The sequence below is a fragment of the Gordonia sp. 852002-51296_SCH5728562-b genome, from assembly GCF_001665475.1.
Lineage (GTDB): Bacteria > Actinomycetota > Actinomycetes > Mycobacteriales > Mycobacteriaceae > Gordonia > Gordonia sputi.
The window spans coordinates 114,140-171,810 of sequence record NZ_LZMI01000008.1 but is presented as its reverse complement, the minus strand read 5'-3'; the positions used below and the strand labels follow the sequence as shown (position 1 = coordinate 171,810).

At 65.2% G+C, this 57,671-nt stretch carries 46 protein-coding genes (2 of these 46 running past the window's edge); 23 read left to right on the top strand and 23 right to left on the bottom strand.

All coding sequences use genetic code 11. The features are described from left to right. The 6 genes from mftF to A5766_RS01745 all read left to right on the top strand — a co-directional run. A protein-coding gene (gene mftF, locus A5766_RS01770; protein ID WP_064868252.1) for a mycofactocin biosynthesis glycosyltransferase MftF crosses the window boundary here: on the top strand, nucleotides 1-704 show its final stretch. Its footprint begins 745 nt before the window's first position; the window shows 704 of its 1,449 coding nt (coding positions 746-1,449); the start codon falls outside the window, past its left edge; it ends in the stop codon at nucleotides 702-704. A 22-nt stretch (nucleotides 705-726) separates the two neighbouring features. After that, nucleotides 727-2,034, top strand: coding sequence for a mycofactocin system GMC family oxidoreductase MftG (gene mftG / locus A5766_RS01765; RefSeq protein WP_064868249.1), 1,308 nt, complete (start codon nucleotides 727-729; stop codon nucleotides 2,032-2,034). Nucleotides 2,035-2,064: 30 nt separating this feature from the next. Then, nucleotides 2,065-2,742 (top strand): FadR/GntR family transcriptional regulator, encoded by a 678-nt coding sequence (locus tag A5766_RS01760; protein ID WP_064868306.1) that lies wholly within the window; start codon nucleotides 2,065-2,067, stop codon nucleotides 2,740-2,742. Continuing rightward, nucleotides 2,739-3,986 (top strand): CynX/NimT family MFS transporter, encoded by a 1,248-nt coding sequence (locus A5766_RS01755; protein ID WP_082965414.1) that lies wholly within the window; start codon nucleotides 2,739-2,741, stop codon nucleotides 3,984-3,986. Before A5766_RS01760 ends, A5766_RS01755 begins: the two co-directional genes overlap by 4 nt. 166 nt (nucleotides 3,987-4,152) lie before the next feature. Beyond that, nucleotides 4,153-6,225, top strand: a complete 2,073-nt coding sequence (locus A5766_RS01750; protein WP_005203899.1) for a cytochrome c oxidase assembly protein — start codon at nucleotides 4,153-4,155, stop codon at nucleotides 6,223-6,225. A 66-nt stretch (nucleotides 6,226-6,291) separates the two neighbouring features. Next, nucleotides 6,292-6,837: a zf-HC2 domain-containing protein gene (locus A5766_RS01745; protein ID WP_005203900.1), complete on the top strand. Its 546-nt coding sequence runs from the start codon at nucleotides 6,292-6,294 to the stop codon at nucleotides 6,835-6,837. Between the two features lie 23 nt (nucleotides 6,838-6,860). Here the strand turns inward: A5766_RS01745 and A5766_RS01740 are convergent, their stop codons facing one another. The 10 genes from A5766_RS01740 to A5766_RS01695 all read right to left on the bottom strand — a co-directional run bounded on the left by A5766_RS01740 (nucleotide 6,861) and on the right by A5766_RS01695 (nucleotide 18,279). Beyond that, the gene (locus A5766_RS01740) at nucleotides 6,861-9,176 is read right to left on the bottom strand and encodes a heavy metal translocating P-type ATPase (protein ID WP_005203901.1); all 2,316 of its coding nucleotides are present in this window, start codon (nucleotides 9,174-9,176) and stop codon (nucleotides 6,861-6,863) included. Between the two features lie 190 nt (nucleotides 9,177-9,366). Then, nucleotides 9,367-10,068: a vitamin K epoxide reductase family protein gene (locus tag A5766_RS01735; RefSeq protein ID WP_005203902.1), complete on the bottom strand. Its 702-nt coding sequence runs from the start codon at nucleotides 10,066-10,068 to the stop codon at nucleotides 9,367-9,369. A gap of 43 nt (nucleotides 10,069-10,111) precedes the next feature. Continuing rightward, a complete protein-coding gene (locus A5766_RS01730; protein ID WP_005203903.1) occupies nucleotides 10,112-10,846 on the bottom strand; it encodes a DsbA family protein in 735 nt (244 codons plus the stop codon). A 170-nt stretch (nucleotides 10,847-11,016) separates the two neighbouring features. Then, on the bottom strand, nucleotides 11,017-11,601 hold the full coding sequence (locus A5766_RS01725) for a sigma-70 family RNA polymerase sigma factor (protein ID WP_039854871.1): 585 nt from the start codon (nucleotides 11,599-11,601) through the stop codon (nucleotides 11,017-11,019). A 24-nt stretch (nucleotides 11,602-11,625) separates the two neighbouring features. Beyond that, complete coding sequence (locus A5766_RS01720) at nucleotides 11,626-12,354, bottom strand: aspartate/glutamate racemase family protein (RefSeq protein WP_005203908.1); 729 nt, start codon at nucleotides 12,352-12,354, stop codon at nucleotides 11,626-11,628. 138 nt (nucleotides 12,355-12,492) lie between these two features. Further along, nucleotides 12,493-14,163 carry an NCS1 family nucleobase:cation symporter-1 gene (locus A5766_RS01715; protein WP_005203910.1) on the bottom strand — a complete coding sequence of 557 codons (1,671 nt, stop codon included), beginning with the start codon at nucleotides 14,161-14,163 and terminating at the stop codon, nucleotides 12,493-12,495. Nucleotides 14,164-14,289: 126 nt separating this feature from the next. Continuing rightward, on the bottom strand, nucleotides 14,290-15,018 hold the full coding sequence (locus A5766_RS01710; RefSeq protein ID WP_005203911.1) for a DUF1275 family protein: 729 nt from the start codon (nucleotides 15,016-15,018) through the stop codon (nucleotides 14,290-14,292). After that, nucleotides 15,012-16,475: an amidase family protein gene (locus tag A5766_RS01705; protein WP_005203912.1), complete on the bottom strand. Its 1,464-nt coding sequence runs from the start codon at nucleotides 16,473-16,475 to the stop codon at nucleotides 15,012-15,014. Before A5766_RS01705 ends, A5766_RS01710 begins: the two co-directional genes overlap by 7 nt. Further along, nucleotides 16,472-17,611: an acetamidase/formamidase family protein gene (locus A5766_RS01700; RefSeq protein WP_005203913.1), complete on the bottom strand. Its 1,140-nt coding sequence runs from the start codon at nucleotides 17,609-17,611 to the stop codon at nucleotides 16,472-16,474. Before A5766_RS01700 ends, A5766_RS01705 begins: the two co-directional genes overlap by 4 nt. Further along, entirely contained in the window at nucleotides 17,608-18,279 is a 672-nt protein-coding gene (locus A5766_RS01695; RefSeq protein WP_005203914.1) for a FadR/GntR family transcriptional regulator, read from the bottom strand. The genes A5766_RS01700 and A5766_RS01695 overlap by 4 nt, the downstream gene beginning before the upstream one ends. Before the next feature lie 158 nt (nucleotides 18,280-18,437). On the opposite strand from A5766_RS01695, the gene A5766_RS01690 reads away from it, so the two are divergent. Both A5766_RS01690 and A5766_RS01685 read left to right on the top strand, forming a co-directional pair. Continuing rightward, complete coding sequence (locus tag A5766_RS01690; protein WP_005203915.1) at nucleotides 18,438-19,694, top strand: amidohydrolase family protein; 1,257 nt, start codon at nucleotides 18,438-18,440, stop codon at nucleotides 19,692-19,694. Further along, nucleotides 19,687-20,319: a DUF1097 domain-containing protein gene (locus A5766_RS01685; RefSeq protein WP_005203917.1), complete on the top strand. Its 633-nt coding sequence runs from the start codon at nucleotides 19,687-19,689 to the stop codon at nucleotides 20,317-20,319. The genes A5766_RS01690 and A5766_RS01685 overlap by 8 nt, the downstream gene beginning before the upstream one ends. Here the strand turns inward: A5766_RS01685 and A5766_RS01680 are convergent. From A5766_RS01680 to A5766_RS01665, 4 genes are all read right to left on the bottom strand, one after another. Continuing rightward, complete coding sequence (locus A5766_RS01680) at nucleotides 20,290-21,000, bottom strand: GntR family transcriptional regulator (RefSeq protein ID WP_005203918.1); 711 nt, start codon at nucleotides 20,998-21,000, stop codon at nucleotides 20,290-20,292. The two genes, A5766_RS01685 and A5766_RS01680, sit on opposite strands and share 30 nt — an antisense overlap. Next, a complete protein-coding gene (locus tag A5766_RS01675; protein WP_156527331.1) occupies nucleotides 20,993-23,041 on the bottom strand; it encodes a S9 family peptidase in 2,049 nt (682 codons plus the stop codon). Before A5766_RS01675 ends, A5766_RS01680 begins: the two co-directional genes overlap by 8 nt. Continuing rightward, the gene (locus tag A5766_RS01670) at nucleotides 23,038-24,840 is read right to left on the bottom strand and encodes an N-acetylglutaminylglutamine amidotransferase (RefSeq protein ID WP_064862852.1); all 1,803 of its coding nucleotides are present in this window, start codon (nucleotides 24,838-24,840) and stop codon (nucleotides 23,038-23,040) included. Before A5766_RS01670 ends, A5766_RS01675 begins: the two co-directional genes overlap by 4 nt. Before the next feature lie 81 nt (nucleotides 24,841-24,921). Then, nucleotides 24,922-25,443 carry a hotdog fold domain-containing protein gene (locus tag A5766_RS01665; RefSeq protein ID WP_064862853.1) on the bottom strand — a complete coding sequence of 174 codons (522 nt, stop codon included), beginning with the start codon at nucleotides 25,441-25,443 and terminating at the stop codon, nucleotides 24,922-24,924. 36 nt (nucleotides 25,444-25,479) lie between these two features. Here A5766_RS01665 and A5766_RS01660 point away from each other — a divergent pair, with 36 nt between their 5' ends. Continuing rightward, complete coding sequence (locus A5766_RS01660; protein ID WP_064862854.1) at nucleotides 25,480-27,042, top strand: anion permease; 1,563 nt, start codon at nucleotides 25,480-25,482, stop codon at nucleotides 27,040-27,042. A 23-nt stretch (nucleotides 27,043-27,065) separates the two neighbouring features. On the opposite strand, the gene A5766_RS01655 is transcribed toward A5766_RS01660, so the two are convergent. The 4 genes from A5766_RS01655 to A5766_RS01640 all read right to left on the bottom strand — a co-directional run bounded on the left by A5766_RS01655 (nucleotide 27,066) and on the right by A5766_RS01640 (nucleotide 31,286). Further along, nucleotides 27,066-27,815 carry a succinate dehydrogenase/fumarate reductase iron-sulfur subunit gene (locus A5766_RS01655; RefSeq protein WP_064862855.1) on the bottom strand — a complete coding sequence of 250 codons (750 nt, stop codon included), beginning with the start codon at nucleotides 27,813-27,815 and terminating at the stop codon, nucleotides 27,066-27,068. Nucleotides 27,816-27,839: 24 nt separating this feature from the next. After that, on the bottom strand, nucleotides 27,840-29,873 hold the full coding sequence (locus A5766_RS01650) for a fumarate reductase/succinate dehydrogenase flavoprotein subunit (protein ID WP_197501265.1): 2,034 nt from the start codon (nucleotides 29,871-29,873) through the stop codon (nucleotides 27,840-27,842). Nucleotides 29,874-29,875: 2 nt separating this feature from the next. Continuing rightward, nucleotides 29,876-30,655 (bottom strand): succinate dehydrogenase cytochrome b subunit, encoded by a 780-nt coding sequence (locus A5766_RS01645; RefSeq protein ID WP_064862856.1) that lies wholly within the window; start codon nucleotides 30,653-30,655, stop codon nucleotides 29,876-29,878. A 166-nt stretch (nucleotides 30,656-30,821) separates the two neighbouring features. Then, complete coding sequence (locus A5766_RS01640; RefSeq protein ID WP_064862857.1) at nucleotides 30,822-31,286, bottom strand: GNAT family N-acetyltransferase; 465 nt, start codon at nucleotides 31,284-31,286, stop codon at nucleotides 30,822-30,824. Between the two features lie 425 nt (nucleotides 31,287-31,711). Between A5766_RS01640 and rpsJ the strand changes: the two genes are divergently transcribed. Genes rpsJ through rpsQ form a run of 11 tightly spaced genes read left to right on the top strand, consistent with a single transcriptional unit; the run spans nucleotide 31,712 to nucleotide 37,021 of the window. Beyond that, on the top strand, nucleotides 31,712-32,017 hold the full coding sequence (rpsJ, locus tag A5766_RS01635; RefSeq protein WP_003938093.1) for a 30S ribosomal protein S10: 306 nt from the start codon (nucleotides 31,712-31,714) through the stop codon (nucleotides 32,015-32,017). A gap of 20 nt (nucleotides 32,018-32,037) precedes the next feature. Continuing rightward, nucleotides 32,038-32,697: a 50S ribosomal protein L3 gene (rplC, locus tag A5766_RS01630; protein ID WP_064862858.1), complete on the top strand. Its 660-nt coding sequence runs from the start codon at nucleotides 32,038-32,040 to the stop codon at nucleotides 32,695-32,697. Beyond that, nucleotides 32,694-33,380: a 50S ribosomal protein L4 gene (gene rplD, locus A5766_RS01625; protein ID WP_064903135.1), complete on the top strand. Its 687-nt coding sequence runs from the start codon at nucleotides 32,694-32,696 to the stop codon at nucleotides 33,378-33,380. The genes rplC and rplD overlap by 4 nt, the downstream gene beginning before the upstream one ends. Before the next feature lie 2 nt (nucleotides 33,381-33,382). Then, nucleotides 33,383-33,688, top strand: coding sequence for a 50S ribosomal protein L23 (gene rplW / locus A5766_RS01620; protein ID WP_005203935.1), 306 nt, complete (start codon nucleotides 33,383-33,385; stop codon nucleotides 33,686-33,688). A 29-nt stretch (nucleotides 33,689-33,717) separates the two neighbouring features. After that, nucleotides 33,718-34,554, top strand: a complete 837-nt coding sequence (rplB, locus tag A5766_RS01615; RefSeq protein WP_005203943.1) for a 50S ribosomal protein L2 — start codon at nucleotides 33,718-33,720, stop codon at nucleotides 34,552-34,554. Nucleotides 34,555-34,574: 20 nt separating this feature from the next. Next, nucleotides 34,575-34,856, top strand: coding sequence for a 30S ribosomal protein S19 (gene rpsS / locus A5766_RS01610; RefSeq protein ID WP_005203946.1), 282 nt, complete (start codon nucleotides 34,575-34,577; stop codon nucleotides 34,854-34,856). After that, complete coding sequence (rplV, locus tag A5766_RS01605) at nucleotides 34,856-35,266, top strand: 50S ribosomal protein L22 (protein ID WP_005170314.1); 411 nt, start codon at nucleotides 34,856-34,858, stop codon at nucleotides 35,264-35,266. The genes rpsS and rplV overlap by 1 nt, the downstream gene beginning before the upstream one ends. Nucleotides 35,267-35,268: 2 nt before the next feature. After that, a complete protein-coding gene (gene rpsC, locus A5766_RS01600) occupies nucleotides 35,269-36,081 on the top strand; it encodes a 30S ribosomal protein S3 (protein WP_005170317.1) in 813 nt (270 codons plus the stop codon). 3 nt (nucleotides 36,082-36,084) lie between these two features. Next, entirely contained in the window at nucleotides 36,085-36,501 is a 417-nt protein-coding gene (gene rplP / locus A5766_RS01595) for a 50S ribosomal protein L16 (protein WP_005203950.1), read from the top strand. Then, on the top strand, nucleotides 36,501-36,734 hold the full coding sequence (gene rpmC / locus A5766_RS01590; RefSeq protein ID WP_005203954.1) for a 50S ribosomal protein L29: 234 nt from the start codon (nucleotides 36,501-36,503) through the stop codon (nucleotides 36,732-36,734). Before rplP ends, rpmC begins: the two co-directional genes overlap by 1 nt. Further along, nucleotides 36,731-37,021: a 30S ribosomal protein S17 gene (gene rpsQ / locus A5766_RS01585; protein WP_005203958.1), complete on the top strand. Its 291-nt coding sequence runs from the start codon at nucleotides 36,731-36,733 to the stop codon at nucleotides 37,019-37,021. The genes rpmC and rpsQ overlap by 4 nt, the downstream gene beginning before the upstream one ends. 305 nt (nucleotides 37,022-37,326) lie before the next feature. On the opposite strand, the gene A5766_RS01580 is transcribed toward rpsQ, so the two are convergent. Further along, complete coding sequence (locus A5766_RS01580; RefSeq protein ID WP_064903133.1) at nucleotides 37,327-37,683, bottom strand: GNAT family N-acetyltransferase; 357 nt, start codon at nucleotides 37,681-37,683, stop codon at nucleotides 37,327-37,329. Between the two features lie 129 nt (nucleotides 37,684-37,812). Here A5766_RS01580 and A5766_RS01575 point away from each other — a divergent pair, with 129 nt between their 5' ends. Further along, a complete protein-coding gene (locus A5766_RS01575; RefSeq protein ID WP_064903143.1) occupies nucleotides 37,813-38,682 on the top strand; it encodes a glycosyltransferase family 2 protein in 870 nt (289 codons plus the stop codon). 1 nt (nucleotide 38,683) lies between these two features. On the opposite strand, the gene A5766_RS01570 is transcribed toward A5766_RS01575, so the two are convergent. Genes A5766_RS01570 through A5766_RS01555 form a run of 4 tightly spaced genes read right to left on the bottom strand, consistent with a single transcriptional unit; the run spans nucleotide 38,684 to nucleotide 42,759 of the window. Further along, nucleotides 38,684-39,541 (bottom strand): glycosyltransferase family 2 protein, encoded by an 858-nt coding sequence (locus A5766_RS01570; protein WP_064903131.1) that lies wholly within the window; start codon nucleotides 39,539-39,541, stop codon nucleotides 38,684-38,686. Nucleotides 39,542-39,587: 46 nt separating this feature from the next. After that, nucleotides 39,588-40,436, bottom strand: coding sequence for an ABC transporter permease (locus tag A5766_RS01565; RefSeq protein ID WP_064903129.1), 849 nt, complete (start codon nucleotides 40,434-40,436; stop codon nucleotides 39,588-39,590). Next, a complete protein-coding gene (locus A5766_RS01560; RefSeq protein ID WP_064903127.1) occupies nucleotides 40,433-41,233 on the bottom strand; it encodes an ABC transporter permease in 801 nt (266 codons plus the stop codon). Before A5766_RS01560 ends, A5766_RS01565 begins: the two co-directional genes overlap by 4 nt. Further along, on the bottom strand, nucleotides 41,230-42,759 hold the full coding sequence (locus A5766_RS01555) for an ATP-binding cassette domain-containing protein (RefSeq protein WP_064903125.1): 1,530 nt from the start codon (nucleotides 42,757-42,759) through the stop codon (nucleotides 41,230-41,232). Before A5766_RS01555 ends, A5766_RS01560 begins: the two co-directional genes overlap by 4 nt. 462 nt (nucleotides 42,760-43,221) lie before the next feature. Here A5766_RS01555 and A5766_RS01550 point away from each other — a divergent pair, with 462 nt between their 5' ends. Continuing rightward, nucleotides 43,222-51,231 carry a non-ribosomal peptide synthetase gene (locus tag A5766_RS01550; protein WP_064903123.1) on the top strand — a complete coding sequence of 2,670 codons (8,010 nt, stop codon included), beginning with the start codon at nucleotides 43,222-43,224 and terminating at the stop codon, nucleotides 51,229-51,231. Then, a protein-coding gene (locus A5766_RS01545; protein ID WP_156527330.1) for a non-ribosomal peptide synthetase crosses the window boundary here: on the top strand, nucleotides 51,228-57,671 show its start. The gene runs 26,469 nt beyond the window's last position; only the first 6,444 of its 32,913 coding nucleotides appear in the window; its start codon is at nucleotides 51,228-51,230; the stop codon falls past the right edge of the window. The genes A5766_RS01550 and A5766_RS01545 overlap by 4 nt, the downstream gene beginning before the upstream one ends.

The window sequence follows — 57,671 nt, the reverse complement described above, 5'->3', positions numbered from 1 at the left end:
CAATGTTGGTGCGCGCGAGCGCATTCGACGGATTCGACGAGTCTCTGCGCGTCGCCGAGGACGTCGACCTGTGCTGGCGGACGCACGAGAACGGCTGGCGTATTCGCTACGACCCGATCGCGACGGTCGCACACGATCACCGCACCAGCATGCGCACCGTGCTCGGACGCCGACGGTTCTACGGCACCGGCGCGGCGTTCCTCGCCGAACGGCATGGGGAGTCGGTGGCTCCGGTCGTGATGTCGATGTCGATGGCCGCAGCGGTCGCGGCGTTGCTGACGCACACCAGAATCGGTCTCGCGGTGGCGATGGTCATTCTGCTCCGCGTGGGGCATCGGCTCCGCACACGACTGGGCGAACTGCCGGAGGCCACGCGGGTATCCGCACAGATGACCTCGCGGGCAACCTTCTTCGGACTACTGCAGGCAGCGGGCGCGGTGTGTCGCCACTATTGGCCCGTCGCGTTGCTGCTGGCGCTGATCTCACCGAGATTCCGACGGATCGTGATCGAGATCGCGATCGCCGAAGGCGTCGTGGAGTGGATTCGCTCCGTCGCCGCGGAACCGGCGGTGGCGCCGACCATGGGGCCGTTCGGTTATCTGCTGTGCCGACGTCTCGACGATCTCGCGTACGGCACCGGGCTCTGGCAAGGGGTGCTCTCGCACCGCGACTTCGCGGCGTTGCGTCCGGTACTGACGCCGTAGCGGCGTCGAATTCGACTGTGCTGTGCCCACATCGACCGCAGACTCACACAGCGTCGACGTCGTGATCGTCGGCGCGGGCAGCGCCGGGTGCGTGCTTGCCGAGCGACTGTCGCGTCATGAGAAGCGATCGGTACTCGTGCTGGAGCAGGGGCCGTCGGAGTGGCCGGATGCCGACGTCCTCGCCCTACGCAGGTTGCCGATCTCCGACGGCGAGCGCTACGTCACCCACCATCGTGAGTCGTCCGGGTTGCCGGTGGTCCGTGGACGTGGGCTCGGCGGATCGTCGACGGTGAACGGCGGCTACTTCATGCGCTTTCATCGCGGCGATTTCGACTCCTGGCAGGGTCCGTGGACACCCGACGTCATCGACGAGGCGTACGCCGAGGTCGACGAGAAGATGGGTGCGCATCCGTTTGCCGACGCCGATCTCGCCCCCACGGCGCTCGCGTTCGAGAAGTATTGGGGAGGAACATTTCCGACTCGACCGCTCGACGACCCGTGGCCGCTGGTCGGGGTCAATCGGGTGCGCTCGAACAGCATGGATGGGATTCGACGGACCGCCGCGGACGCCTACCTGCGTCCGCACCGCGACCGGCCGAATCTGCGAGTCCGCACGGGAGCGACGGTCGAGAGAATTCTCCTCGCGGAGGGGAACGCTGTCGGCGTGGTGTGCGACGGCCAGGACATCCGCGCACGGGAGGTGATCCTGTGCGCCGGAACCCTCGGCAGCGCCGCGGTGTTGCTGAGGTCGGGCGTCACAGGCGAGCGCATGCGAGTACACGAGCACCGCGAGGTACTCGTCGGATATCGCCTCCGCGAGCAACCTGGACCCGGACCGTTGCTGCCGACGGTCGTGCACACCGACGACGGTCTCGAGATCCGCTGTTACCGAGACGATTTCGCGCGATACATCAGAGGTCTCGCGATGACCGGGCCCGCCGTCGGAGTGGCGGCGATGACGCCGAGTGCGTCGGGAGAGGTGTATCTCGACGGCGGGGGCGTCGGCGTTCGGCTCGACCGGCCGGACGATCGAGTACTGCGCTATATGGCGCGAACCGCGCGCGAGGTGGTCGAGATGTTGAGGTCGTCGGAGTTCGGTGGGCTCGTCGTCGCCGAATCGATCGCCATCGACCCTGTGTTGCGGACGTCGCAACACGCCTGGGGATCGATGCCCATGGGTGGGCGCACCGACTGGCTCGGGGGAGTGCGCGGCGTGGGGCGCCTGCGGGTCGTCGACGGTTCCATCCTCCCGTCCGCGGGTCGTAGCGGACCCCATGCCACGACGATGATGGTCGCGGCGGTGATCGGGGACGCGCTCGCCGCGGACTGAGCCACAAACATGGGATGTTAGGATGTGCTCATGTCTGAGGTCATCGAGCGTCCCAAGCGCACCAGCGAACTGGTCGTGGAGCGGATGGAGCGGCTCATCCGCGACGGCGTCTGGCCGGTGGGTACGTGTATTCCGGCAGAGCCGGAGCTGGTACGCGATTTCGGAGTGGGGCGCAACACGATTCGCGAGGCTGTGCGTGCGTTGGAGCATTCGGGCATGCTCGTGCCGCGTCGCGGCGATGGCACCTATGTCCGCAGTGCCAACACATTTGCCGCTGCGATGACCCGCACGGCGACGTCGGAGATGCTCGACCTGCTACAGGTGCGTCGTGCGCTGGAGTCGGAGGCAGCCGCAGGCGCCGCGCGCGACGCCACGGCAGATGCCAAGCGCGCACTGCGCGAGGCGCTCGACACGGCGGAGGGCATCCTCGCGACGGGCGACATCGACGCGTACGCGCGCGCCGACATCGACTTCCACACCGAACTCGTTGCGGCGTCGGGTAATCCGCTGCTCATCGAGATCTACTCGGGTGTCCTGGAAGTGATGCACCGCGCACATGCCGACATCGCAGGGTTGTCGGTGGTAGCGAACGCACACCCGGCGGGACATCGTGACGTGGTCGCCGCGATCGACGCGGGCGACGAGCCGGCCGCGCGGGCAGCGGTTCTCGATTACCTGGCCGAGGCGGAAGGTGGTGTGCGCCGATGAGTCGGACGTCCACCTCGCCGACCAGGGCGGCGTCCGAGACGCCCTCGGAGCACTCGGTCAGACTCAATCCCGGTGAATTGCGTGGCGGCGCAGCGATTCTCGCGGCCGTGGCGATCATGCTTGTTGCGGCCAATCTGCGGCCGCCCGTCGTGTCGGTGGCGCCGCTGATCGATGTGATCCGCGAAGACCTCGGATTCTCCAGTGCCACAGCGGGTCTGCTCACCACGCTGCCGGTGCTGTTCTTCGGACTGACCGCGCCCATCGCGCCACGGATCGCAGCCCGCTTCGGAATCGAACGGACCATCTTCGCGTCGCTCGCACTACTGATCGTCGGAATCCTGTTGCGTCTCATACCCTCTGTGGCGACGCTATTTCTGGGATCGGCCGTCCTCGGCGCGGCGATAGGCGTGTGCAACGTCGTGTTGCCCGCCCTCATCAAGCGTGATTTCGCGCATCGCTCCGGTTTGATGACCGGCTTGTACTCGATGACCCTGTCGGGTGGGGCGGCGGTGACCGCAGCGGTCATGGTGCCGATGGACACCGCACTCGACGAGAACTGGCGGGCGTCGTTGGCGATGTGGGCTCTGCTGGCCATCGTCGCGATGATCGTGTGGGCGCCGCAACTGCGTCGGGTTCATACGGTCGCGGTGGGACCGCGCGCGCCCGGGCTCTGGACCAATCCGATCGCATGGGCCATCACGGGCTACATGGCGGCGCAGTCGTTCATCTTCTACACGTTCAGCGCGTGGTTGCCGCAGTACCTGATCGACCACGGGAGCACGCCGTCGAGTGCGGGCAACGTGCTGGCGATCGGGCAGGTGGTCGCGCTGATCATGTCGCTGGTGGCTCCGATCGTCGCTGGGCGGTTCGCCGATCAACGTCTGGTGACCCTCGGATTTCTCGCGGTCTGTACGGCGGGCTTCGTCGGGCTGGTCTTCACCGATCATGCGACGGTGCTCTGGGTCTGCATGGTGATGGCGGGTCCGGGTGCTGCCATCAGCCTCGCGCTGCTGTTCATGGTGCTGCGCAGTTCGTCTGCCACGCAGACCGGTCAGGTGTCGGGGATGTCGCAGTCCGTCGGCTACATCCTCGCCGCGGTGGGTCCGATCGCCATCGGATGGATTCACGACGTGACGGGGTCGTGGTCGATCGCCTTCGGCGTGCTCGCGCTGGCCGTCATCCCGCAGGGACTCGCGACACTTCTGGCCGCCAAGAACGTGCGTATGCCATCTCATCTCGAGTGATCGATCGGCCCGACAGTGCAGCGAGCCCTCGGTTGACCTGCGTGTGACCCGGACCTCCCGCGCTCGCCCGGGCAGCGGGACCCACGATGCGGGGCCGTAGACTGGCGACGACGTCAGATCAGCGAAACGTCGTACTCGCTGGTGCTCGGCGGGCAAGGAGGAAGTGATGACCGCCGCCGACAGTGGAACACAGGCCGAAGGTGCAACGCAGGGCGAAGGTGCAACGCGGGCCGACGCGGCACGCATCCGGCCAACCATGATTCTCGGCGCGGCCTTCGCCGTGGCTCTGCTGGGTGTCGCGATCTATGCGCTCGCCAGTGGAGACGCCCGCCACCTCGAAAGCGGCGACCCGTTCCCCGGTACGTTCACCGCGGCCGCGGACGTCGTCGGCTACTTCCTCGGTTTTCTCGCTGCCGCACTGACGCTCGGTGGCCTCGTCTTCATCATCACCGCGTCGAATCCGGATGATCAGGGCAGCATCGACGTGACGGGATACCGCGCGCATCTGATGCTGGGCAGACTCTCGATCGGCTGGGCAGTGCTGTCGTGGCTGATGGTTGCCGTCGCCGCTGCCGACGCCTCCGGAACGACGCCGTGGCGACTGGTGAGTGAGGGCTTCCTCGGAGAGGGGATCGGGGTCAGCGAGGCCGCCGTCGCCTGGATCGTGATGGCGGTGTGCGCCACCGTGATCGCGGTGCTCATCAGGTTCTCGCTCGCGTGGATGATGCACGTCGTTCTCCTCATACCCGCCGTGATCGCGATGGTCGCGCTGCCACTCGCGAGCAACGCGGGGCAGGGGCCGAACCACGACTACAACACGAGTCTCGGGATCGGGTTCGCGCTTGCCGTCGGAGTGTCACTCGGGTTCCGAGTCGCGTGGGCCGGCGCGCCGCGCATCACCTCCGACGTCGCGCGCACTGTGGTGTCCCGGCGCAGCGCGCTCATCCTCGTCATCAGCGACGCCGTCGCGCTCGTATACGGCTTGGCGCTGACCCTCTTCCTGCTGCCAGTGCGATACGCCTTCGACACCGCCTTCGGTCTCGCCGCGATCGTCATGATCGTGCTGGTCGCCGTGGCGCTCGCGACGAGTGTTTCCGCTTATCGCGCATGTCGACAGGCCGGCACCGATACAGACGACGCCGGTACAGACGACGCTGATACAGATGGTGACGCGGGGCGTCGGATCGTGACCCTAGGTGCTGTGCTCATGCTGGCGGCGGTCGCGTGCTGGACCGTCATGGACACCCGCGTCGCCCCCGGCCTGCTGGCGCACAAGTTCACCGGATGGGACGTCTTTCTCGGGTACGAGCTGCCCGGCCCGCCGACGACATGGACGTTGGCGACGTTCTGGCGCCCCGACCTGTTGATCGGTGTCGCGGCCGTGGTCGCAGCCATTCTCTACCTGTTCGGTGTGCGCCGTCTGCGGCGTCGTGGCGATGAGTGGCCCGTCGGCCGCACCATCTCGTGGGTGCTCGGCTGCCTGGTCGTCGTCGTGGTCACCGGGTCGGGCGTGCGCGCCTACGGCTCGGCGATGTTCAGCGTGCACATGGCAGAACACATGGCGCTCAACATGTTCGCGCCGGTGCTGCTGGTGCTCGGTGCGCCCGCGACCCTTGCGCTGCGTGCGCTACCCGCGGCTCACGGCGACGAACCTCCCGGCCCGCGTGAATGGCTGCTGCGCGTGCTGCATTCGAAGGTGACGGCGGTGCTGTCGAATCCGATCGTGGCGCTGGTGGTTTTCGTGCTGTCGCTCTACGTCGTCTACTTCACCGGCATCTTCGGCACGCTCACCCGGTATCACTGGGGCCACGTGTTGCTGACCGTGCACTTCATCATCGTCGGCTACCTCTTCTACTGGGTCATCATCGGCATCGACCCGGGGCCGCGTCGAATCCCGTTCCTCGCCCGCATCGGATTGTTGTTCGCCGTCATGCCATTTCACGCGTTCTTCGGCATCGCGTTGATGACGATGTCGACGGTGGTCGGCGACAAGTTCTACAGCGAACTGATGTTGCCGTGGGTGACCGACCGCCTCCACGACCAGTGGCTCGGTGGCGCAATCGCCTGGGGCGCAAGCGAGGTGCCCGTCGTTCTGGTCGTCGTGGCCATCGTGGCCCAGTGGGCCAAGGTCGATCGGCGCGAGGCCAACCGTGGTGATCGCCACGCCGACACCTACGAGGACACCGAGCTCGACTCCTACAACGCGATGCTCGAAGAGCTGTCGAAGTCGCGTCGATGAGCAGGCTCTATCCGGTCTGTCGGGCAGAGAGTTTCGACGGCTTGACCGCGCGAGGACAATGGCACCATGCGATGTGAGGTGGCACGGGAGTCGCTGTCGGCGCGCATCGACGGCGAGCGTGAATCGGTGCCCGCTGCGCGCGTGGACGAGCACGTCGCACAGTGCCCCGCATGTCAGCGCTGGTACAGCACCGCGCAGGGCATGAACTTCGCAGCGGCCGACCTTGCGCCAGACCTCAGCGCGACGATCCTAGAGGCATCGCAGACCTCCGAACCCGACGGCATCACGCGTCGTCACAACGCCGACGGTGTTGGTCGCGCGGTGGTGGCTCTGCACGCCGCGTCCGTTGCATGTGCTGTCGCCGCAGTCGTCTTGAGCGTCGGTTATCTCACCGGCTCCGCGCCGCTCTGGTACCCCGTGGTGCAAATCGTGCTTGCCGTCGTGGCAATCGCGCTCGCCGTGGCCGCGCGGGTCAGATCACGACGTCGTGGCCGGGCGGCACATCAGATACCCAGTGCCGCAACAAGTATCGACGACGACGCTCGTGACGACGACGCCGCGTCGGACGTCACCGACCTTGCCGCGCTGCGCGCGAAGCGCAAAGCGGGATAGCGCTCCCCACCCGTAGACCGGCGCTACTTGCGTGCGCCGAAGTGCTGCAGCCGCAGGCTGTTGGAGACGACGAACAACGACGACAGGGCCATCGCGGCGCCCGCGATCAGCGGATTGAGCACGCCGGCCGCAGCGATCGGGATGGCCGCGACGTTGTAGCCGAACGCCCAGATCAGGTTGGTCCGGATCGTGCGCTGGGTGGCACGCGCGAGGCTCAGCGCGGCGGGGGCGGCACGCAGGTCGTCGCGCACCAGCACGACGTCGGCGGCGCCGATCGCGACGTCGGTACCGCGACCGATCGCAACGCCGAGATCCGCGGTGGCCAGTGCGGGACCGTCGTTGATGCCGTCGCCGACCATGGCCACCGAGTGCCCAGCGTCCTGCAGCTCCCGGATCGCGTCGACCTTGGCGTCGGGAAGCACTTCTGCGATGACGTCGGTGATGCCCACCTCATCGGCGACCGCGTGTGCGGCGCCGGAGTTGTCGCCGGTCAGCAGAACGGTGCGCATGCCTGCGGCCTGTAGGGCGGCGATGGCGGGTGCGGCACTGGACTTGACGGTGTCGGCGACGGAGATCAGTCCGCTCAGTCGGCCGTCGACAGCGACGTAGATCACGGTCTCGCCCTTGGCTTCTGCGTCTCGTCGACGGCGAGCAGTCGCCGCCGGAATCACGCCGCCCGCGTCGTCGACCGACTGCGACACCCAGCGAGGCGACCCGACGGTGACCCGATGCCCGTCGACCGTTCCGACGACGCCGCGTCCGGGTTCGGCGCGGAAGTCGGTGACCTCGAGGCGGTCCGCCTCGTCGACCGCCGCGACGATCGCCGAACCGACGGCATGCTCGGACGCGGATTCGACGGCACCCGCCAGCGCAAGCAGGCGCTCATCGGAGAGCTGCGCCTCGTCGTCGCTGTACACCTGCGTCACCGACAGCGCGCCCTCGGTGACGGTTCCGGTCTTGTCGAAGACGACGGTGTCGATGTAGCGGGAGGTATCGAGAGCCTGATAGCCCTTGAGGAAGATGCCCAGCTGGGCACCGCGGCCGGTCGCGACCATGACGGCGATCGGCGTGGCGAGACCCAGCGCGCACGGACATGCGATCACCAGCACCGCAAGACCCGCGGCAACGGCACGTTCGACGGGACCGCCTGCGAGTAGCCACGCGCCGACTGTCACCACGGCGATCGCGACGACGACCGGTACGAAGACACCGGCGACGCGGTCGGCGAGGCGCTGGGCATTGGCCTTGCCGGTTTGAGCCTCTTCGACCAGACGCATCATCCCTGCGAATGCGGTGTCGGGTCCGACGGCCGCGGCCTCGACGATCAGACGCCCGTTGAGCGCGGTGGTGCCGCCGATCACCGGCTCACCCGGCTCGACGTCGACCGGCTTCGATTCGCCCGTCATCGCGCTCATGTCGACGGCGGCCGATCCCTCGATGACCAGGCCGTCGGTGCCGATGGTCTCACCCGGACGGACGACGAAACGCTGACCTTCCGACAGTTCACCCGCCGGGATGCGCATCTCGGTGCCGTCGCGCAGCAGGACCGAGACATCCTTGGCTCCGAGCGCGGCCAATGCCCGCAGTGCGCCGCCCGCACGGGAGCGTGCGCGCGCCTCGAAATAGCGGCCGGCCAGCACGAGGACAGTGACGCCGGTTGCCACCTCGAGGTAGATGGAGTCGGCGCTCCAGATGGCAGCCCACACACCCTGCGAACTCGTCGAAGCGGTGTCCGTGGCGAAGAACATCGAGTAGAGCGACCACCCGGCCGCCGCGAGAACACCAAGTGTGACAAGCGTTTCCATGGTCGCGTTGCCGGTGCGGAGATTCTTCGCGGCGACGCGGTAGAACGGCCACGCGCACCACGTCAGGATCGGCAGCGCCAGCGCGAGCAGCAGCCACTGCCATCCCGTGAACCTCGTCGACGGCACGACGGCGAACACGATCGACAGATCTGCGAGCGGGATGAAGAGGATCAGCGCGACGGCGAGTCGACGGAACAGGCGTTTTGCCTCGTCGCCGTCGGTGTCGGGAATGGGGGTGGGAGTGTCGCTGCGGACGCTCGCGCCGTAACCGCTCGCGTCGACGACCTCGCACAGCGAGTCGGCGTTCACATCGGCAACGGCGTCGATGGTCGCGACGCGCGTCGCATAGTTCACCGACGCCTTGACGCCGTCGACCTTGTTCAGCTTCCGTTCGACCCTCGCCGCGCACGCACCGCAGGTCATGCCGGTCACGTCGAGCTGGATTCGTTGCAGTGTGTTCGCGGCGTCGGCGATCCCGGTTTGGGTCGACTCGGGTTCTCCGGTCGCGCTCGTGCGGGATTCCAGCGTGGTCACATCGTCCTCGATCTCGTCGTCCGTATGCGCGCGCCGCAGGCGTTCGGGAATGCCCCGATCACGAGCAGATCGATCCTCGACAAGAGATCTACGACGATCCGCAGGCATTGGCCGCGCACGTACTCCTACAAGTATGTCGTGCGGGGATGCCGGACAGTTCCCGGGGATTTTCCGGACGGCGCCTACCGCGTCAGATCAGCGTCTGCCAGTAGTCCCAGAACTCGACGAGGATGGCGACGATCACGATCGCGTACCAGACGGGCAGCAGCACCCACAGCCAGCCGCGAATCTCGCGGCCAAGCCTGCTGTCTCCGATCACGCGGTTGATGCTCAGCACCAGGATGATGGGCACGACGACCCAGACGACCAGGCAGTATGGGCACAACGCGTGGATCTTGTACAGCGCTGAGTAGGCGAGGAAGTTGACGAAGACGAAGCCCGCGAAGCTGCCGAGTGCCATGCCGAGCCAGTACCAGCGGGGGAGGGAGATCCCGGCCAGCGCGAGCACACCTGTGACGATGACCACCGCAAACGCCGCTATACCGATCAACGGGTTGGGGAACCCGAACAGCCCCGCCTGCCAACTCTTCATGACCGAGCCGCAGGAGATAACCGGGTTGATCGAGCAACTCGGCACATAGTTGGGGTTCTGGAGGAGGTGGATCTTCTCGATCGCGAGCGTCGACGCCGCGACGAAACCGATCACCCCGAGGATCAGGAACATCAGCGCGGTGGGCCGACTCACGTGCACGAGGCCTGTGAGACCTCGTGAACCCGACTGCTCAGCGGTATCGGCGACGTCAGCGTCGTCGACGGTCCGCGTCGCGTCGGTTGATTCCTTCTCGGTATCGACAGGTACGTGCGCGTTGTCGTCGGCGTGTGTCGTGCTCATCGTTGTTGCCTCGCGTATCGGGTGCGATGGTGTCGGTCGGCTACTACTTGTTCGCTGCCTCGTTGACCGCTGCGATCAATGCGTCGGGCGTGCTGAGCTGGACCGGCTGCCCGTTGATCTTGATCGTCGGGGTCGCATTGACGCCGGAGTTGAGCGCCTTCTGGGTGGTGTCCTTCACAAAGCCGCTGAACTGCCCATCGCCGATGCACTGCTTGAGGTTCGTCGCCCCTACCTGCTTGGCGATCGAGTTGAGCTCATCGTTGGTGAGGCCGGGGCCGCCCTCCTCGGGCTGCTGCGCGTAGAGCGCGTTGTGGAACTTGAGCCAGGTGTCGAAGTTGCCGTCACCGGCGGTCGACTGCGCGACGCACGCCGAGGCGTTGGCCGAGCGGGAGGAGTAATTGGTGGTCGACATGCGGTCGAGGAACGCGATCGGCATGTAATCGACGGCAACCTTCGGGTTGTTGCGGATCTGATCCATGGCACCGGCGAACTGGGTTTCGAACGCGCGGCAGGCGGGGCACTGGAAGTCCTCGACGACCGTCACCGTGACGGGCGGGGTGGTGCCCTTGGGTGCCGTGGTGATCCGATAAGCGTTGTCGGTGGCGACGGTGACGTTGCTCGACGATCCGGTGGCCGACTCGTGGGAGACCAGCACCCAGACGCCGATTCCGACCGCCAGGGCGACCAGCACGACGGCTGCACCGATCTTTATCAGCAGGGAACGGCGCTTCTCCGCCGCTCGCGGGTCAACGATCGGCTTGCGACGCTTGTCGGCCACAGGTCCCTCACATCTCTTTCGCTCGTCATCTGGGGTGAGGACCGACCACATCGTCGTCGACACGAATGCGCCGACACGGCGGGATACCGGTCCATCACGGTTCTCAAGGGTACGCAAGCCTGCCTGAGAAAAGTCATAAGGCTTAGGTCCCCACCTGCGTCACGGGCAGGTCAGCTGGTGCGTTCACCCCGACGAGGAGCGTTGGCTGCTCCGATCAGCGCTTCGCGGGCACGGGCGACTCGCGAGCGCACCGTGCCGACCGGGCAGCCCGTGACCTCGGCCGCTTCCTGATACGACAGCCCGAGGACCTGCGTCAATACCAGGGCCTCACGTCGTTCCGGAGGCAGATCGTCGAGCAGAAGATTGACGTCGACGACGTCTTCCCAACCGGTCGTGCGCGGCTGCCGCGTGTCGGCGGCGTCGATCCAGTCGACGCCTCCCGCGATACGCGGGCGCGACATCGCACGTCGTACGTCGTCGGCGCAGACGCGTCGTGCGATCGCGAGCAGCCAGGTGCGCGCCGTCGAATTGCCTGCGAAGCGGGGGAGTGAACGGATCGCCCTGAGGTAGGTCTCCTGCGTCAGGTCGTCGGCGACGCGGGGGTCGGCGAGATGTGCGACGAATCGCCAGACGTCGCGCTGCGTCTCCCGCACGAACTGCTCGAGCGCCCGACGGTCGCCACGAGCGGCCGCGAAGGCCAGTTCGGTGACTTCAGCGTCGTGGTCGGACGCCGCGCGGTCGGCGGGGGCGGTCATGGGGATCAACCCTAACCTGCGGGGTCATCGCGGATCGAGCTCGGGCGGTAGGCCGCGGTACTCCTTGGCCGGTGGCGAGGCGAACTCACCCGACGCGGTACCCGTGTGCAGGCCCATCGCTGCCATCGCCGAGAGCATCCCGACGCCGGCGGCGACGCCGTCGATGACGGGGACTCCGAGGTCGGCGGAGAGTTCGGCTGCGAGGTCGGCCATGCCCGCGCAGCCGAGCACGATCGCGTCGGAACCGTCCGTCGCGAGTGCTTCACGACACGCCTTCGCGAGGATCTCGGCGGTGTCGGGGTTGGTCTCGAGTTCGAGTACGGCGATCTCACATGCGTGGATGCCGCGGCACTGCGTGCTGAATCCGTAGTGCGACACCAGATCTGCGGCTCGTCCGATCGTCCGGTGCAATGTGGTGACCACCGAGAACCCTCGGCCGAGCGGCGCGGCGAGATGCATTGCCGCCTCGGCGATTCCGAGAACGGGTGCGACCGCGAGTTCACGAGCGGCGTCGAGGCCGGGGTCGCCGAAACATGCAACCAGGTATCCGTCGGCATCGGGGTTGGCGCTGATCGCGCGGAGTAGTCCCGGAACGGACAGCGCCTCGTCGACGTGGCTCTCGATCGACGCGGGTCCGGCCTCGGAGGTGATCGCGACGATCTCGGCGTCGGGCCGTGCCACCGACCGTGCTGCCGAGGCGATCACCGCGGTCATCTCCGCGGTCGTGTTGGGGTTGATGACGCACAACTTCATCGGTGTGGTTGTCTCCCTTGCCTTCTCGTGTAGGGGTGTTCTCGTGGGTTCGTGCGTTGCGAGGAGTTAGACCACGGCCTCGTGGCGACATCGCGACCCACGCAGTTGCGTCGGAGCGGTATCGCCACGAGACGGGTGTCAGGATGCGGGCTCGGCCTCGGGACTCGACGTCGAATCCGTTGTGCCCTGTGTGCCGGCCTTGGCGTCGGCGGCAGGGCTTGCCGTCGGCGAACCGGGAAGCATGGTGCCGTCGGCGGCGACCTCCATGTCGGTGGTGATGGTTGCCGCAGGGACGTGCATGCCGTGGAGGAAGTACGGCGTGGCCAACTTCATTCCGGCGTAGTAGAAGACGAGACCTGCTGCGGCGCCCATGAACCAGGTGAAGCTGGCCTCGTACGACGTGCCCCAGATGACGAAGCAGATCGGGATGATCGACGCGAGCACCACGGAGATGACCGCGACCGGGTTCCAGCCGCCGCGATAGTGGTAGGCCCCCTCCGGGCTCATGGTGAACAGGTCGTCGACGATGATCTTCTGCTTCTTCACGAGGTAGAAGTCAGCGATGAGAATGCCGAACAGCGGTCCGATCACGGCTCCGAGGGTGTCCATTGTGTAGTGGATCGCGCTCGCGTTGTTGAACAGATTCCACGGCGTGATGATGACCGACCCGATCGCTGCGATCATGCCGCCCATGCGCCAGGAGATCTTGGTGGGCGCGACATTCGAGAAGTCGAATGCTGGGGAGACGAAGTTGGCGACGATGTTGATGCCGATCGTGGCGATCGCGAACGTCAGCACGCCGAGGACAGCAGCGGTGGTGTTGTCGATCTTGTCGACGATGTGCACGGGGTCGGTGACGATCTTGCCGTCAGCATCGCGGCCGATCACGGTGACGCCTGCCGAGACGGTGCACACGACGAGGATCGAGAAGAAGAGGAAGTTGACCGGGAGGCCCCAGAAGTTGCCCTTCTTGACCTCGCCGAAGGTCTTGCCGTAGCGCGAGAAATCGCCGAAGTTGAGCATCGGACCCGAGAAGTAGGAGACCACGAGGGCGAAGGCGCTGATCATCATGGTGATGGTCGGCCACGTGCCGCTGATGCCGGAGCCCTCCGACAGGTCGAAGTGCACATTGCTCCACCCGGCCTTGGCGATCAGGTACGCCGCAAGGGCGATCATGACGACGTAGACGGCGGGTCCGCAGAAGTCGATGAACTTGCGGATGGTGTCCATGCCGTTCCAGAAGACGAGCGCCTGCAGCACCCACATCACGACGAAACCGGCCCAGCCGAGCAGTGACAGGCCGAGGAAGGAGTGAGAACCGTTCTCGCCATACGGCTCGAGTGCCGGCCAGAACTTCAATGCCAGCAAACCGAATGCCGTCGATGCCAGGTATGTCTGAATTCCGTACCAGACAACGGCAATGGAGCCGCGGATGATCGCCGGGATGTTGGCGCCCTTGACGCCGAAGCAGATTCGCGTGGTGACCGGGTAGGGCACACCGGCCTGCTGGGAGGGCTTTGCCACCAGGTTGCACAACAGGTTGACGGCGACGATGCCCACCAACAGTGCCACGAGGACCTGCCACGACGAGATGCCCAGTGCGAAAAGGCTTCCGGCGAACACGTAGCCGCCGACGCTGTGCACGTCCGACATCCAGAACGCGAAGATGTTGTACCAGGTCCAGCTCTGCTCTTTCAGCGGAGCGAGATCCTCGTTCGTCAATTGCTGGTCGTAGCCGACCTTGATGATGCTCTCGCCCGCCGCACTATGGTGCTCGGTGGCGATTTGCGCGTCGGGTGAAGCGCTCATGATTCTCCTCGGGCCTTGGTGACATCGGAGTGGTCTCCGAAGTGCCTGAGTCGAAACTAAGAACGATTTGTTACCCGACAATTAACGCGCAAATATATTCCGCGTCACACCGAATATATTCGCGGATCAGTCCGCGATGGTCCCGGAGTGCGTCGCGGATCGGTACCTGCGACCGGTGCGCGAATCGTGAACGGCGCCGACGACGGCGACCGCCGCGATCACCACACCCGCGACGAGTAGCGCGGTGCCCATGTGGATGCGCATCAACACCACACCGAGTGCCGCGCCCGCGATCAACGAGACGACCGCGGCGGTGCGTCGACCTGTTCCGCCGCCGCGGCCCGACCCGAAGAAGGAGTCGGCGGCGAGGCCTGTGATGGTCGAGGTCACGACGACGGTCGTCACGTCTTTGACGGCCACAGCGCGGGCCGCGGCGGCCTGAATGCCCATCGCGGTGGCCGCGATCGTCGTCACCGTGATCATCACCGCATGTTCCGGGTCGTCGCCCGAGATGAACAGGGTGATGGCCAGGGCGACCATCGTTGCCGAGACCACTGCGAACAGGATCGTGGAGCCCAGCGTCCAGCGCCGGTCGGCGCGCCGTAGTGTGCGACCGCCGATCGCGGCACCCACCATGAAGCCCGCGAGTGCCATTGCGGGTCCGAGGATCGGCAGACCCGAACCGCCCGCGAGCGCCATGCCGAGGATCACGACGTTGCCGGTCATGTTGCCGGTGAAGACCTTGTCGAGACCGAGGTAGCCGACGGCGTCGTTGATGCCGGTGGTGAACGTCAGAGCCAGCATCAGTGCCAGGTGCATACGTTCGGTGGGAATCGCGTAGATGCGGGTCAGCAACGCGGGAATCCTCCTGGTTCTGGGGTGGCAACCGGACGCGCGGTCGCGAAGTCGATCGCCCGGGCGATGAGTGCGGTGTCGCTGCCGCGCGGGCCGACGAGGCTGCGTCCGATCGGGCCATCCGACGTCTCGCGGTGCGGGAACGTCACCGCGGGTCGACCTGTCGCGGCCGCGATCGCCGTCAGTTGCAGTGTGGCCGTTCGGGTCTTCTCGACCTCTGCGTCGGATGCCCACCGGCGAGGTGCGGCCGTTGCGGCCGCGGGAATGTCGAGGAGGTCATCGCCGAGTCGCTTGTCGATCTGCGCCGCGAGGGCAGCCAGGTCGTCACGTGCTCGGGCGTCGTCGTCGGCGTCGATGGCTGCCGCTGCGGCGAACCGCGCAGCTGCCGATCCCTCGAGTGCACCGGGATGCGCGGTGATCCAGTCGCCGTGGACAGACCATGCCTGGAACGCCTGGTGTACGCGGAATGCCTCGGCAAGACGGGCGAGTTCGACGTCGTCGACGTGGATGTCGTCGAGTGTTGCCACACCGGAACCGATGGCGGTCGTCGACGGGTCGTCGAGCAGTGTCGTGGTCGCCAGTGCCAGGATGTCGGGGTCGCGACTCAGGAGTCCGATGGCGTCGAAATCCGGTGCCAGCGGTAACAACCCGCGCGTGGAGACGGACCCGTGCGTCGAACGCAGGCCCCACAGACCCTGATACGACGCGGGGGTGCGGATCGACCCGGCGGTGTCGGTCGCGAGCCCGAGGTCGGCGTCGCCGTGTGCGACGGCGCTTGCGGGGCCGCTCGACGAGCCACCGGGAAGCGCTGCCGGGACCGCGGCGTTGGGGGGTGTGCCGTGGTGCGGGTTGTCGCCCGCCATCGAGTAGGCGAACTGGTCGGTGCGGGCGATGCCGCGAATGTGTGCACCCGAGTTCAGCAGCCGCGCAACGGCTGTGGCGTGCTCAGTGGCGATCGGGGCCGATTGTTCGTAGGCGGGTACCCCGCCGCCGGTGGCGAAACCGGCCACCGCGAAAACGTCTTTGACGGCGACTGTCGTCCCGGTCAGCGGTCCCGGTGCGCTCGACGCGACGAGGGGATCGCCGACGACTCGCCACACCGTCGAATCGAATCCGCGACGCGGCGTGCTCGCGTGGACCGTGGCGAGCCGCCAGGTCGTGTCGTCGCGTCGCCACAGCTGCGACTGCACGGCCCGGCCTCCGTCGGGTACGTCGTAGACGACGAGAGCGTCTCCGAGATCGGTTGCACGAGTGCGGATCTGAACATCACGCAAGCTGCCGATGGCGTGTGTGAGCGCGCCCGAACGCAGTGTGTCGGCGACGCCGTGGAGCACCCCCGGTCCTGCGACGCAGGTGACGTCGGCGCACAGAAACCGGTGCAGTGCTGTGCGGTCGTCTCCTACCGCCGCCGCCCAGAAACGACGTACGACGGCGCCGAGGTCGTCGGGTGCGGTCACTGCGCGAAATCCGATCGTCGAATCCGCGCGTGCACGCCCTTCACGAGGTCGACGACCTGCGAGATGTTGAAATCCGTTGCGGCACTGAGATAGGCGAGAGCCTGTGGGGGTTCCATGCCGTATCGCACTCCCAGCAGCGAGATCGCGGACCGGACGCAATTCTGCACGGCCACATCGAGGTCGGGGTCGAGGCCGGTCGGGATCAAGAACTCCCGGGTCTCGGCGACCGGGGCCACGAGGCCGCCAAAGCGTGCGGCGACGTCGGAGGCGGGGATGACGTCGAATCGGATGGTTGCCCGTAGCGACGCTTCCAGCGCCGTCAGGGCGACCTCGCCGTCGCCCTGCGCGAAGTGGGGGTCACCGACATACGCGAGCGCACCGGGAACCTGCACCGGCAGATAGAGGGTCGCGCCCTCGGTCAGGAGCGTGAGGTCGAGGTTGCCGCCGTGCGGGCCGGGCTGAATCGAGTTGCGCCGCACGGCGCCTGCAGTGGCAACGCCCATGATGCCCAGGAACGGGGCAAGCGGAAAGCGTGCGGCCAGTTGCGGGTTCGAGGACGATAGGGGCAGAACTCCGCGGGCCTCGTCGCCCTCGCCTTCCACCGAGACGAATGCGCTGTACGTCGCACCGCCGATCGGGTACTCGCCCGGCAGCGAACCGCGACCGTGACGATTCGACACGACGCCGTAGGGGACCCGACGCCTGGTCTCCACGACGGTCATCGCGAGAAGGTCGCCGGGCTGCGCACCACGCACCTCGATGGGTCCGGTCACGACATGCGGTCCGTCGACGCCCTGGACATGCGTGCGGTCGGAGGCGCACAGGGCGACTGCCTCGTCGAGCACCATGTCGGGATCGACGCCGTGCCCGCCGAAGAAGCCACGGGGATCGCGCCCCTGGTCGGCGAGAATGCCTTCGTGGCTGAGGGTGTCGATGGTGACGCTGGTTCCCGGGTCGATCGACATGATGGCGGTGTCGGTCGCGCAGGGCAGATCGCCCCAGAAGACGTCGTCGTGCCGGCAGGCCAGGTAGTCATCGCCGATGATCGGGCCGGAACCCGCTGGGAGGATGACGTTGTCACTTGCGGTGCGGGTGGTTCCGGAAGGCTGAGCGGTCCCGAAGTTCTGGATTGTCACTGATTGCTCCGTTCGACGAGTCGGACGACTTCTTCGAGGTGTGCGGTCATGGCGGCGACCGCTTGGTCATGGTCGTTGGCGCGTACGGCCTCGAGGATGTCCCGGTGGCCGTTGTAGGAGTTGCGTCGACCTTCGCGGGTGGCGTGTGAGCGCGCGCGAACCGTCTGGACCCACCCCGCACTGAGTTGGCACAGCGACACCAGCAGTGGGTTGCGTGCGGCACGCGCGAGCTGCATGTGGAAGGCGACATCCTGGGCCAGCGATTCGGTGGGATTGAGGCCGGTGTGGGTCGACGCCAGGATGGATTCGAGCGCAACGAGATCCGATGCCGTTGCCCGGTCGGCTGCGAGGCCGGCGACCTGCGGTTCGATCAGCATGCGTAGTTCGGCGACGTGATCTTCTTCGGCGTCGGCGCTCATCGTCTCCAACAGTGCTGTGGCGTTGGCCGAGCGGGGTGCGACGACGGTGCCGCGTCCGGGTGTGCGGGTGACGAGTCTGCGTTGCTCGAGGTCGCTGAGTGCTTCGCGGATCGTGGTGCGGGAGACCTCGAGGTTCTCGGCGAGTACGCGCTCGGGCGGCAGCTTGTCGCCGGGGGAGAGGTCGTCGACCACCACTTTCTCCAGGTAGGCGGCAGTGCTGGCACTGAGTGTGTGTCCGCGACGCAGCATGCTCTCTCCTCGTACTTGGCGAATCTTGGTCTCTTGGTAGGACCAACTTTAACCGATGCGTTACGGCTCGTGCAGTGCGAGGAAACAACTCCGACCGAAGGTGAAGACAGATCTCGACGCCGTGTGACGCGGCGTCGAACCACCGAAGGAGCGACCACATGGACCTGGTTCTGCGCGACGCACGGTTGTCTGACGATGGCCCAGTCGTCGACATCGAGATCGACGACGGGCACATCCGCGACATCTGTTCGCAGAGCACGGCTGTGGCGGTCGAGACGATCGAATGTGCGGGCCGCGTGGTGATTCCGGGCCTGATCGAATCGCACATGCACCTCGACAAGGCGCTCCTCAACAAGGAGGAACCCAACCGCGACGGCACGCTCGCGGGCGCGATCTCGGTGACCGGCGCGCTCAAACGTCGCTTCACCCCGGATGCTGTCGCCGACCGTGCACGGCAGGTGATCGATCAGGCGATCATCAACGGCACCAGCCTGATTCGGGCTCATCCCGATGTGGACCCGATCATCGGGTTGCTCGGCGTCGAGGTACTGCTCGAGCTGCGCGACGAGTATCGTGGGCGCATCGATCTGCAGATCGTCGCCTTTCCACAAGAGGGAATTCTCAAGGCGCCCGGCACCATCGACCTGATGCGTGAGGCGCTGCGTCGCGGCGTCGACGTGGTGGGCGGGTGTACCTACAACGAAGCCGACGTCGCCGACTGCCACCGCCACATCGACATGGTCTTCGACCTCGCCGAGGAGTTCGGGGTAAGAGTCGACATGCACGCCGACTTCGCCGACGACGCGTCCGATCCGCGTTTCGGTCTGGCCGCACGGATCGCCGAGGTCACCGCAGACCGCGGTATGGCTGGGCGGGTCGCGGTGGGGCACATGACGTCGTTGGCGGGCCTGCCCGTCGGTGAGCGTCGCGCCGTGCTCGCCGACCTCGCGGCGTCGGGCGTCGCGGTGGTTCCCCTGCCTGCCACCGACATTCACCTCGGCGGGCGCACCGACACCCACAACATTCGACGAGGTGTGGTTCCGGTGCGCGATCTGTGGGACGCGGGTGTGCAATGCGCCTTCTCGTCGAACAACGTGCGCAACGCCTTCACGCCCTACGGGAATGCCGACCTACTCGACATCGGCCTGTTTCTCGCGCAGATCTCGCATCTGTCGGGTCCCGACGATCTCGCCAAGGTGCTGAACATGGCCACCTACTCCGCCGCCGACATCGTCGGTATCGCCGACCGGTACGGAATCGCGCCGGGCCGACGAGCGGATCTCGTTGTGCTGTCGACACACAATGTCGCCGACGCCCTACTTGATCGGCCTGACCGCTGCTTTGTCATCAAAGACGGGCGCGTCGTCGCCCGTACCACCCGATCCACCGAATTGTTGGAGGTTGTCCATGCGTGACCGCATTCCCCACGAGATCGTCGCGTCCATCCTCGCGGGTCTGACCGCGTTCATCGGCGGGACCGCGCTCAACCTACCGCCCTGGGCGATCTTCATCGGTTGGGCCGGAACGTTCTTGCTCGGCGGTCCGTCCTGGGCGAACGCCAGGCGCTTGTGGCTGACCATGCCGGTTGGGTCGACGTTCGCGCTCGTCATCGTGCTCATCGATACGCACATCGGCACGATCGCCGGGGAGGGGCGGTTTGCGCAGAACCTCGTGCTTGCGGTGATCATCTTCGTGGTCAACTCGGCGTTGATGTTCTCCGGGAGGATCGGGGCGCTCGCGTTGATCCCGGGCATGTTCCTCGGCTTCGCCTCGTACTTCGCGACCTTCTTCGGCGGATTCGGGTTCGACGCGGGAAATCCCTGGGCCGCGTGGGTGTCCGTGGTCGCGATGAACTTCCTGGGACCGGTGTTCGCGTATCTCTCGGTACGCCTTGCCTTTCCGCGCGCAGCCTCTTCCGGCGAAGCCGCGTCGGCAACCTCCGACATCTCCGTCGCGGCATCCGATCATGAGGCGAACCCGGATGCCGAGCCGACGTCCCGGAATGTTCCGTCAGCCGAGATCCGGTCGCACACCGAGTGATTCGCTGGTCTCGATGATCGCTTCCTCGAGCCGGGCGTGATGAACACCCGCGGCGGCGAGGACGGCCGACGTGTCGCGGGCGGTGAAGGCGTCGAGCAGGTCGGCGTGGTCGGAGTTCAGCTTCGCCTGGGTCGGGGAGTCGACGGACCGCATCACCTGGAATGGTTCGGTGAGGTTCCAGGTCGCGTCGAACATGTTGAGTAGACGCGGCATCGCGCACGGGGCGGTCAGCGTGGTGTGGAACCGCCGCGACACATCGTGAAAGGCCTTGCCGTCGTTGAACTTCGTTGCGGTCAGGAGTTCCTGGTGAAACTCGGTGGCCGCAGCGATCTGCGCGTCAGTGATGTTCGAGACGGATCGGGCGAGAGCGGCCTGCTCGAGCACACCGCGAACGAAGTAGATCTCCTTGAGTTCGGCAAGGGACAGTTGGCTGACGTGATAACCGGAATTGCGCTGGTGGTCGACGAGACCTTCGCCGACAAGGGTTTTCAGTGCTTCGCGGACAGGGATCGCGCTGACACCAAACGCGTCGGCGATGTCGGCGAGCATGATCTGAGTTCCGGGAGGCGCGCCGCCGGAGAGAATCAGTCGACGCAGTTCCTCGAGCACGTTGGCGCGATCGTTGCCCGACCGGGTCTCGGCGAGCTGGACGAGCAGGCGGTTGGTCATCTTGCTACTCATGGTGCACGTGCCCCTGCTTGCGGTCTCGAACTTCCCGATGTGCCGACGCAGCAGAGGGGTGACGTGTGATCCATTGCGCCACAGCCTCGGTGAGTCGCTGCTGATTGTGGCGCTTGACGATCTCGTGGCCCTCGTCGTCGAACATCAGAAGTTCGGCGATCCCGCCGCGGGCACGCAACTCGTCGACCATCTGCTGGGATTCGCTGACCGGCACGTTGGTGTCGTGTGCGCCGTGGACCACCAGCAGCGGCGCGGTGATGTCGTCGATGCGGTGGATCGGAGAGAGATCGCGGAGTAGTTCGCGATCGGATTCGGGGTGCCCGTACTTGGTGTACGCCGCGACGGCGATCCACGGTTCGGTGTTCCGGAAGAACGACTCGAGGTCGCTCATGCCGCAGATCGCGATGCCCGCGGCGAACACTTCGGGATGAAAAGTCAACGCCGCCAACGTGAGGTAACCGCCATAGGAGCGTCCCGAGACGTAGAGGCGGTCGGGATCGGCAACGCCGGACGAACACACATGCGCCGCACAGTCGGCCGCGTCGTCGATGCCCGCGTACCGGCCGTACCGGTCGTCGGCGTGAGAGAAGAGACGACCGTAACCCGACGACCCGCGCACATTGGGTGCGAACACCGAGATCCCGGCGTCGACGAGTGGTCCGAACAGGAACTGGTAGTCGGGACGGGTTTCGGCCTCGGGGCCGCCGTGGAAGTACAGCAGACACGGCGGCGGGCCGACGTCGGTACTCTTGGCGCGGTACAGCCAGCCGGACAAGGGCATCCCGTCGCGCGCGGAGAACTCGCGGTACTCCGGACGCAGCGCCGACGACGGTCCGGTGCCGGTGACGACGTCGTCGCGGATCGGGGTCACGGTGGATGTCGGCGTGTGCACGAGATGGACGAGCGGTGAGTGCTGTGGGCACGAAATGGTCAGCGCGACAATGGTTCCGGCGGCACTGATCGACAGATCCGACGCGACGTCGCCGGGCAGTGGGATCGGTTCGTGCAGAGTCTGATCCGGCAGTGTGAGGATCTGCAGTTCGCTTCGGCCGCCCACGTTCCAGAGCATCGCGACCGTCGACTGGTCGTTACTGACCGCGAACTCGTCGAGTCCCGCGCCTGCGCGCTGGGCGAGGACACGGAAACGCTTTCCGGTCTTGGAGACCTCGACGCCGAGCAGGCGGGGGAACTTGGCGTCGAAATCGCTCGTCACCAAGGCCTGCACGCTGTCGAGATCGCGGCTGGAATCCTGTGGGGGGCCGACGAACACGAGCGACGGGTGGTCGAATCCCTGGTCGAGGATGTAGCCCTGATCGGTCACCGAGCCGGGATCGTTGGGCAGGATGGTCGACATCGACATCTCGTCCGAGCCGGTGTTGTCCTCTGCGTCGTTGCGGCGCAGCAGCAGCATATCGCGGTATCCGCGCGGGCCGACGCGAAGGAGCGCAGCACCCTTCCAGGAGTCGATCAACTCGCCGCCGACGCGGACATCGAGTATCTCGGTCGCGCCCGTTCCCGGATGTGCGCGAACCGAATACGCCGTGCCATCGGGGGTCGTCGCGGTGATCAGAACCCAATCGGTGTCCCAGCCGACGAGCGAGACCGTTCCGAACGAACGTCGCGAACCGAGGGTCGCCCTGTTCGACCAGTCGGATTCGGTCTCCTGGCGGTTGCTCCCGATGCGATGCGACCTGTTGTCGTCGGGATCAGTGGTGACGACCCAGACCTGGTGGTGCTCACCGCCACTCGGCGCCAACTCGACGGCGAGCCATTCGCCGTCCATCGAGTGCACGAGCTTGCGGACGGGGCCGGTTGCGGGAACGCTGACCCAGCGCAGCTCGCCGACACCCTCGGGCGACAACACACGCTGTGCCGCACGCGGATACCCTGCGCCGTCGTCGACGATGTAGGCGAACGCCCGGCCGTCCGGCGAGACCGACGGCCCGTAGGTGTGCCACCCGCGATCATCGAAGTTGACGAGAGTGGTCTCGGCGACCTGTTCGTCGACGATTCCGGTGTCCGTGATGTCGTCCGCGCTCACCTTGGGGTGATGTCTTCCATGGTCTGCAGCCACATTTCGAGTACGGCAAGCTGCCACAACTCGTTGGAATCGAGCGTGGTGCGCGTGCCGTTGGGATCGGCAAACAACCGGTCTAGGGTCTCGGGCCGATACAGGGCACGGTCTTTCGCCGACTGCGCGCGCAGGGTGTCGGTGACGAGATCGAGTACGCCGCCCTCGAGGTGGCGGATGCCGGGGACGGGGAAGTAGCCCTTGGTGCGGTCGATCACCGCTGCGGGCAACAACTTTCGAGATGCCTCCTTGAGCACCCCTTTGCCACTCGGATTCAGCTTGAGGTCGGGCGGGCATGTCGCGGCGAGCTCGACGAATTGATGGTCGAGGAACGGCACACGTGCTTCGAGACCCCACGCCATCGTCATCGTGTCGACTCGTTTCACCGGGTCGTCGACCAGCATGACGGTGGTGTCGAGACGCAACGCTGCGTCGACGGCTGAATCGGCGCCGGGGGCCGATTGGTGCGCGAGTGCGAACTCCCAACTGGGGTCGTAGTTGCTGTCGCCGAGCAGGTACTGATCGTTGAGCAGTGCCAGGATATCGGCGTGCGAGCGGTCGAAGAAGACCTCGCGGTAGGCCTTGGTTGTCTCTTCGCGTGCGATTCCCTGCAGCGGGGGATACCACGAGTAGCCGCCGAGGATCTCGTCGGCGCCCTGCCCCGACTGCACCACCTTGATCGACTTACTGACCTCCTGCGACAGGAGATAGAAGGCGACGCAGTCGTGGCTGATCATGGGCTCGCTCATGGCCGCGATGGTGTCGGGCACGGCGGGCAGGAGGCGATCGGTGCCGATGTGGATCTTGTGGTGATCGGTGCCGAAGGTGTCGGCGATGAGGTCGGAGTAGGCGTACTCGTCGCCGGATTCGCCTCCCGCGGAATCGAATCCGATGCTGAATGTCGCGAGATCCTTCTGCCCCTGCTCGGCGAGCAGCGCCACGACCAACGACGAATCGATTCCGCCGGAGAGCAGCACACCGACGGGGACGTCGGCGACCATGCGACGTCGAACCGAGGTGCGCAGCGAATCCATCAATTCGTCCTGCCAGCGCACCGCGTCCCAGTCGGCACGGCTGGGATCGGGCGCGAAAACCGGTTCCCAGTAACGGCGTTCGGTGCTGCGCCCGTCGGGCTGGATGACGCGCACGGTGGCTGGCGGCAACTTGCGCACACCGTTGTAGATGGTGTGGGGTGCGGGAACCACGGCGTGGAAGCTGAAATAGTGATGCAGCGCAACACGATCGAGCGTCGTGTCGACATCGCCCGCGCGCAGGAGTGCCTGCAACGACGACGCGAATCGCAGCCGTCCGGGAGTCTCCGAGAGATAGAGCGGTTTGATTCCCAGCCGGTCGCGCGCGAGGGTCACCACACCGGAGTCGGTGTCGACGACGGCGAACGCGAACATCCCGATGAGGTGATCGACGCAGTCGGTGCCCCAGGCGTGAAACGCCTTGATGATCACTTCACTGTCGGCGTGGGAGAAGAAGCGGTAGCCCTTGTCCTCGAGTTCTGCGCGCAGTTCCTTGTAGTTGTAGATGCAACCGTTGAACACCATCGCGAGGCCGAGTTCGGAGTCGACCATCGGCTGCGCGCCGCGTTCGGACAGGTCGATGATCTTGAGCCGTCGATGCCCGAGGGCCACCGACCCCTTCACGAACAGTCCTGAACCGTCGGGACCGCGACGGGTCATCGAGCAGGTCATGGTGTCGACGGCGGAGGCGTCGGGCGCCGAGCCGTCGAACCGGATTTCACCGCAGATGCCACACATGTAGTCAGTCCTCTCGGTTGCTTGACTTGTTCAGCCTAGGAGTTTCGCCAGGGCCCGGCAGGGCGAGTGCGGCGCGCCAGGTCACGTGGTCGGCGTGACCCAGGTGGTGATCTCGCAGTGGACGACCTCGACGCCCTGCGTGTCGGTGATCGAGATCGACACCACCACATCACGTCCGGAGTCGATGGCGGCGAAGTCGACGGGTTCGGCGAGCGTGGCGACGGCCGACAGGCGGGTGGTCGCCTTGGTCAGGTAGTCGGCGGTCATTCCCTTCGGAATCCACCGATGCGTCGTCGGTGTCGTCGCCTCCATCAGCATGCCCATCGCAACCTCGGCGAGGTTACATGCCGCGATGGCGTGGAAGGTGTGGATGTGGTTGTAGACGCCGAACCACTTGGGTGCGGTGACCTTGCAGTATCCGGGCCGCATCTCGTCGACGAACGGCAGGATTGTGCCGAAGTACGGCACGCGCACCGACATCCCGAGGGAGAAGAGCGCTTTTCCGAGCGCGTTGTCGGGAAGTTTTTGGCGCAGTGCGTAGGTGGGCGAGAGAGCAGCGCGGGTCACGGACGTTGGCGTTGATGACGATTTGGCGTCGGACATTGCCCGGATGCTACTCGGGCGAGGAACCTTGATGGGGTGACGCCTCCTTCCGAGAAGGACCCACCGCCCTCAGATCACCCGGAGTCGACCGACCAGCCCAGTTCGACCGAGCAGTCCGATGCGACCGACCACGGCGATTCGGACAGCCCGACGTCGAGCGCCGACCACGCTGACCACCCGCACCATTTCCATCTCAGCCCGACGTGGGGGCGCGGCGGTATTCCGCTGATCGTCGGCGTGATCATCTACTTCATCCCGGCTCCGGCAGGCGTCGACGCCAACGGCATGCACATGCTCGGGATCTTCGTCGCGACGATCCTGGGACTGATCCTGCAGCCGCTGCCGACGGGTTCGGTGGCGATCATCGGACTCGCGCTGGCAATGGTCACCAAGACGATGACGCCCAAAGAAGCGCTCGCGGGCTTCTCGAACGCGACGATCTGGCTCATCGTCGCGTCGTTCTTCATCGCCGAAGCGTTCATCGTCACGGGTCTCGGGCGTCGTGTCGCGCTGATCTTCGTGCGCGCAATAGGCAAGTCGAGTCTCGGGTTGGCGTACGGGATGGGGATCGCCGATCTCATCCTTGCCCCCGCGACGCCGTCGAACACCGCACGCGCGGGCGGAGTGATCTACCCGATCGTGCGATCGCTCGCCGAACTCGTCGACTCGACGCCGAAGACCGATGCCTCGCGGCGCAAACTCGGCGCCTACCTGATGCTGACGGCGCTGCAGGTCAACGTGGTCACCTCCGCCATGTTCCTCACCGCGATGGCGGGAAATCCGCTGGCCCAGGAGGCCGCGGAGAAGATGAAGATCGAGATCACCTGGGGCAACTGGGCCCTCGCCGCGATCGTTCCCGGTCTCGTCAGCCTCGTCGCGACGCCGTGGGTGATGTCGAAGATCTACGCGCCGACGCTCAAGAAGACACCGGAGGCCCCCGCCCTCGCGCGCGACGAATTGAAGAAGAGCGGCTCGATGTCGCGCAACGAGTGGATTCTCGCTGCCACGTTCGTGCTGCTGCTCGTCCTGTGGTGTCTTGGCAAACAACTGAACGTCGACGCGACGACGACGGCCTTCGCGGGCATCGCGATTCTTCTCGTCACCGGCGTGCTGACGTGGAAGGACATCGTCACCGACACCGGAGCGTGGCAGACGCTGATCTTCTTCGGTGTGCTCGTCGCGATGGCCGACGAACTCCGCAAGCTCAAGGTGATCGACTGGGTCGGCGACAAGGTGGCGTCCAGCGTCGACGGCCTGCCGTGGTTGGTGGCGTTCGCCGTCCTCACGCTCGTCTACTTCTACGTGCACTATCTGTTCGCGTCGAACACCGCGCAGATCGTCGCGATGTACGCCGTGTTCCTCGGTGCGGCGGTCGCCACCGGAGCGCCGCCGCTGTTCAGTGCGCTGGTCTTCGGTTTCATCGGCAGCCTGTTCGGCGGATTGGCGCACTACTCGTCCGGTCCGGCAGGTGTCATGTACGGGTCGGGCTACATCAAGACCAGTGAGTGGTTCCGCGTCGGCTTCCTGATGTCGGTGGTCAACATCATCATCTGGACCGCGATCGGTGCGCCCTGGATGAAGCTCGTCGGCATCTGGTGAAGCTCATCGGGATCTGGTGACACTCAATTCGCCTTGCGGCGCAATCCGAATCGCAACGCCTCGCGGTTGACCCCGGCGACGGCGTCGAGCGGAATCCCGGCCGGGCAGACGTCGGCACACTCCCCGTAGGTGGAGCACGGGCCGAAGTCCTGTTCCATCTGCCCGGTGATCGCGTGCGCCCGCCTGCCACGCTCCTGTTTGCTCTGGGTCAGTGCGGCCAGATGGAGCAGTTTGGCGCCCGCGAACAGATGTGCGGCACCGTTGGGGCAGGCGGCAACACATGCGCCGCAGCCGATGCAGGCCGCGTAGTCGAGGGCCTTCTCGCTGGTGTTGTGGTCGACGAGTTCGGCGTCGGCATCGGGGGCCTGACCCGCCGCAACCGCGACGTGCCCGCCCGCCTCGATCACCCTGTCGAGTGCGGACCGGTCGACGACGAGGTCGCGGATGACCGGAAAACTGCTCGCGCGCAACGGTTCCAGGCGCAGGTGCGTCGCGCCGTCGAAGTGTCGGAGGTGTTGCCGACACGACGGCGTGTTGGGTGTCGGGCCATGTGGGCGGCCGTTCACCATCATTCCGCATGCGCCGCACACACCCTCGCGGCAGTCGGAGTCGAAGGCGATGGGTTGCTCGCCCGCGTCGACGAGATGATCGTTGAGGCGGTCGAGGACGTCGAGCAGCGACATCTCGGCCGTCGCGTCGTCGACCACGTAGCTCTCGAAGCGTCCGTCGTCGTCGGCGTCGGCCTGCCGCCAGGCTTCGATGGTGATTCTCATGCCGGCATCCTCACTGATCAAGTCTCACTTGTAGTTTCGTGTCTGCAATGGCACCGCGCTGAACTCGAGTGGTTCGCGGTGGCGGATCTGCTCCCCGGTTGGCGTGGTCTCCCACGCGGAGGCGAAGGTCCAATGCTCGTCGTCGCGTAGCGCCTCACCCTGCGCGGTCTGGTGTTCGACGCGGAAGTGCGCGCCGCACGACTCGTCGCGATCGAGCGCGTCGAGGCACATCAGTTCGGCGAGTTCCATGAAATCGGCGACGCGGCCCGCCCGTTCGAGTTCCTGATTGAACTGCGCGCCGCTGCCGACAACCCGTACGTCGGACCAGAATTCGTCGCGCAGCTCGCGGATCTCGGCGATGGCCGTCGTCAACGAGTCGGCGCTGCGCATGACGCCGCAGCCGCGATAGAGGATCTCGCCGAGCCTGCGGTGGAAGCGATCCGGGCCGGTGGTTCCGTCGACCGCGATCAGCCGGGATATCCGATCACGCACCGATGTGACCGCGTGCTGCACAGCCTCGTGATCGAGTGGCAGCGGTTCCTGTCCGAGCAGTGGCGCAAGGTAATTCGGCACGGAGTAGGGGAGAGTGAACCAGCCGTCGACGCATGCCGACAGCAGCGAGTTGGCGCCGAGGCGGTTGGCGCCGTGATAGCCCCATCCCACCTCTCCGCCGACGAAAAGGCCTGGGATCGACGACATCTGGTCGAAGTCCGACCAGAGTCCGCCCATGGTGAAGTGAGCCGCGGGCGCGATACGCATCGGGACTTCGTAGGGGTCTTCGCCGGTGGCGTCGCGGTACATCGAGAAGAGATTGCCGTAGCGCTCGGAGATGGTCGATTTGCCAAGGCGCGCAAGGGCGTCGGCGAAGTCGAGGTAGACGCTGTTGTGCAGCGGCCCCACCCCGTGCCCGCTGTTGATCTCGGTCACGGCCGCCCGCGACGCGACGTCGCGCGGGGTGAGGTTGCCGTAGGCGGGGTAGCGGCGTTCGAGGTAGTAGTCGCGCTCGGCGTCGGGAATGTCACCGGGAGCGCGGTCGTCGTGCTCCTTCTTCGGAACCCAGATGCGGCCGTCGTTGCGTAGCGACTCGCTCATGAGCGTCGTCTTGGACTGCCACTCGGCACTGACCGGCAGCGCGGTCGGGTGGAACTGGATGAACGACGGCGATGCCAGCAGCGCACCGCGACGATGGGCCCGCCACGACGCCGTCGCGTTGCAGTTGCGCGCCAGCGTCGACTGGAAGTAGACGGTGCCGTACCCGCCGGTCGCGAGCACGACGGCGTGCGCGGTCTGCGCGGTGATCTCGCCGGTCACCAGGTCGCGGACGACGATGCCCTGTGCGCGGCCGTCTGCCACGATCAGATCGAGCATCTCCTGGCGGGTGTGAAGGGTGACGGTGCCCGCCGCGACCTGGCGGAGCAACGCCTGCGACGCCGCGACCTGCAACTGCTGGCCGGTCTGGCCGCGCGTGTAGTAGGTGCGCGACACCTGCACCCCGCCGAAGCTGCGGGTGGCCAACGATCCGCCGTACTCGCGGGCGAAGGGTGCGCCGATGGCGTTGAGGTGATCGATGACCCGCACCGACTCCTCCGCGAGGCGGAAGGCATCGGCCTCACGGCCGCGGAAATCGCCACCCTTGACGGTATCGACGACGAATCGGTGCACTGAGTCGTTGTCGACCTTGCGTGCGCGTGCGGCATTGATGCCGCCCTGCGCGGCAACGCTGTGGGCTCGCCGCGGGGCGTCGTGGAAGGTGAACGACGACACGTTGTAGCCGAGTTCGCCCAGAGCGGCGGCACATCCGGCTCCGGCCAGGCCGGTACCCACCACGATCACGGTGAACTTGCGCCGATTGAGCGGGCCGACGAGCTTGTAGGCGTCGCGTCGACGCTGCCACGCGGTTGCCGGGTCGCCGTCGGGGACTCCGCCGGTCAGGTCGGTGCCGATGCGGCGACGGTCGTCGGTGCCGATCACGCGACGGTCGTCGGTGCCGATCAGGCGACGGTCGTCGCGGTCGGCCCTGAGATCAGACGTCGCGGCGTCGGGTGCGGTGTGCGTCATCGTCAGCTCACCAATCCCGCCAGAACGGCGATGGGAATCGAGATGTTGCCGATCATCACCGCGGCCGCGACGACGAGCGCGACGAGAGCGCCGAGGCGTCGAGTGCGGTGCCCGGTTGCGCCGAGGTCGTTGACGACGCTCCACAGGCCGTGCACGAGATGCGTGCCGAGGAGCACCATCACCAGGATGTAAAACGCGGCCACCGGCCAGCGCTGCAGACTCTCGACGAGATTGTGATAGGCGTGCGAGCTGGTCTCGGTGGTCGACACGAAGTGGTCGCTGGCCGCAGGTCGGGTCCCGGTCGTCAGGTCGAGGATGTGGAAGACGATGAAGATCAGTAGGACCAGCCCCGTGTAGGGCATCAGTGTCGCGGGGAGTCGTTTGATGCTCATGCCCTTCCGCCGGAAGCGGCCCTTGGCCTTGTGGGAGCGCCCGATCAGAATGAACGACGCTCCGACGTGCAGTACCAGGCAGAGCGCGAGGACCGCGCGGAAGATCCACAACATCCCCTCGTAGGGGAGAAGGGGTTCGAGCAGGGTGCGCAGCCAGTGCGCGTAGTCGTCGAAGTGGCCGGGGCCGGTGTAGACCTTCAGATTGCCGATCATGTGAACCAGCACGAACAGTGCGAACACCGTGCCGGTCAGCGCCATGGTCACCTTGAGGGTGACGTTGCTCGGACGCGGACGTTTCGACGTCGGCATGGGCGTGACGGCGCGTGGCGTTCCGACGGCTTTGCCAGAGTGTGGGGGTTTGTCGGCGCGCGGGGGGATGACCGTACTCATGTGCGGACCTGTCATCGACCCGAGGGCTGGGCGGGCCGGATGTGGATGTCCCTGCGTCCACGCTAATCATGTGTCGCGGATTCGGACCGCCCGTGGCGACATTCCGACTCGATTGATTCGGAAATGTCACACCGCCGGCGGATCGAGCTGGGTGAGCACGGACTGGCTATAGCAAGAGCGTCATGAACTGGTTGTGCGGACTCTCCTGGTAGTCGGCGAACGGCGGGCACGACACGAACCCGGCACTGCGGTACAGCGAGATCGCCGGAATGTGCAGCTCCGCTGTGCCGGTTTCCAGACTCACCCGCCGGTACCCGCGTCGACGGGCCTCGTCGATGACATGAGTCAGCAGCGCGCGGCCGACGCCGGTACCGCGTGCCGTTGGAGCGGCGCGCATCGATTTCACCTCGCCGTGCGTCGAGTCCAGCTCTTTGAGGGCGACGAATCCTGCGAGTTGTCGGTCGTCCGGTTCGCCGGTCCATGTTGTCCAGAAGCTGACGCCAGGAGCCGACAGGCCGGAGGCGTCGAGGGCGAAGGCGTACTCCGACATCACCGACCGCAGCTCACGGAGATGATGCTCGAGAAGGTCGGCGACGTAGGGGGCGGTCGGGTCGTCGAGCCTGATGTCCACGGTTTCCCAATCGGTCGGTGAGAAGTAGGGAAGTAGATGGGTATCGTCGCATGTTCTCAGTGAGACAATCCGCTGGCCCCGACCTGGATTTGAATCGAGGCCCCGACCTGGTGCATACTTGTCGGGTTGCCTTGACCGGCGGACGTGGTTTCACCGCGGCCCCGATCGGGTGAATGACTCCCAAGGCCCCCGAGTTCGGGACCAAGGGCGTGTAACGCGTGCGCCGAATCCGGTTCACGGACACGACACGCCCGACCGCGGGTGCCGGAGCACACCGGCTCGTACCAGCGACGAGCCAACGTACAACGACAGATGAACAGCGTCGATCCCCGACTCACGCGGAGATCTATGTGCCCGCCGGCCGGTGTCGGCCCCAGGTGCGCGGTGTTTGTCTGTCGAGAACAACTGACGGAAGAGGACACAGCGTGGCGGGACAAAAGATCCGCATCAGGCTCAAGGCCTACGACCACGAGGCGATCGACGCTTCGGCGCGCAAGATCGTGGAGACCGTGACCCGTACGGGTGCACGCGTCGTCGGCCCGGTGCCGTTGCCCACCGAAAAGAACGTGTACTGCGTCATCCGCTCGCCGCATAAGTACAAGGACAGCCGCGAGCACTTCGAGATGCGTACTCACAAGCGACTCATCGACATCCTCGACCCGACGCCGAAGACCGTCGACGCGCTCATGCGCATCGACCTTCCGGCCAGTGTCGACGTCAACATCCAGTAGGGCGGGGGCGAAGAGAAATCATGAGTAATCAGAGCGCGACCAAGGGCATTCTGGGCACCAAGCTCGGCATGACCCAGGTTTTCGACGAGAACAACCGTGTCGTTCCGGTCACTGTCATTCAGGCAGGCCCGAACGTCATCACCCAGCTCCGTAACGCCGAGCGTGACGGCTACACCGCCGTGCAGCTTGCCTACGGTGCGATCGATCCCCGCAAGGTGACCAAGCCGGTCGCAGGCCAGTTCGCGAAGGCAGGCGTCACGCCGCGTCGCCACCTGGCCGAGATCCGCGTCGCCGACACCAGCGAGTTCGAGGTCGGTCAGGAACTGACCGCCGAGATCTTCGCCGACGGTGCGCTGGTGGATGTCACCGGCACCTCCAAGGGCAAGGGATTTGCCGGCGCGATGAAGCGCCACGGCTTCTCCGGCCTTGGTGCCAGCCACGGCGCGCACCGCGTGCACCGTGCCCCCGGCTCGATCGGTGGCTGCGCCACCCCGGGTCGTGTCTTCAAGGGCATGCGGATGGCCGGTCGCATGGGTAACGACACCGTGACCACGCAGAACCTCACCGTCCACAAGGTGGACGCCGAGGCCGGTCTGCTGTTGATCAAGGGCGCCATCCCCGGCCGTAAGGGCGGAATCGTGGTCGTCCGTGACGCTGTGAAGGGTGGTGCGAACAAGTGAGCACCGAAACCACAACGAAACTGACGCTGGACGTCAAGACCGCCGACGGCAAGACCAACGGAACCGTTGATCTGCCCGCCGAGATCTTCGACGCACCCGCGAACATCGCACTGATGCACCAGGTCGTGGTGGCCCAGCAGGCCGCCGCTCGCCAGGGCACACACGCAACCAAGACCCGTGGACAGGTCAGCGGTGGCGGCGCCAAGCCGTACCGCCAGAAGGGCACCGGTCGCGCCCGCCAGGGTTCGACCCGCGCACCGCAGTTCACCGGTGGTGGCACCGTGCACGGCCCGCAGCCGCGCGACTACAGCCAGCGCACCCCCAAGAAGATGAAGGCAGCCGCCCTGCGCGGCGCGCTGAGTGACCGTGCTCGCAACGAGCGCATCCACGTCATCACCGAGCTCGTCGCAGGCCAGGCGCCGTCGACCAAGAGCGCTCGGCAGTTCTTGGAGGCACTGAGCACCCGACGTAAGTTCCTCGTCGTGCTCGGCCGCGAAGACCTGACCGCGTGGAAGAGCGTTGCGAACCTGAAGAACGTGCTGCCGATCGCTCCCGATCAGCTCAACACCTACGACGTCCTCGAGTCGGACGAACTGGTGTTCAGCGTCGAGACGCTCAACGCGTTCATCGCACAGAACACGTCGACGGCCAAGTCCGTCGCCAATGAGACAGAGGAGGCCTGAGCATGGCTACGCAGGCTGACCCGCGTGACATCATCCTGGCGCCGGTGATCTCGGAGAAGTCGTACGGACTCATCGAGGACAACGTCTACACCTTCCTGGTTCACCCGGACTCGAACAAGACGCAGATCAAGATCGCCGTCGAGCAGATCTTCGATGTGACCGTCACAAGCGTCAACACCGCGAACCGCCAGGGCAAGCGCAAGCGCACCCGCGCAGGCTACGGCCAGCGCAAGTCCACCAAGCGCGCGATCGTCACGTTGACCGCAGACAGCAAGCCCATCGAGATCTTCGGAGGACCGGTCGGCTGACCGGGACTTCAGAGAAGGACTGAGAACTCATGGCTATTCGTAAGTACAAGCCGACGACCCCGGGTCGTCGCGGATCGTCCGGCGCTGATTTCGCCGAGATCACTCGCGACCACCCCGAGAAGTCGCTGGTTCGTCCGCTGCACGGTCGCGGTGGACGTAACGCACACGGCCGGATCACCACCCGGCACAAGGGCGGCGGTCACAAGCGCGCATACCGCTTGATCGACTTCCGTCGTAACGACAAGGACGGCGTCAACGCCAAGGTCGCTCACATCGAGTACGACCCGAACCGCACCGCCCGCATCGCGCTGCTCCACTTCGTGGACGGCGAGAAGCGCTACATCATCGCGCCCAAGGGTCTGTCCCAGGGCGACGTGGTGGAGAGCGGTCCCGCCGCCGACATCAAGCCCGGCAACAACCTGCCGCTGCGCAACATCCCGACCGGTACCCAGGTGCACGCTGTTGAGCTGCGTCCGGGTGGCGGAGCGAAGATGGCTCGCAGCGCGGGCGCTTCGATCCAGCTCCTCGGTAAGGAAGGCGCGTACGCGACCCTCCGTATGCCGTCGGGCGAGATCCGTCGCGTCGACGTGCGCTGCCGCGCAACCGTCGGCGAGGTCGGCAACGCCGAGCAGTCGAACATCAACTGGGGTAAGGCCGGCCGTATGCGGTGGAAGGGCAAGCGCCCGACCGTCCGTGGTGTCGTGATGAACCCGGTCGACCACCCGCACGGTGGCGGCGAGGGCAAGACCTCCGGTGGTCGCCACCCGGTCAGCCCGTGGGGACAGCCTGAGGGCCGTACCCGTAAGAACAAGGCCAGCGACAAGCTGATCGTCCGGCGCCGTCGCACCGGCAAGAACAAGCGATAAGCACAGGAGGGAGTTAGAGAATGCCACGCAGCCTCAAGAAGGGCCCGTTCGTCGACGACCACCTGCTTGCCAAGGTGGACACGCAGAACGAAAAAGGCACCAAGCAGGTCATCAAGACCTGGTCGCGTCGTTCGACCATCATCCCCGACTTCATCGGTCACACCTTCGCCGTCCACGACGGTCGCAAGCACGTCCCGGTGTTCGTCTCGGACAACATGGTCGGGCACAAGCTGGGCGAGTTCGCCCCCACCCGTACCTTCAAGGGTCACATCAAGGATGACCGGAAAGCGAAGCGCCGGTAATGACTACGCAGACCGATAATCCCACCGCGAAGGCCACGGCCAAGTTCGTTCGCGTGACGCCGATGAAGGCCCGTCGTGTACTCGACCTGGTCCGCGGCAAGAACGTCGACGAGGCGCTCGACATCCTGCGGTTCGCACCGCAGTCGGCGTCGGAGCCCGTCTACAAGGTTCTCGCCAGCGCTGTCGCGAACGCGGAGAACAACCTGGATCTGGATCGCCGGACGCTCGTTGTCGCCACCGCATTCGCCGACGAGGGCCCCACGCTCAAGCGGTTCCAGCCGCGCGCACAGGGCCGCGCGTTCCGTATCCGCAAGCGCACCAGCCACATCACTGTTGTGGTCGAGAGTCTTCCCGAGAAGGCATCGTCCGCACGCGGCCGGTCGCGTCAGCCGAAGAAGAAGGGAGCCTGACAGTGGGCCAGAAAATCAACCCGCACGGCTTCCGTCTGGGCATCACCACCGACTGGAGTTCACGGTGGTACGCCGACAAGCAGTACGCGGAGTACGTGAAGGAAGATGTCGCCATCCGCAAGCTCCTCTCGACGGGGCTCGAGCGCGCAGGCATCGCCAAGGTGGAGATCGAGCGCACGCGTGACCGCGTCCGCGTCGACATCCACACCGCTCGTCCCGGCATCGTCATCGGCCGCCGTGGCGCCGAGGCCGACCGCATCCGTGGCGACCTGGAGAAGCTGACCGGTAAGCAGGTCCAGCTGAACATCCTCGAGGTCAAGAACCCGGAGTCGGAGGCCCAGCTCGTGGCGCAGGGCGTTGCGGAGCAGCTGAGCAACCGCGTGGCGTTCCGTCGTGCGATGCGCAAGGCGATCCAGTCGGCGATGCGTCAGCCGAACGTGAAGGGCATCCGAGTCCAGTGCTCGGGTCGCCTCGGCGGTGCAGAAATGAGCCGCAGTGAGTTCTACCGCGAAGGTCGCGTGCCGCTGCATACGCTGCGCGCCGACATCGACTACGGACTCTACGAAGCCAAGACGACCTTCGGCCGCATCGGTGTGAAGGTCTGGATCTACAAGGGTGACATCGTCGGTGGCAAGCGTGAGCTGTCCGCAGCCGCGCCGGCAGCCGAGGATCGTCGTCCGCGTCGTCCCAGCCGTCCTCGCCGCAGCGGTGCCTCTGGCACCACCGCCACCAGCACCGACGCAGGTCGGGCAGCGGAGGCTCCTGCCGAGGCAACTGCTGGCGCCGGCGCCGGAGCAGAAAAGCAGGAGGGCTGAGGCATGTTGATCCCTCGTCGGGTCAAGCACCGCAAGCAGCATCACCCGAGCCTCAAGGGCCAGGCCAAGGGCGGCACCAAGGTGACGTTCGGTGACTTCGGCATCCAGGCTCTGGAGAGCGCCTACATCACCAACCGTCAGATCGAGTCCGCTCGTATCGCCATCAACCGGCACATCAAGCGTGGCGGCAAGGTGTGGATCAACATCTTCCCCGACCGCCCGCTGACCAAGAAGCCTGCCGAGACCCGCATGGGTTCCGGTAAGGGTTCGCCCGAGTGGTGGGTTGCCCCGGTCAAGCCGGGTCGCGTGCTGTTCGAAATGACCTACCCCGATGAGCAGACCGCTCGCGAGGCCCTGCGCCGCGCGCAGCACAAGCTGCCCATCAAGACCCGGATCGTGACCAGAGAGGAGCAGTTCTGATGGCACTCGGAGTTGCAGCAGCTGAGCTTCGTGATCTCAGCGACACCGATCTGGTCGACCGGCTCAAAGAGTCGAAGGAAGAGCTCTTCAACCTTCGGTTCCAGATGGCTACCGGCCAGCTCGACAACAATCGTCGTCTGCGGACCGTGCGTCGCGAGATCGCACGCATCTACACCGTGATGCGCGAGCGTGAGCTTGGTTTGGCGTCGGGACCGGATGGTGATGACGCATGAGTGAGGACCAGAAGGTGACCGAAACCAACACCGCTGAGCGGAACCGTCGCAAGGAGCGCATCGGTTACGTCGTCAGCGACAAGATGCAGAAGACCATCGTGGTCGAGCTGGAAGATCGTAAGCGTCACGCGCTGTACGGCAAGATCATCCGGACCACGAGCAAGGTCAAGGCCCACGACGAGAAGGGCGATGCCGGCGTCGGCGACCGCGTGCGGATCATGGAGACCCGCCCGCTGTCCGCGACCAAGCACTGGCGTCTCGTCGAGGTGCTGGAGAAGGCAAAGTAAGAGCCGTCTCCATACAACTTCACAGTCGGCAATGGCCCGTCCCTTTTCGGGGGCGGGCCATTGCCGTTGTTTTGTCGCGGTGTTGTTCTGGCGGTAGGTGCAAGATTGTGCGCCTGCTGCAGATACGACTCGACCCGCCTGACGACATGGTCAGGCGGGTCGGTGATCGGTGCGCTGCTACTCACCCGGAGAGGTGGCCGGTGAGCAACTCGACCGTCGCGGTGAGCGGTCGTCCACCCCCGCTCACACTTCAACGATAAGAACGATGGTCAGCGCCAGACCAGGGACTTTGGACCCGATTGCGCCTACGTGGTCACCGACTGAATCCAGTTGATGTCGTCGGGCGTGACCTTGCGGGACTTCTCCGCGTAGTCGGCATGCTCGGACAAGAAGTGTCGAACCATTGGGCAGACGGGGACGATCAGCTTGCCCGCGGCGATCGAGTCGTCGAGGGCTTCCTGAATGACGATCGTGGCTAGGCCGCGTCCGCCGAAATCCGGGCCGACTTCGGTGTGGTAGAAAACGCGCTCGGCGGTGCCGTCATGATCACGATCCCGGTAGGCGGTCAGTCCTGCGACCCTGCCGTCGACGCTGATCTGGTAGCGGTTCTCGTCGGCGAGGTGGGTGACGTTGGTTTCGGCTCCGGTTTTGTCGATTGTCATGGGTCCGAGGGTAGGCGGTCGTTTCTCCGCTTACAGTCACCTGCGTGTTTGCCGGGCGGCGGCGACGCATTGGCGCACTAGTGTGGAGAATGGCCGGGGGACTGTGACCGCCATTGGATGGAGACCTGCATGAGCACACTGTCCGTCGTAGTTCCTGCTTTCAATGAGGAGGGCTCGATCGGGGACTGTCTCGACCATTTGCTCAATCAGACACGGCCTATCGACGAGATCATCATCGTCGACAATGCGTCGACCGATCGCACCGCCGATGTGGTCAGCGAGTACATCGCCGAGTACGGAAGCCGTGTGAGGCTGGTTCACGAGCCGACGAAGGGTATCGTCGCGGCGCGCAGATGTGGTTTCGATGCCGCGTCGTCGGACATCATCGCCAGGACGGACGCCGACACCCTGGCGAAACCCGAGTGGGCAGATCAAATCGTGAGCTTTCTCGATAGCCGCCAAGGGGCCGACTACGCGGCTGTGACGGGACTGATCCTCGCGTCCGACGGTCCGGCGTACGACCGCATGCACAAGCTCGCGCTCGGTGCAATGGGAGGCAAGCTGAAAGACGGCGGTGACATCGAGTCGATCGCTGGAGCGAACTTCGCGTTGAGGTCGGATGCCTGGCACGCAGTGAAGGACTCGTTGTCCGACAGAGCTGACATCTGGGATGACCTCGACTTGGGGCTGGCGCTGCGTGAGCGACAGCTCAAGCGCTATTTTCTACCTGCCATGATCGTCGATACGTCGATGCGCCAGTTCCGCCATTCTCCCTGGGAGAACAGACAGTACATCCTGGCCGGGATCCGAACAGCTGCCGCGCGCGGCGATCGAAAGGTTGTTGCGATGATGTGTGCGGAGTTGCCATTTCGGATAGTGACGTTCACGGGAATGTGGCTCATCTTCAGGCCGTGGGACGACGATCAGAAGAATTGGCGCCCACATCGGCTACTGAAGAAGATGAAGCGCGAACGTAAGCTCATCACCTCGGGCCGCTGAACTATCGGGTGATGGCCGAGCCGCGCTGCTCGACGGGCGCGAAGAACCTTGCGAGGGACCACGTTCCTGACGCGGGGTCCCACGGCCGTACGACGAGCCACAGGAGCGTGAAGAAGGCAAGATTGAATGGGGCGGCGACCACGCGCACCGCGGCGTCGCCGAAGTCACGATCGTCGATCGCCGTCTTGATACCCGCAACGAGAAGGCTGACGTTTCCCGTTGGAGCGATCAGCACCCGTCGCGGCGACGTCAGGGCACGCATGTCGGGGTTGTAGTACATCGGGATGTCTTGGCGCCGCAATGCATTACTAAGCACCTGGTCTTCGTGTGTACCAGGCAGGTCGTGATGCGTAACCCACTCGCGGACGGTGGCCCAAGCGGTTGCACGGATGGCCATGCTTGCTCCGACCACAGCGGGTAGTTCACCGCCGTCGCCCTTGCCCTGGATTCTCATGCTCCACAGATATGCGGCCGTCAATGCGCCCTGCAGCGGTGCGTCGTAGAACATGAGCACGCCGGTAACCGCGGCCCACGTGCCATTGCGCAGAGAGTCGAGCACTGCTTCCGACCATCCCGGGGCCATACGTGTGTCGGCGTCGATTCGAGCGATGATGTCGCCGCGGGCCGCATCGAACCCGGTGGCTCTTGCGAACGCGACGCCCTGACGCGGTTCGACGATGAGTCGTATGCGGTGATCGGCGGCCACATACTCGCCGACGATGGCTACTGTGCTGTCTGTCGACGAATTGTCGACGACGAGTATCTCGTCGAACGCTGGTTGCTGTGCGACCGCGCTATCCAGACAGGCGGCGATGGTGGCCTCTTCGTTGTATGCCGGGATGACCAGCGAGATTGTCACAGTTGCTCCTTTCTCTCGGTGCCTAGCTACCGGAAGCTAACGAACGTCACCCACGGCGGGTCGCGGCCTTTCGATACCCGCGAATCGCGGGAAGAAGGAATACCCCGATCATCACCGCGGCCCAGGCGAGCGTCTTGATCAGGTTCTCGGTGATGGGGCCGCCCGCCGCGAGCGCCCGCATCACCTCGATTGCGGGCGACATCGGCTGGTTGTTGACGATCGGCTGAAGCCAGCCGGGGTAGGTGTCTGCCGGGGCGAAGCCGGAGTTGAAGAACATGAGCAACGTCGAAATCAGCGAAAGCAGCGGTACCAGTGGGGCTTTGGCGGGGGAGTTGACGGCCAGTGCGAGGACCATCGTCGAAAATGCGATCCCGTAGACGAGCGCGATCATCACGATGCCTATCGCGGGGAGTGCACCCTGATTCAAGCGGAAGCCGATCAGATAACCCGCTGCCAGCAAGATCAGTGTGGTCATCAGGATGCGGGTCAACTCCGCGCATACCCGCGCGGCGAGGTCGGCGCTGCGGTGGATCGGTAGTACATAGAGCCGGGCGAGCAGGCCAGTGCCCGACTCGAGATTCAGGCGCACACCCGCCGCCATGGAACCGAACATCGCACCCAATAGGATCACCAGCGGGACGGTGCCGAACGCGCTGTCCTGGCCCGTCGCGTTGCCGACCGCGTCACCGAGGACGACCTTGAACATCACCATACTGATGACCGGCACGATGAGGCTCTGGAGCATCGTCGAGCGATCGCGAAACCACACCGACAACTGGCGGCCGGTGAGTGCGCGGGTCTGGTCGAGAAACGCGTGCACCGACCGCTCTGAGTCTTCGGCGTGCACGGTAGGCCCGACGAAGGTGGTTGCGGTGACCGCTTCGGCAGCGGTCATCGTCCGAGCTTTCGTCTGGCGAGTTGATACAGCAGCACACACAGGACGGCGAAACCCGCCATCCACGCGAATGCCGGATACAACGTGTGCCAGGTGGCCGTTCCATCGTTGAGGCTGCGCATGGCGCCGGTCAGCTGGGAGAACGGCTGATTACGAACGAATGGGCGTATCCACTCGGGAAACTGCGTCTCGGGCACAAAGCCGGTGGAGAGCATCCCGAAGATCAGCAGGGGCAGGCCCAGGATCTGACTGGTTGCCTCGGGGCTCGGCGCCACCGCGCCGATCGCGTCGGCCAGGAGTACGAACAACAAACCGATCGCGAGTGACAGAACGACCAGCCCGACGCCTTGACCGCCGTCGACGGGGCGCCAGCCGATCATCAGACTTGCTACGCACGCACACATCAGTGCCACAACGAGTAGAACGACGTTCGTCGACGTCCGCGCCAGCACCGGAATCGCCGACGGAATCGGCATCGCACGGAAGCGGCGGTTGATGCCTGCATCGGTGTCGGTGGCCGATCGCATCGCCGCGGAAGTGGCGGCGAAACCCATGGACTGTAGTGCGATGATCGGCATGAGGTACTGCGCGTAGTTCATGCCCGGGTATTGGTTCATGATCGTGCGCAGCGGCAGATAGAAGCACAGCGCGAATAGTGCTGGTGCGATCAGGGAGAACGCGATCTCACCTGTGCGTATGACGCGCATGAGGCCCCTAGACGTCAGCGCCCACCATTGCTCGACGGCCCGTGGCGACGCCGCGACGACTGCTCCGAGTCCCGGCTCGACCGCGGTCACGCGTCCGCGTCCTGGGATGGTGCGGTCAGGTCCAGGAAGACCTCGTCGAGAGAGGGCTTGCGCATGACCACATCAGAGAGCTCGATCTTGGCCTCCGTGCATCGACGGACCACTTCGACGAGAGTCTGGGTCCCGTCGGGCGCGGGCACCGCAATCGAGTCGGTTTCGTCCTCGCTGGTCTGAGTGGAGTCCTTCGACCTACGGATGAGATCGGAGAGCAACTCGGTCAACCGCGGGATGTCCTCGGCGAAGGTCGGGGTCACTTCACAGACCGTTCCGCCGGTCTGCGACTTCAGCTCGTCCGATGTGCCCTCGGCGATGACCCGACCGTGATCGATGACGACGATGCTGTCGCTGAGTACATCGGCCTCTTCCAGATATTGCGTGGTGAGCAGGGTCGTCACTCCCGACTCGCGTAGACGAGAGACGAGAGACCACACCTCGTGTCGGCTACGCGGGTCGAGTCCGGTGGTCGGCTCGTCGAGGAACACGACTTCAGGCGACGTGACCAGGCCACACGCGATGTCGATCCGACGTCGCATACCTCCGGAATACTCGTGGACCTTGCGTTCGGCGGCTCCGGTCAACCCGAACATCTCGAGGAGCTCAGCTGCGCGTTCGGTTGCTCGCTTCTTGCCGAGGCCGAGGAGCCGACCGAAGAGCACCAGGTTCTCGCGACCGCTGAGCGCCTCGTCGAGCGCAGCGAACTGTCCGGTGAGTGTGATCGCCCTGCGCACACCCGCTGGGTTGTCGGTGATGTCGTGACCTGCAACGGTCGCCGATCCTGCGTCGGGCTTGAGAAGTGTGCACAGCATGTTGACCGTCGTCGTCTTGCCCGCGCCGTTCGGCCCGAGTACCGCGAGCACCTTGCCTGCAGGCACCGAAAAGCTCACGTCATCGACTGCGACGTTGTCTCCGAACACCTTCCGGAGGTTGCGCACCTCGATGGCGGGAGCAGCGTGTGCTGATGTCTGCGCGGCCTGTGTGGGCTCCGGCGACGCCGTTGTGTGCGGGTTCCCGGTGGTCTGCGTGGACTCGGTTGGCGGTTTAGGTCCCGTTGTTACTGTGCGCACTGTCGGCGCCGGGCGGCCCGGCCAATCGGTGTCGCTCGCCGTGCGCCAACCGTCGCCGATGGTGTCGAGGACAGCGATGTCAGCCGTCGTCTGCGGGCGCGTTGTCGGAGGCGTTGTGACAGGGGGGTGTGCCGACTGAGCCCACTGCGTGCCATCCATAGCCTGAGCGCCATTTGGCTGCTGCGTGCCGTTCAGACGTGCCGTGCTGCTGTCCGCTGCTACCCGAGGTCGCCACCCCGAATCGCCATCGACGGCAGCGTGGCGGCCGGGTGAGGCTCCGCTACCCTCGGCCAACGTATCGCTGCCCCTGGCTCTCGTGTCGCCCTCGGCCCCACTGTCGCCACGTGTTGCCCACATACCGTCACCAGCGGCGCGCGCTGATGACAGCACGTATCCGCTGTCCGCGATCGCCGGATCGCGTGCTGCGTGGCGGCCGCGCGACTGCTCTGGCATCGGTCTCCTCGCTTCGGTGCACACCCGTCTGGCGACTGGCGTTGTTATGGCTTCGCCGCACTCTCGACCCTACGCAATCGCGTGACTTCAGGATCAAGAGTGCCGTGATCGAATCGTGGGATCCGACCGAGAGCAACTGTTCTCCTCTGTATGACCGTCCGTCGAACGTTAGGTGTTACACGTGGTTGGTGTGTCTCGCGAACGATGACACGAATTCTCAGAATCGTCTTGCGTGTAACGCCAGGTAACCGCAGAGCGACGTTCTAGAGGAGATCCACGGAAGCCGCCCCCCCGGGTTGTCTGGAGTAAATGGTTCGCTGTGAATTTCCTGCGGATATTCGCGCGGCCGTGTACCCAAGAGGGTCCGAAGAGCAGATATTCGTACGTGGGGTTCATGTCCTAGTGTGGAATGAGCGGGCTTCGTGCAGTATCAGCCATAAGACGTCAGTGAGGATTGTCGGGATGGATGTTGGGGCGTTGATCGGTGGTGAGACTACCCCGAACGGGTTCTTGCCGCTGACGGCCGCGCAGCGCGGAATGTGGTTCGCAGAGAACCTCACCGCGCATTACTCCATCACCATCGCGCACTACATCGATATCCGCGACAAAGACCGAGAAATCGATCGTGAGCTGCTCAAACGGTGTATTCGTGACGCGGCATGGGAATTCGAATCTCCTTTCACAAGGATTTCCGAGGTCGGCGGAGTGCCGATTCAAATAGTTGATCGCACGGTCAACTTTGAGGTCGATGAATTGGACTTTCGTGGGCAGTGCGACGCCGAAGCGCGCGCGCTCGAGTGGATGCGGGCGGAATACGCGCGCTCGATCGACCTGACCGCGGGACCCTTGGCCACGGCGTGCCTACTACGCATAGCCGACGACCGAACGATCCTCTACATGGGCGGCCACCACATCGTGCTCGACGGGTACTCCGCCCTGACCAGTCTCATGACCGCGCTCAATCTGTACAACGCGCGGCTCGGCGGCACCCACGAGACAGAACCTGCGCGAGCAGGGCTCGCGGAGATCGTCGACTACGACCAGACGTATGCGTCGAGCACCCGCCGGGAACGCGACCGCGAGTACTGGGCCGAGAAGGTTCGCGACCTTCCCGAACGCGTCACCTTGTCGGCGCAGTCGGCGACAGCCCCGCTATCGGCGCACAACGTCGTCGCCGGGTACGACGTCGATGCCGAAACGCAGGGTCTCGTCGAATCGGTGGCATCAGGTCTCAATTCGTCGGCTGCTGTCGTCCTGACCGCAGCATTTTCGGCCTTCCTGGCGCGCATGACCGGCACGGACGAGGTGGTCCTCAGTCTGCCCGTGACAGGTCGAGCAACTGCAAAGGTCCGCAACGGCGGGGGCATGCTCTCCAACATGCTTCCGGTGCGCGCCCGGTCGGTTTCCGACGCCACGATGCGTGAGCTGATCGCGCAGATGCAGCTCGAGCTGACCGGGGCGTTGCGCCACCAGAGATTCAGATTCGAAGACATTCGCCTCGAGGCAGGCCTCGCCGACACCGTCTACGCCTCCTTCGGCCCGATCGTGAACATGATGTTCTTCGACAAGCCGGTCACGGTGACGGGCGCGACCGTCGGCTACCACATTCTGTCCTCGGGAATCCTCGAAGACCTGCGCTGCAACCTTTACCAGGCCAGTCCCGGTGCGCCCTTGACCGTCGACCTGCACGGCAATCCCAACCTGTACACCGAGCGTGAGCTCGACCGTCATGTCAGGCGATTCATCGCGTTCACCCGTGCGTTGCTCTCTGACCTCGAATCTCCGATCGAACGCGTTGAGCTGCTGCTTCCGGAGGAGCGTGGGGACCTGCTCGCCCTCGGAGCCGGCGAACCGATGGAGATCGACGCCGACGGGTCGGTCCTGGGACCGTTCGACGCCCAATGTCGTGCGACGCCCGACGCGACCGCAATCGAGTTCGACGGCCAGACATGGACCTATCACGAATTCTCGCAGATGCGGTCAGACCTCGCCCTTCGGCTGCGGGCCGATGGCGTCGGCGTCGGTGACACCGTGGTTGTCAGCCTCGAACGTGGCGTCGACCAGGTGTGCGCCGTCTACGCCGCATTGACACTCGGTGCCGCATACGTGCCCGTCGACCCGCAGGCTCCCGCCGCACGTCGAACACAGATCACCGACACGGTCGGTGCCGCGGTGGTTGTCGACGACGCCTACCTCGAGCGCGGCGGAGCGCAACGTGGACACGACGCAGACTCCGAACCGCGCTCACTGGCGGGTCCGGCCGCCTACGTCATCTTCACGTCTGGGTCGACCGGCGCTCCGAAGGGAGTCGAGGTCGGCCACCGCGCCGTGATCAACCGCCTCGAGTGGATGCAGAAGCACTACCCGCTCGGCGTCGACGACCGTGTGCTGTACAAGACGCCGATCACGTTCGACGTTTCTGTTTGGGAGCTGTTGTGGCCCTTGCGGACCGGCGCCCGATTGGTCATTGCTCAGCCGGGCGGGCACCGCGATCCCGACTACCTGCACTCGCTCATGGAAGAGCGTGCGGTCACCGTCGCACATTTCGTGCCGTCGATGTTGGACGTCTTCAGCGAGGTCCTCGAGTCGAAGGCCGTCTCGGCAATGTTCCCTGCGAGTATGCGTCGGGTGTTCACCTCTGGTGAAGCTCTCGCCGCCGAACTCGCCGCGACGGTTCGGTCTCGGACCGCGGTCGATCTCGTCAATCTGTACGGCCCGACCGAGGCGGCCGTCGATGTGACCGAGTACCGCGTCGACTCCAACGTTGCAGACGTGCCGATCGGGCGACCGGTGCCGAATGTCTCTGTCTACGTGCTTGATTCGCAGCTGCGGCCGGTCCCGGTCAACGCTACGGGCGAGCTGTATCTCGCTGGCGACCAGTTGGCCATCGGATATACCGGTCAGCCGGGCCTCACCGCGGATCGGTTCGTGGCCAACCCATACGACGGCGGAACACGTATGTACCGCACAGGCGACCTCGTTCGGTGGTCCGCCGCCGGCGAGATTCTGTACATCGGCCGCGCGGACTTCCAGGTGAAGATCCGTGGACAACGCGTCGAACTGGGCGAGATCGAAAGCGTCATGGCGGAATTGCCGGGTGTCGACAAGGCGGTGGTGATCGCTCGGTCCGACAACGGCAGGACTGCCGTTGTCGGCTATGTTCGCCGATCGCGAGATGCCGGTGACGTCACCGCAGAAGGCGGCACCACTGAAGACAACGACGTCACGGCCGACGCGCTGCTCGGCTGGTGCCGTCGGCGTCTGCCTTCGCACATGGTGCCGTCGGCCGTTGTCTTCGTCGACGAATTCCCTGTTGGACCCAATGGAAAGCTCGACCGCACAGCACTTGCGCCGCCTTCGGCTCAACCCGAAGAGCAGCACGTCCCCGCGCGTACCGACGACGAGATCGGTTTGGCGCGGGTTATCGGAGAGTTGCTGGATGTGCCACGAGTCGGTATGCGCGACAACCTCTTCCGTCTTGGTGCCGACTCGCTGTCTGCCGCGCGACTCACCGCACGAGTGCGCAGCGAACTCGGGCGAGAGTTGCGAGTGCTCGACATCTTCGGCTCCGATGACATCGGTCAGATGGCCAAACACCTGACGGACATCGACGAATCGGCGTCCGGACCCCGTCCGATGCCCCGTCCTGATGCGCTTCCGCTGTCGTCGGCGCAAACGCGCCTGTGGTTCATCAACAGGCTCGACCCATCCGCGGGCACCTACAACATGGCGGGTACGGTCTCGCTCATAGATGTCGATATCGACGCGATGCGTAGCGCCGTCGTCGATGTGGTTGCACGTCACGAGCCGCTGAGAACGGTGTTCACCGCGGTTGATGGTGAGCCGATCCAGGTGATCCGTTCCGTCGACGATCTTCCCGCGGATGTGCTGCACGGCGTCGAACATGTATCGCCCGCAGATCTGGACGCACGGGTACTTCAGGAGGCAAGTAGGGGATTCGACCTCACGAGTGAGACGCCGTTGCGTGTCCGCATCTTCCTGTCCGACGGCACCGCGACGGTTCTGGTTGTCCTGCACCATGTGGCGGGCGACGGTGCGTCGTTGACGCCTCTGATTCGGGATCTCACCGCCGCGTACGTGGCACGCCGGTCGGACACCGAACCCACTTGGGCTCCTTTGCCATTGCAGTACGCGGACTACGCATTGTGGCAGCGCGAAAGACTCGGCGACCGGCACGACGCCAACTCACTTGTCACGCACGAGTTGGAGTTCTGGCGCAATCACCTCGCGGGTCTGCCCGAGTTGCTCGACCTTCCGACCGATCGTCCTCGCCCTCGGATCGCTTCGGGTGCCGGCGATTTCGTCGACGTCTCGCTTGGGGAGATTCGCACCCGACGTATCCTCGAGCTGGCCGATAGCCGCGGCGTTACACCGTTCATGGTCGTCCACACCGCTCTCAGTATCGTGCTCTCGCGGTTGGCCGGGGTCGACGACGTGCCGATCGGAGTTGCAGTTGCCGGTCGGGCCGACAAGGTTCTCGACGATGTGGTCGGCATGTTCGTCAACACCGTACTTGTCCGGGTCCGGCCCCTATCCAGGCTGTCGGTCAGTGCACTGATCGGAGAAGTCCGTGGCGAATTCGCTGCTGTGCTCGCACGATCGGAGACGCCCTTCGATGTAGTGATCGACGAGCTCGCGCCCCATCGATCCCTCTCTCACACGCCGATCTATCAGGTGGGCGTGACGTGGCAGCACGGGCACCCGGCGATGGCGGTTGATGATGCTCCCGTGCAGGTGCGGGCGGTACGCGTCCCGGCGGCGAAGAGCGATCTGAGCGTCTCGTTCGTGCAGTCGACGCGAGATGGCGCCCAGCACATCGACGCCGAGTTCTCCTACGCAACAGACATATTCGAGAGAGAGTCTGTCCAACGTCTAACCGGGTTCTTGTTCGAGGTGCTCGACGGAATGCTCGCAGACCCAACCAGGTCGGTCGGGTCGCTCGACATCGTCGATGCCGGTAATCGCGACACCGTGCCGCGGCCGGCACCGGTTGACCCGCAGACCTTTGCCGCGATCATCGAGGCGGGTACCGCGCGGGGACTACCCACCGCACTGGCCATGGACGGCGAGTACCGAACTCGCTATGCCGATCTGATCGCACGTACCAACCAGTTCTCGCGTGAATTGATCGCTCGCGGAGTCGGTCCGGGCGATATCGTAGCCATCAGCATTCCGCGCTCGCCCGATTCGGTGATGGCGACGCTCGCGGTGATCAAGAGCGGTGCGGGCTTCGTGCTTCTCGATCCGGGGCAGCCTGCCGCGCGGCGTGCGACGATGCTCGCAGATTCAGGTGCGCGAGTAGGTATTCGGCTGACAGCCGATGGTCGGCGGTCCGCGCCGGACGCCGAAATCAACGAGGCCGCGGTGTCGTGGATTGAGATGGATGACCCCGACACCGAGATCCAGATCGCGGGACACGGAGCGGGTCCGATCGTTGACGCCGAGCGCACCAGGCCGATCGATCTCTCCGACGTCGCGTACCTGATCTTCACGTCCGGTTCGACGGGTACGCCCAAGGCGACCGCCGTCAGCCATCTCGGGTTGGCCGGTTTCGCGCACAATTTGGTCGAGAGCTTCGGAGTCGACCGCAATTCCCGAGTTCTGCACGTGTCGTCGCCGAGTTTCGATGCGTCGATACTCGAACTCCTCCTGGCCTTTTCCGCGGGTGCGCAGTTGGTGGTCGCCGCGTCGGACACCTACGCGGGCGAGCAGCTCAGCGACTTCATCGAGCGACACGAGGTCACGCACGCGCTCCTGACACCCTCCGTGCTCGCGACGCTCGATCCGCACCGAGCGGTTTCGCTCTCGACGATCCTCAGCGGGGGCGAGGCGCTGAGTGCCGAGCTTCTCGGCCGCTGGTCGCAGCGCCGAGTATTCAATCTGTACGGTCCGACGGAGTGCACCGTCTGGGCCACGCTCGCGGGTCCGCTGCGGGCCGACGCGGAAGTGACGATTGGTACAGCGTTGCCCGGTGTCACTGCGCGCGTGCTGGATTCGGCTCTGCGTCCGGTGCCCGACGGGGTAGCCGGAGAGCTGTACTTGGCGGGAGACCAGGTTGCCCTTGGCTACCGGGGTAGGCCGGGTCTGACCGTTACGCGTTTCGTGGCCGACCCGTTCGGCCACGGGAGGATGTATCGCACCGGCGACCGCGTCACCCGACGTCCGACCGGAGAGCTCGTCTACCACGGACGCAGCGACTTCCAGTTGAAGATTCGCGGGCTGCGGATCGAGCCAGGGGAAGTCGATGCAGCACTGGCCGCGCACCCCGAGATCGACGCCGCACTGAGCATCGGCGTAACCGGGCCTGCGGGCGAGGCGGTGCTCGTCACCTATGTCACCGCTCACAAGGGCGTCGAGCCGCAGCCCGAAGGTCTGCTCGCGTTTGCGCGTGAGCAGCTTCCCGCGTACATGGTTCCCCAGACGGTTGTGATCCTCAACGAGTGGCCGCTGACGCGTGTCGGCAAAGTTGATCGAAAGTCCCTTCCCGCAGTTGATTTCACGATGTCTGCCGATTTCGTCGCTCCGCGGAGTCAACTCGAGGACGTGATCGCCGGGCTGTTCGCAGAGGCCCTCGGACTCGACCGGGTGAGCGTGCACGACGGCTTCTTCGAACTCGGTGGGAACTCCCTGGCGGCGGCAAAGCTCGCCGCGCGGTTGTCGACAGTGCTCGACCGGCAGGTCAGCGTCCGTGAGCTCTTCGAGGCCTCGACGGCCTCTGAACTGGCAACGCACGTAGCGAATTCGTTCGGTGGATCGAGCGTTCCGCGGCTGATACCGCACCAGCGTGCAGAAATGGTTCCGGTTTCGACGGTGCAGCGCGGTATGTGGCTGCTCAATCGTGCTGATCCGGACTCTGCGGCATACAACGTCTCGATGGCACTGCGGCTAGAGGGCGATCTCGACATCGAGGCACTGACGGCGTCCGTACAGGACGTGATCCGGCGCCACGAGTCGCTTCGGACTACGTATCCCATGGTTAACGGTCGTCCGGTCCAGGTGATTATTCCTGCTGACGACGCCGCGGACCGAATCGACATGCAAGTCGTCGATGTGTCGGACGACATCGCCTCGGCGATCGCAGAGGTCAATGCCGTGGGGTTCGACGTCACAGAGCAACCCCCAATCCGACTGAAGCTGCTCCGAGTCAGCAATACCGGGCATGTGTTGTCCTTCGTCGTGCATCACATCAGCGCCGACGGTGCCTCGATGGCTCCGCTCGCAAGGGACCTGATGGAGGCCTACGCCGCACGATCTGGCGGACATGCCCCGCACTGGCGTCCGCTGTCGATTCAGTACGCCGATTTCGCCCTGTGGCAGGCCGAGAAACTTGCCCACACAAGTGACGGTGTCACCGAGGAGGAGCGTCAACTCTCCTACTGGAGTGAGCGTCTGGCGAGCGTTCCGGATCTGCTCGAGTTGCCGACGGACAGGGACCGGTCGAGATCACCGAGCTTCGCCGGCGGCGCAGTCGAATTCGAGATAGCACCCGACGTTGTCGCGGCGCTCGAGTCGATCGCGCGAAGTAACAACACGACGCTCTTCATGGTGATGCACGCCGCATACGTCGTCTTCCTCAGCCGCGTCAGTGGTGTCGAGGACATCGTCGTGGGGACGCCCTACGCCGGGCGTGGCGAGCAGGCCCTCGAACGGGTCGTCGGCATGTTCGTCAACACGTTGCCGCTGCGGACATCGGTACGTCCGGGCGAGCAGTTCACCGAGTTGCTCGCGCGAGTTCGTCATGAGGACCTCTCGGACTTCTCACACACAGACGTCGCGTTCGACGCCATCGTGGCACGCGTTCTGAGGCATCCGCCGGTGTCGTACAACCCGCTGTTCCAGGTGATGTTCGCATTCCAGAACTTCGAGTTCCCCGTCGTCGAACTACCCGGAGTGCGCGCAACTCCGCTGGGCGAACCCGACGTCTCGGCCAAGGTTGATCTGCAACTGACGCTGACGCCCACCGGCGGCGCCGGCAACTCGATCGACGGTCAGATCACTTACGCAAGAGACCTTTTTGATGAGTCGACCGTTGCACGGATGGCCGCGCGCTTCGCGCTGGTGCTCGACGCAGTCGTCGCGGACTCGAGCAGCATCGTCGGAGACATAGACATTCGTCTCGAGGACGAACTGCAGCGATCACCGGTCGAGACCGTGAGCGCACACGACGTCCCGCTCGCCGACCTCGTCCGTATTGCAGCAGGTGAGACGCCCGCTGCCATCGCGATCGACTTTTCCGGGGTGTCGCTGACCTTCGCCGACATAGAGGCTTCGATGACCGCGATGGCTGTCGTGATGCCCGACGCCGGCGACGACTCAGCGCTGACAATGGCGTTGATGACCAGTGTTCCGCCGATGGCAGCCGGTGGACCAGAAGCGCTCGATGAAGTGTTGAAGGCGCTGCGGGACAACGCAACACAGTCAGTGACCACTGAGGAGGCACATCGCCCGTGACGACCGTGGATTCGGCAACGGACATTTCACGCGGGTGGGGAGGGCCACCCTCCACGGCGACCCTGGTGGCGATTGCGGCGTCTCTCGCGCCTGCTGCCGACGCCTTTGTCACGCCCAGCGGGTCTTCGGTCGCCTTCGGGCAGTTGAACACCCAATTGGCCGGGACTGTGCAAATGCTCGCCGATCGGGGCATCGATACCGAGGCGGCCGTCACAGCCACGGTGGCGGGGCATATCGGAACCGTCGATGGTGACCCAGCTGCCACGGCTCTGGCCACGCAGCAGGCGATGTTGGAGATCCGTCGGCGCGCAGGCGAACTCGCAGGCACCGACGATTGGGAGTCGCTTCCGGGCCTCTTCTGGTCGGCGGCCCAGAGGCATCCCGGCGCAACCGCGGTATCCGATACCAGTGGCCGGTCGCTGACCTACGACCAACTCGACACGGCGAGTGACGACCTCGCTGCCGGATTGCGTGCACGCGGTATCGGGGTGGAGAGTGTTGTCGGACTGGCACTTCCGCGAACCGCAGACCTGCTCGTAGCGATTCTCGGGGTTCTCAAATCGGGTGCCGCGTATCTCCCACTGGACACCGCTCATCCCCGGGACAGACTTGCGTTCATCGTTTCAGATGCTCGCCCGGCGCTAGTGCTCTGCTCACCGCAGGACATCTCGGCCCTGAGTTTCCTCGGCGTCGAGCGGGAATCAGTCACCGGCGCGTCGGTCACCGGTGTCGAATTCGAACGACGCGCAGTCGCAGCGGATTCGGCCGCCTACATGATCTACACCTCGGGATCGACGGGTCGGCCCAAGGGTGTTGTCGTCGAGCATCGCAGTGTTGTCGCGCTGATGGCCGCGGCCGCGCGCATGTACGACTTCGGTGAGAGCGATGTGTGGACGATGTTCCACTCGTACGCCTTTGACGTCTCTGTCTTCGAGATCTGGGGCGCACTGTTGTTTGGCGGACGACTGGTCGTCGTCGATTTCATGACGACGCGAAGCCCGGAGGACTTCGCCCGACTGGTGGCGATGCAGCAGGTCACCGTTGTCTCGCAAACACCCTCTGCGTTCTATCAGCTGGCTGCCGCGGTACGCCCGGGCGCACCGGCCTCCTTCAGCGACCACGTCAGGTACATGATCTTCGCGGGCGAGGCGCTCGATTTCCTTCAGGTGCGCAGGTGGTACGACGACAGACTGTCGGAGTCTGGCTCTGCTGGACCGACATTGGTGAATATGTATGGGATCACCGAGACCACCGTGCACTCGACCTTCCGTGCTCTTTCGGCCGACTTCGTGGCATCGACCGCAGCGTCCGACGTCGGAAACGCATTGCCGGGACTGGCGATCTACCTTCTCGACGCGCGACTCAATCCTGTTCCCGACGGGGTGCCGGGAGAACTGTACCTCAGTGGAACGCAGGTGACTCGCGGCTATCTCGGCCGTGAGGGCCTCACGGCGACCCGTTTCGTCGCCGATCCGTTCGGCCCGGCGGGATCGCGCATGTACCGCAGCGGTGACCTCGGGATCGTGCGCGACGGCAGCCTCGAGTACCTCGGACGGTCTGATGCGCAGGTGAAGCTCCGCGGGTTCCGTATCGAACTGGGCGAGGTGGAGGCCGCGCTGCTCGATGCTGATGGTGTCGTGGCCGCTGCGGTTGCGGTGAAGCACAATGACTCCGGTCTCGAACAACTCGTTGGCTACATCGTCGCCGGGGAACCGGGCGAAATGCTCGATGCCGCCGCCGTGCGCACCTCGGCGTCGGCCCGACTGCCTGGCTACATGGTTCCAGATGTCGTGATGATCTTGGACCGACTCCCGTTGACGGTCAACGGCAAGCTCGACCGCCGGGCGCTGCCCGATCCGGTCGTCGAACTCGACGATGTGATCGTCGAACCAGAAACCGATCTCGAACGCGCGCTGCTCGAGATCGTGTCCGACGTCCTCGGGACTCCGGACATGGGTGTCGCGACGTCGATTTTCGATGTCGGCGGCAATTCCCTTGCAGCAGCGCAGATCGCAGCGAGGTGCGCAGAGGAGCAAGGTCTCACGGTCACCGTGCGCGACATCTTCGAGGCGCCGACGGTTCGTGAGCTGGCGGCGCGCGTCGGTGACCGCGATCACGAGAATCGCATCGCGCTCACCGCGCGGACGAGGCCCGAGCATATCCCCCTGTCCTTTGCCCAACGTCGAATTTGGTTCTTGAACCAACTCGATCCGTCGAGCACGGTGTACAACCTGCCCCTCGTGCTCCGTTTCCGCGGCGACCTCGATCCCCGCGCGCTCGACGCCGCGATGCGTGACGTGATCGCCCGGCACGAGACGCTGCGCACGCGGTTTGTCGTGGTGGACGGCGTTCCGGCGCAACAGATTCTCGGCGTCGACGAGATCCGTCCGCGGCTCGATATCGCGCCGCCAGTGCGCCTTCGCGGCGTCACCGACCGACTCGACGCGGAGATAGCGTCCGTCGCGTCAGCTCCGTTCGACCTCGCCGAGCAGCCACCGTTACGTGCGACGCTGATCGAAGTCGACAATCTCGACTTCGTGTTCGTGCTTGTCGTACACCACGTGATCGGTGACGGCGGTTCGCTTGGTCCGCTCGCACGCGACATGCTTACTGCTTACGCCGCGCACCGTGAGAACCGCAGTGCCGCTCTGGTTCCGCTGCAGGTGCAGTACGCCGACTACACGCTTTGGCACCGGGATGTCCTCGGCGAGCCCACCGATCCCGGGTCGCCCGCAGGGCGACAGCTCGCGTTTTGGACGGGCACGCTGCGCGGCGCACCTGACGCCATCTCGCTGCCCATCGACGGGTCACGCCCCGCCGTGCAGTCACACATGGCGTCGGCGGTGCCATTCGCGCTCGACCCGGATCTGGTTGCCGCGATCGACGCAACTGCAAAGGCGCACAACGTATCGCTGTTCATGATCCTGCATGCGGCGACGGTGGTTCTACTGCATCGGCTGACCGGTGAACGTGACCTGGTGGTCGGAACCCCGTTCGCTGGACGAGGTGAGCGCGGACTCGACGATCTCGTCGGAATGTTCGTGAATACCATCGCGCTGCGCACCGAGCTGGGTTCGGCAATGTCGTTCGACGAGTTGCTGGCGACGATCAGAGAAGACGATCTCGCAGCGTTCGCGAACGCCGACGTCCCATTCGACCTGGTCGTCGAAGCTGTCGATCCTCCCCGCAGCACCGCACATTCGCCGATCTTCCAGGTGATGCTCGTGCTGCAGAGTTCGCAGGACACACGCTTCGACCTCTCCGGCGTCACCGCAGAACTGGTCGAGCAGTACCGCGACCTCACCGACAACGACATGTCCATCACTTTCGTCGAGGGCGCCGCCGGATTGTTTGCGGGGGAACAGCGTACGGGTGAGGCGCCGCCTCCGCGCTCGCTTGTCGGCGTACTGGAGTACGCGACCGACCTCTTCAGCGCCGACACCGCGTCCTCGTTTGTGGACCTTCTTCTGGCAGTGCTGGGCGAGGTGGTGAGCGAACCCGGTCGGGCGATCGGCGATCTCGGTCAACCTGATGATGTCGAGCTCGCGCGGATCGAGGAACGTTCGGCAGGACCGACCGTCGAGCTCAGTGCGGTCACTCTCGCTGATCTGCTCGCCGCGACACACGGTTTCGACGGTGCGGCACTCGAATTCGACGGAAGAGAACTCGGTTTCGACGAGTTCGCCGCCGCGGTCAACTCTACTGCGCGACGACTCATCCGATCAGGTGTCGGGCCTGAGGTTGCGGTCGGTGTGTGCATCCCACGATCGCCGGAGATGGTCATCGCGGTACACGCGGTCGTCGCGGCGGGTGGTCAATACGTGCCGATCGATCCCGCAGCCCCGATCGAGAGACTCGACCACATGTGCTCGGCAGCACAGGTGCGCCTGATCCTGGTGCGAGACGGCGATATTCCGCCGGTGCTGGCGGAGAAGATCGCCACCGCAACGGATCTACGACTCGTCGAGGTGAGTCTCGACGAGGCCGTCGCCACTCTCGGCTCCGCGGCGTCACGGCCGATCAACGACAGCGAGCGCCGGGGTTCACTACATCCGGACAATGCGCTGTACACGCTGTTCACGTCGGGGTCGACGGGTATTCCCAAGGGCGTCAGCGTCTCCCATCGTTCCGTCCTCAACAGGCTTCGATGGGGTCTGTCGACGTTCCCTCTCACCTCCGACGACACGGTGATTCTCAAGACGCCGTTCACCTTCGACGTATCGGTTCCCGAGCTCTTCGCGCCGACGCTCGCCGGTGCCCGAATGGCGATCACCGCAGATGGCAGGCACGCCGACCCGGACTATCTCATCGATCTGCTCGAACGCACCAGGGCGACGAGCGTGCATTTCGTTCCGTCGATGCTCGCCACATTCCTCGACGTCGTCGACCATGGACGACTCGGGCGACTCGACGGGCTGCGGTACGTGTTCGCGTCGGGTGAAGCTCTCCCACCGGCGTTGGCGCGCAACGTTCGTGAAGTGCTCCCGCACGCCGGGCTGCACAATCTGTTCGGTCCGACGGAGGCGGCGGTCGAAGTCAGCCATGCGGATCTGGATTCGGTGGGCCAAACCGTGCCGATCGGTGTTCCGGTGTGGAACACCGACTTGCGCATCCTCGACGCACGACTTCACCCGACGGGCCCCGGCATTCCCGGTGAGCTTTACCTCGGAGGCGTTCAGGTCGCCCGCGGGTACGCGCACAGGCCCGGGTTGAGTGCCGAACGCTTCGTTGCCGACCCGTTGCGCGTCGGTGGTCGGCTCTACCGGACGGGTGATCTGGTGCGGTGGAATCGCACCGGAGCGATCGAGTATCTCGGCCGCACCGACTTTCAGGTCAAGTTGCGCGGGCAGCGCATCGAGCTGGGGGAGATCGAGGCAGCGCTCACCGACCTCGCCGAGGTGAGTAACGCCGCCGCGCTGGTGGTCAACTCTCCCGACGGCGGAAGCCATCTGGCGGCGTTCGTCACGCCGTCGGGACCGGACCTGGACGTCGATGCCGCGCGCTCGGCGATAGCGTCGCGGCTGCCGGAATACATGCGACCGACCATCTGGACCGTACTCGAGGCCATGCCACTCAATCCGGCGGGAAAGCTGGACCGTAACGCTCTGCCATCGCCCGACTTCGGCTCAACCGAGTACGTGCCGCCGCAAGGCGACGTCGAAATCGCGATCGCCGACGTCGTGGCAGAGGTGCTTGGTCTCGACAGAGTTGGTGCGACGGACGACTTCTTCGGTCTCGGAGCCAACTCGTTGTCGGCGACCAGGATCGTGGCGCGGATCTCGGACGCGCTCGGTGCACACGTTCCGCTTCGCGATCTCTTCGAATCGCCCACTGCCGCACAGTTGGCTCAGCGACTCGATCACGGGGGCGACGTAGCAGCACTGCCACTCGTGCCGCGTGCGGACCCTGATGCCGTGGTGCCGTTGTCTTATGCGCAGCAGCGGATCTGGTTCCTCAATCAGTACGACGTCGATTCCGGTGCATACAACATTCCGGTCGCGCTGAGGCTGCGCGGCGACGTCGACCTCGTCGCACTACACCTTGCGGTCTGTGATCTGCTCGTGCGACACGAGGTGTTGCGCACGGTGTTCCCGTCCGAGACCCACCAAGGCTCCGCGATTCCCGTGCAGCGCACGCTCGACATCGACGACGCACGCGACGCATTTGACTGGTCGGTGACGTCGGTCGCGGAACTCGGCGAGTTCGCCGAGCGTGGTTTCGACGTCACGACCGAACTTCCACTGCGTGGGCGGGTCGCACGCGACGGCGACGACCACCTCGTGATACTTGTCGCGCACCACATCGCCTTCGACGGCGAGTCGGCCACGGTACTCGCGCGCGACCTCGCGATGGCCTACTCGGCACGTAGTTCCGACGCGACACCGTCCCAGCAGCACCAGCAGCCGCTCGCGGTGCAGTACGCCGATTTCACTGTCTGGCAACGTGAGCAACTCGGCAGCATCAACGACGAGGACTCGGTGCTCGGTAAGCAGTTGAGCTATTGGCGGTCTCATCTCTCGGGGCTCCCCGATGTGGTCGGCCTGCCGCTCGACCGTCAACGTCCAGCGGTCTTCGACCAGCGCGGCGCCACAATGTCGTTCGACGTGCCAGACGACGTCGCCGATCGGATCGGTGCCCTCGCAAAGGTTTCCGGCACAACGACTTTCATGATTGTACACGCTGCGCTCGCGATCGCCGTTGCGCGAGTGTCGACCTCGACCGATGTCACCATTGGTGCTGCGGTCGCCGGACGCGGCAACGCCGCACTCGATGACATGGTCGGGATGTTCGTCAACACGTTGGTGCTGCGGACGCCGGTCGATCCGACGATCGGTGTCGGCGAGTTCCTGCGGCAGGTGCGTGACGTAGACCTCGAGGCGATGGCCAATTCCGACCTACCGTTCGAGGAATTGGTGGATGCCATTGCGCCTACGCGGTCG

Excerpts from the sequence above, each read along its gene's own strand:
- A5766_RS01760 (WP_064868306.1), top strand. The coding sequence starts at position 2,065 with ATGTCTGAGGTCATCGAGCGTCCCAAGCGCACCAGCGAACTGGTCGTG.
- A5766_RS01755 (WP_082965414.1), top strand. The coding sequence starts at position 2,739 with ATGAGTCGGACGTCCACCTCGCCGACCAGGGCGGCGTCCGAGACGCCC.
- A5766_RS01750 (WP_005203899.1), top strand. The coding sequence starts at position 4,153 with ATGACCGCCGCCGACAGTGGAACACAGGCCGAAGGTGCAACGCAGGGC.
- A5766_RS01745 (WP_005203900.1), top strand. The coding sequence starts at position 6,292 with ATGCGATGTGAGGTGGCACGGGAGTCGCTGTCGGCGCGCATCGACGGC.
- A5766_RS01735 (WP_005203902.1), bottom strand. The coding sequence starts at position 10,068 with ATGAGCACGACACACGCCGACGACAACGCGCACGTACCTGTCGATACC.
- A5766_RS01725 (WP_039854871.1), bottom strand. The coding sequence starts at position 11,601 with ATGACCGCCCCCGCCGACCGCGCGGCGTCCGACCACGACGCTGAAGTC.
- A5766_RS01720 (WP_005203908.1), bottom strand. The coding sequence starts at position 12,354 with ATGAAGTTGTGCGTCATCAACCCCAACACGACCGCGGAGATGACCGCG.
- A5766_RS01715 (WP_005203910.1), bottom strand. The coding sequence starts at position 14,163 with ATGAGCGCTTCACCCGACGCGCAAATCGCCACCGAGCACCATAGTGCG.
- A5766_RS01695 (WP_005203914.1), bottom strand. The coding sequence starts at position 18,279 with ATGCTGCGTCGCGGACACACACTCAGTGCCAGCACTGCCGCCTACCTG.
- A5766_RS01690 (WP_005203915.1), top strand. The coding sequence starts at position 18,438 with ATGGACCTGGTTCTGCGCGACGCACGGTTGTCTGACGATGGCCCAGTC.
- A5766_RS01685 (WP_005203917.1), top strand. The coding sequence starts at position 19,687 with ATGCGTGACCGCATTCCCCACGAGATCGTCGCGTCCATCCTCGCGGGT.
- A5766_RS01680 (WP_005203918.1), bottom strand. The coding sequence starts at position 21,000 with ATGAGTAGCAAGATGACCAACCGCCTGCTCGTCCAGCTCGCCGAGACC.
- A5766_RS01670 (WP_064862852.1), bottom strand. The coding sequence starts at position 24,840 with ATGTGTGGCATCTGCGGTGAAATCCGGTTCGACGGCTCGGCGCCCGAC.
- A5766_RS01665 (WP_064862853.1), bottom strand. The coding sequence starts at position 25,443 with ATGTCCGACGCCAAATCGTCATCAACGCCAACGTCCGTGACCCGCGCT.
- A5766_RS01655 (WP_064862855.1), bottom strand. The coding sequence starts at position 27,815 with ATGAGAATCACCATCGAAGCCTGGCGGCAGGCCGACGCCGACGACGAC.
- A5766_RS01650 (WP_197501265.1), bottom strand. The coding sequence starts at position 29,873 with ATGACGCACACCGCACCCGACGCCGCGACGTCTGATCTCAGGGCCGAC.
- A5766_RS01645 (WP_064862856.1), bottom strand. The coding sequence starts at position 30,655 with ATGAGTACGGTCATCCCCCCGCGCGCCGACAAACCCCCACACTCTGGC.
- rplC (WP_064862858.1), top strand. The coding sequence starts at position 32,038 with ATGAGTAATCAGAGCGCGACCAAGGGCATTCTGGGCACCAAGCTCGGC.
- rplW (WP_005203935.1), top strand. The coding sequence starts at position 33,383 with ATGGCTACGCAGGCTGACCCGCGTGACATCATCCTGGCGCCGGTGATC.
- rplB (WP_005203943.1), top strand. The coding sequence starts at position 33,718 with ATGGCTATTCGTAAGTACAAGCCGACGACCCCGGGTCGTCGCGGATCG.
- rpsS (WP_005203946.1), top strand. The coding sequence starts at position 34,575 with ATGCCACGCAGCCTCAAGAAGGGCCCGTTCGTCGACGACCACCTGCTT.
- rplV (WP_005170314.1), top strand. The coding sequence starts at position 34,856 with ATGACTACGCAGACCGATAATCCCACCGCGAAGGCCACGGCCAAGTTC.
- rplP (WP_005203950.1), top strand. The coding sequence starts at position 36,085 with ATGTTGATCCCTCGTCGGGTCAAGCACCGCAAGCAGCATCACCCGAGC.
- rpmC (WP_005203954.1), top strand. The coding sequence starts at position 36,501 with ATGGCACTCGGAGTTGCAGCAGCTGAGCTTCGTGATCTCAGCGACACC.
- rpsQ (WP_005203958.1), top strand. The coding sequence starts at position 36,731 with ATGAGTGAGGACCAGAAGGTGACCGAAACCAACACCGCTGAGCGGAAC.
- A5766_RS01580 (WP_064903133.1), bottom strand. The coding sequence starts at position 37,683 with ATGACAATCGACAAAACCGGAGCCGAAACCAACGTCACCCACCTCGCC.
- A5766_RS01575 (WP_064903143.1), top strand. The coding sequence starts at position 37,813 with ATGAGCACACTGTCCGTCGTAGTTCCTGCTTTCAATGAGGAGGGCTCG.
- A5766_RS01565 (WP_064903129.1), bottom strand. The coding sequence starts at position 40,436 with ATGACCGCTGCCGAAGCGGTCACCGCAACCACCTTCGTCGGGCCTACC.
- A5766_RS01555 (WP_064903125.1), bottom strand. The coding sequence starts at position 42,759 with ATGCCAGAGCAGTCGCGCGGCCGCCACGCAGCACGCGATCCGGCGATC.
- A5766_RS01550 (WP_064903123.1), top strand. The coding sequence starts at position 43,222 with ATGGATGTTGGGGCGTTGATCGGTGGTGAGACTACCCCGAACGGGTTC.